At 48.4% G+C, this 42789-nt stretch carries 38 protein-coding genes and 1 CRISPR repeat array; of the genes, 17 read left to right on the forward strand and 21 right to left on the reverse strand.

Annotated features, from left to right (window positions below):
* The 4 genes from ACN4EK_RS25845 to ACN4EK_RS25860 all read right to left on the reverse strand — a co-directional run.
* The coding region (locus tag ACN4EK_RS25845; protein WP_431661164.1) for an SAV_2336 N-terminal domain-related protein at nt 1-954 on the reverse strand (954 nt) is incomplete at its 3' end.
* A gap of 12 nt (nt 955-966) precedes the next feature.
* Nucleotides 967-1995, reverse strand: coding sequence for an AAA family ATPase (locus ACN4EK_RS25850; RefSeq protein ID WP_431661165.1), 1029 nt, complete (start codon nt 1993-1995; stop codon nt 967-969).
* A 56-nt stretch (nt 1996-2051) separates the two neighbouring features.
* Nucleotides 2052-3866, reverse strand: coding sequence for a VMAP-C domain-containing protein (locus tag ACN4EK_RS25855; RefSeq protein ID WP_431661166.1), 1815 nt, complete (start codon nt 3864-3866; stop codon nt 2052-2054).
* Between the two features lie 14 nt (nt 3867-3880).
* Nucleotides 3881-4222: a CU044_2847 family protein gene (locus tag ACN4EK_RS25860; RefSeq protein ID WP_431661167.1), complete on the reverse strand. Its 342-nt coding sequence runs from the start codon at nt 4220-4222 to the stop codon at nt 3881-3883.
* A gap of 98 nt (nt 4223-4320) precedes the next feature.
* Here ACN4EK_RS25860 and ACN4EK_RS25865 point away from each other — a divergent pair, with 98 nt between their 5' ends.
* On the forward strand, nt 4321-4602 hold the full coding sequence (locus ACN4EK_RS25865) for a recombinase family protein (RefSeq protein ID WP_431661203.1): 282 nt from the start codon (nt 4321-4323) through the stop codon (nt 4600-4602).
* A gap of 160 nt (nt 4603-4762) precedes the next feature.
* The gene (locus tag ACN4EK_RS25870) at nt 4763-5140 is read left to right on the forward strand and encodes a hypothetical protein (protein ID WP_431661168.1); all 378 of its coding nucleotides are present in this window, start codon (nt 4763-4765) and stop codon (nt 5138-5140) included.
* Nucleotides 5141-5221: 81 nt separating this feature from the next.
* Here the strand turns inward: ACN4EK_RS25870 and ACN4EK_RS25875 are convergent, their stop codons facing one another.
* Nucleotides 5222-5788: a Uma2 family endonuclease gene (locus tag ACN4EK_RS25875; protein ID WP_431661169.1), complete on the reverse strand. Its 567-nt coding sequence runs from the start codon at nt 5786-5788 to the stop codon at nt 5222-5224.
* An 890-nt stretch (nt 5789-6678) separates the two neighbouring features.
* Here ACN4EK_RS25875 and ACN4EK_RS25880 point away from each other — a divergent pair.
* Entirely contained in the window at nt 6679-7554 is an 876-nt protein-coding gene (locus ACN4EK_RS25880; protein WP_431661170.1) for a hypothetical protein, read from the forward strand.
* 292 nt (nt 7555-7846) lie between these two features.
* Here ACN4EK_RS25880 and ACN4EK_RS25885 read toward each other — a convergent pair whose 3' ends face one another.
* The 11 genes from ACN4EK_RS25885 to ACN4EK_RS25935 all read right to left on the reverse strand — a co-directional run bounded on the left by ACN4EK_RS25885 (nt 7847) and on the right by ACN4EK_RS25935 (nt 16282).
* Nucleotides 7847-8158: a hypothetical protein gene (locus ACN4EK_RS25885; RefSeq protein ID WP_431661171.1), complete on the reverse strand. Its 312-nt coding sequence runs from the start codon at nt 8156-8158 to the stop codon at nt 7847-7849.
* 143 nt (nt 8159-8301) lie between these two features.
* Nucleotides 8302-8844, reverse strand: coding sequence for a hypothetical protein (locus tag ACN4EK_RS25890; RefSeq protein WP_431661172.1), 543 nt, complete (start codon nt 8842-8844; stop codon nt 8302-8304).
* Between the two features lie 99 nt (nt 8845-8943).
* The gene (locus tag ACN4EK_RS25895) at nt 8944-10776 is read right to left on the reverse strand and encodes a site-specific integrase (RefSeq protein WP_431661173.1); all 1833 of its coding nucleotides are present in this window, start codon (nt 10774-10776) and stop codon (nt 8944-8946) included.
* A 544-nt stretch (nt 10777-11320) separates the two neighbouring features.
* Nucleotides 11321-12898: an FtsK/SpoIIIE domain-containing protein gene (locus ACN4EK_RS25900; RefSeq protein WP_431661174.1), complete on the reverse strand. Its 1578-nt coding sequence runs from the start codon at nt 12896-12898 to the stop codon at nt 11321-11323.
* Nucleotides 12886-13155 carry a hypothetical protein gene (locus ACN4EK_RS25905; RefSeq protein ID WP_431661175.1) on the reverse strand — a complete coding sequence of 90 codons (270 nt, stop codon included), beginning with the start codon at nt 13153-13155 and terminating at the stop codon, nt 12886-12888. The genes ACN4EK_RS25900 and ACN4EK_RS25905 overlap by 13 nt, the downstream gene beginning before the upstream one ends.
* The gene (locus tag ACN4EK_RS25910) at nt 13156-13656 is read right to left on the reverse strand and encodes a hypothetical protein (protein WP_431661176.1); all 501 of its coding nucleotides are present in this window, start codon (nt 13654-13656) and stop codon (nt 13156-13158) included.
* Nucleotides 13657-13667: 11 nt separating this feature from the next.
* Nucleotides 13668-14303, reverse strand: a complete 636-nt coding sequence (locus ACN4EK_RS25915) for a hypothetical protein (RefSeq protein WP_431661177.1) — start codon at nt 14301-14303, stop codon at nt 13668-13670.
* Complete coding sequence (locus ACN4EK_RS25920; protein ID WP_431661178.1) at nt 14293-14796, reverse strand: hypothetical protein; 504 nt, start codon at nt 14794-14796, stop codon at nt 14293-14295. The genes ACN4EK_RS25915 and ACN4EK_RS25920 overlap by 11 nt, the downstream gene beginning before the upstream one ends.
* Nucleotides 14789-15577: a hypothetical protein gene (locus tag ACN4EK_RS25925; RefSeq protein ID WP_431661180.1), complete on the reverse strand. Its 789-nt coding sequence runs from the start codon at nt 15575-15577 to the stop codon at nt 14789-14791. The genes ACN4EK_RS25920 and ACN4EK_RS25925 overlap by 8 nt, the downstream gene beginning before the upstream one ends.
* A gap of 28 nt (nt 15578-15605) precedes the next feature.
* Nucleotides 15606-16016, reverse strand: a complete 411-nt coding sequence (locus tag ACN4EK_RS25930) for a hypothetical protein (RefSeq protein ID WP_431661181.1) — start codon at nt 16014-16016, stop codon at nt 15606-15608.
* The gene (locus ACN4EK_RS25935) at nt 16013-16282 is read right to left on the reverse strand and encodes a hypothetical protein (protein WP_431661182.1); all 270 of its coding nucleotides are present in this window, start codon (nt 16280-16282) and stop codon (nt 16013-16015) included. The genes ACN4EK_RS25930 and ACN4EK_RS25935 overlap by 4 nt, the downstream gene beginning before the upstream one ends.
* Before the next feature lie 150 nt (nt 16283-16432).
* Between ACN4EK_RS25935 and ACN4EK_RS25940 the strand changes: the two genes are divergently transcribed.
* The 14 genes from ACN4EK_RS25940 to ACN4EK_RS26005 all read left to right on the forward strand — a co-directional run bounded on the left by ACN4EK_RS25940 (nt 16433) and on the right by ACN4EK_RS26005 (nt 37509).
* A complete protein-coding gene (locus tag ACN4EK_RS25940; RefSeq protein WP_431661183.1) occupies nt 16433-16606 on the forward strand; it encodes a ribbon-helix-helix protein, CopG family in 174 nt (57 codons plus the stop codon).
* A gap of 11 nt (nt 16607-16617) precedes the next feature.
* Nucleotides 16618-17208 carry a Uma2 family endonuclease gene (locus tag ACN4EK_RS25945; RefSeq protein WP_431661184.1) on the forward strand — a complete coding sequence of 197 codons (591 nt, stop codon included), beginning with the start codon at nt 16618-16620 and terminating at the stop codon, nt 17206-17208.
* Nucleotides 17209-17255: 47 nt separating this feature from the next.
* Complete coding sequence (locus ACN4EK_RS25950) at nt 17256-17720, forward strand: hypothetical protein (RefSeq protein ID WP_431661185.1); 465 nt, start codon at nt 17256-17258, stop codon at nt 17718-17720.
* Nucleotides 17721-17823: 103 nt separating this feature from the next.
* Nucleotides 17824-18627, forward strand: coding sequence for a hypothetical protein (locus tag ACN4EK_RS25955; protein ID WP_431661186.1), 804 nt, complete (start codon nt 17824-17826; stop codon nt 18625-18627).
* Nucleotides 18628-19391: 764 nt separating this feature from the next.
* Nucleotides 19392-21149: a bifunctional DNA primase/polymerase gene (locus tag ACN4EK_RS25960; RefSeq protein ID WP_431661187.1), complete on the forward strand. Its 1758-nt coding sequence runs from the start codon at nt 19392-19394 to the stop codon at nt 21147-21149.
* Between the two features lie 134 nt (nt 21150-21283).
* Nucleotides 21284-22270: an RpnC/YadD family protein gene (locus tag ACN4EK_RS25965; protein WP_431661188.1), complete on the forward strand. Its 987-nt coding sequence runs from the start codon at nt 21284-21286 to the stop codon at nt 22268-22270.
* 22 nt (nt 22271-22292) lie between these two features.
* Complete coding sequence (gene cas3g / locus ACN4EK_RS25970) at nt 22293-24305, forward strand: type I-G CRISPR-associated helicase/endonuclease Cas3g (protein ID WP_431661189.1); 2013 nt, start codon at nt 22293-22295, stop codon at nt 24303-24305.
* Nucleotides 24306-24860: 555 nt separating this feature from the next.
* Complete coding sequence (cas8g1, locus tag ACN4EK_RS25975; RefSeq protein WP_431661190.1) at nt 24861-27017, forward strand: type I-G CRISPR-associated protein Cas8g1/Csx17; 2157 nt, start codon at nt 24861-24863, stop codon at nt 27015-27017.
* A gap of 9 nt (nt 27018-27026) precedes the next feature.
* On the forward strand, nt 27027-28094 hold the full coding sequence (gene cas7g / locus ACN4EK_RS25980) for a type I-G CRISPR-associated RAMP protein Csb1/Cas7g (RefSeq protein ID WP_431661191.1): 1068 nt from the start codon (nt 27027-27029) through the stop codon (nt 28092-28094).
* On the forward strand, nt 28094-29602 hold the full coding sequence (gene csb2 / locus ACN4EK_RS25985) for a type I-G CRISPR-associated protein Csb2 (protein WP_431661192.1): 1509 nt from the start codon (nt 28094-28096) through the stop codon (nt 29600-29602). The genes cas7g and csb2 overlap by 1 nt, the downstream gene beginning before the upstream one ends.
* A gap of 160 nt (nt 29603-29762) precedes the next feature.
* A CRISPR array of direct repeats spans nt 29763-33881; the repeat unit is 37 nt; unit sequence GTTGAAACCGCCATTTCCTGGCGGGATACATTGAAAC.
* Between the two features lie 248 nt (nt 33882-34129).
* Nucleotides 34130-34726, forward strand: a complete 597-nt coding sequence (locus tag ACN4EK_RS25990) for a nucleotide-binding protein (RefSeq protein WP_431661193.1) — start codon at nt 34130-34132, stop codon at nt 34724-34726.
* Nucleotides 34723-35463, forward strand: coding sequence for a ParB N-terminal domain-containing protein (locus ACN4EK_RS25995; RefSeq protein WP_431661194.1), 741 nt, complete (start codon nt 34723-34725; stop codon nt 35461-35463). Before ACN4EK_RS25990 ends, ACN4EK_RS25995 begins: the two co-directional genes overlap by 4 nt.
* A gap of 289 nt (nt 35464-35752) precedes the next feature.
* Complete coding sequence (locus tag ACN4EK_RS26000) at nt 35753-36625, forward strand: DNA N-6-adenine-methyltransferase (protein ID WP_431661195.1); 873 nt, start codon at nt 35753-35755, stop codon at nt 36623-36625.
* Between the two features lie 332 nt (nt 36626-36957).
* Entirely contained in the window at nt 36958-37509 is a 552-nt protein-coding gene (locus tag ACN4EK_RS26005) for a recombinase family protein (protein ID WP_431661196.1), read from the forward strand.
* Nucleotides 37510-38155: 646 nt separating this feature from the next.
* Here ACN4EK_RS26005 and ACN4EK_RS26010 read toward each other — a convergent pair.
* From ACN4EK_RS26010 to ACN4EK_RS26030, 5 genes are all read right to left on the reverse strand, one after another.
* Nucleotides 38156-39016 carry a formylglycine-generating enzyme family protein gene (locus ACN4EK_RS26010; protein WP_431661197.1) on the reverse strand — a complete coding sequence of 287 codons (861 nt, stop codon included), beginning with the start codon at nt 39014-39016 and terminating at the stop codon, nt 38156-38158.
* Between the two features lie 12 nt (nt 39017-39028).
* Nucleotides 39029-39307 carry a hypothetical protein gene (locus ACN4EK_RS26015; RefSeq protein ID WP_431661199.1) on the reverse strand — a complete coding sequence of 93 codons (279 nt, stop codon included), beginning with the start codon at nt 39305-39307 and terminating at the stop codon, nt 39029-39031.
* Between the two features lie 24 nt (nt 39308-39331).
* Nucleotides 39332-40414: an RNA-directed DNA polymerase gene (locus tag ACN4EK_RS26020; RefSeq protein ID WP_431661200.1), complete on the reverse strand. Its 1083-nt coding sequence runs from the start codon at nt 40412-40414 to the stop codon at nt 39332-39334.
* 42 nt (nt 40415-40456) lie between these two features.
* Entirely contained in the window at nt 40457-40801 is a 345-nt protein-coding gene (gene avd, locus ACN4EK_RS26025; RefSeq protein ID WP_431661201.1) for a diversity-generating retroelement protein Avd, read from the reverse strand.
* 181 nt (nt 40802-40982) lie between these two features.
* Nucleotides 40983-42789: formylglycine-generating enzyme family protein (locus ACN4EK_RS26030; protein ID WP_431661202.1), on the reverse strand; the 1807-nt coding region annotated here is incomplete at its 5' end.

Genomic DNA, 42789 nt, shown 5'->3' on the forward strand with positions numbered 1-42789 from the left:
CACTGGCACCGCTCCCCTACTCAACATGGCTTGAGTCGCGCCAGGAGTGGCAGCATATAGATACATGGGCTTGCCAAGTCCCAACGCCGTTCTATCCCAGAGCCGCTCGGGAAACAGTTGCACGATCGCCAATGGTGAATGTTTCCCCCATTGCTCCAGGGTTTTATAGAGTGCGGGGTAATCCCACAACTCGGATGTACAGTCGCTCACGAGCCAAATTAGCCGCCTACCGGTTGGGTCTAATAAGCTACTGGGAGGACGAGATGATAGCACTGTAGCGGTCGGTTGCCAGTTGGGGACTACCCGAATCGGCCCATTCTTGTCACCTTGTAAGCCCCAGGTGCGAATCTGGCGAAATGCTCCCTGTTGTTCTACTAAAGTCTGCAATTCGATAATGGTGTCCTCCCACAACTTCAGGGAAGGGCTGTCTTCTACCACGATCGCCAAATCAAACCAGCGTTCCGGGGCACGCACTAACACTGGCGACCATACATCCTGTTCAGCGATTTGGACTACAGTGGCTTCTTCGTCTAGAAAACACTGCGTTGGAGAAGGAATTTTTCGCATCAGGGGACGTAATGCCCGTGCCAGGTCAAGTTGCGATCGTAGTGCCTTAGCAGCGGGCACTTGCAACGGTATGCCTGCCCCCAATCCAGGTTGTTTATCAGCAGCAGCTTCAGTTGGGGGAGGTGGTGTGTAGACAGGGACTTTAGGGTCTCGATTGGCAGGCGGAGATACAGTTTCTTGTCCTTGGCGGGTCACTACATCGGCATCTGTTACTTGGTCTTGTGAAATTGTCTGGGTTACAGGTTGAATGTGGTGTGCTAACCACAAGATATCCAGCAAGTCTTCTGTATCCAGATTTGCCTGATGCCGAGCATCTAACTTCGCCCATTCCTCTCGTAGTAGGCTGGCAAATCGCTGAATTGAGTGAGTCGGCTCAGATTTTGCCATACCCGCTTCATCCTACTTATCGAGAGAACGAAACAACTTCTCGACTAATCCCTCTGGTGCTTTCTCCTGGGTAATTAAATACACAGCATTCAGCAGTTGGTCGGTCGCGCGATCGCCGCCGCCACTCTCACGCCGTTTGTAAAAATCATTAATTAAGTCCTCAGCTTCCTTTGCTAGCTCCTCATCCAGTTGAGTTGCCACAATTTGACGCAGGCGATCGGGGTCAGGCTGCTGAATATCTAGCCGTAGGCAGCGCCGCAAGAAGGCTGGTGGGAACTCTCGCTCTGCATTACTGGTGAGGATGACAAAGGGAAATTGTTGGCAACGCACCCGCCCCCGCTCAATGTTCACGGTCGCCTGATAGGTGGGTTCACTGTCATCCCGATAAGCTGTCTGTACCGATACTTCTGGTTGTTCATCGGCAATCCGCTCTAGCTCAGGAATACTGAACTCCCCTTCTTCAAAAATGTGAAGCAGGTCATTTGGTAGGTCGATGTCGCTCTTATCGATTTCGTCGATTAACAAGATACGGGGGCGATCGGCGGCTAAAAAGGCAGTTCCGAGGGGTCCCAGACGAATGTATTTGCCAATCCGACCCAAAATCTCTTCCTTTTTAATACCCTGTTTTTTCGATAACTGAAAATCCTGCAACCGCCCGATCGCGTCATAGCTGTACAGCCCATCTTTTAATGTGGTGCGAGTAGTAATGGGCCAATACAAGACTTCCCCCAGGCCCAACTCATAGGCAACCGCATAGGCTAATGACGTTTTCCCCGTTCCTGGTTTACCGGTTACTAACAGCGGTCGCCGTAGATACAGCGCAGCATTGACCATTTCAACTTCTTGCTGACTAGGATAAAAGGTAGCTCCCCGCCGCTGCTTGCGTGTGATGCGCTGTTCTGGATTAGCGGCATTTTGTTTGCTGAAGTCTCGCCAACGTGGTGGAGCAGGTAGGTCATCAATGGCATCAGGTCGCGGCTGATAGGGCTGTCCCGGTTGTTCCGAATTCCGTCCTTTGAAAATGTGCCAATCGGTACTCATAAAGATTAGGGGAAGTAAGAGCTAGGAGGTGAAGATTATGCATCTGAATTTACCGTTTAAGCAGGCATTCTAAATCTTTGGGGCTGGGTTGCCTTGGGTGGCACGACGATTGGGTCATCCCAGATAAAACCAATCATCTCACCGATGTGAGGAGTGTTCTTATCACGTCGCTGATGTGCTTCTTTTCTAAGATGAGTCACTTTAGTAGGTAGTTCAGTCAAACAATTATTCAAAAGCTGATAAAATTCTCGCTCAACATTGGGTGAAAACTGATGGAGCCAAACTGCTACAAAGGTTCCTGTACCTAGCAAAACCGAAAAGTGACAAGCTTGGTCTTCTAAAACAGAAGGGGGTGGCTGAAGCTGTTGCCAACCTAGAATATGTTCTGAATCCAGCTCATCGTATAGGGTCTCACCATCTTTGTTATTGCCACAAGCCAAGCGCTGAAGAGTAGGATGTTCTTCTATCAAATTTAAGGTGCTCCACTTTTTCTTCCATAACCTTTGCATCTGGACGTCACAGAATCTTCTATCTAAGCGGTCTGCGCACCGCAAAATAACGCTATAGCGAGAACTGATTAATTTTGGTTTAGGGTTAGATGGCATTTTCTTTTGAACATGCCATCGATCTACTGTCCAGCGTAAATACTGGCGAGGTAAGAAAACTTCTACTTGCAATGACGGGAAATCATCTTCTTCATGAGGTAACTCTTCCACACTCAGATCTATGCAGACCTGCAAAAACTCCTCTAGTTGTGCTTCACCAGCTAATGAATCTAGATCCATGAGCTTTTTCACACCAATACAAGCACTAGAATCATACTGCTCCCGGTTTGGAATCAGATATGCTTGTACAGAATAGCTATTGCTGCTTAACTCTGCCTTGACCCAGACAATTAAATGAGGAGCTATGGCAGAGGTGCGCTTTGCTTGTTGATCGACTACTTCTTGTTGGACTACCTGCACAAGTTTCAGTGCGTCTATCCTCTGTCCGTGTAACCATTGAAGGAGGCTAAGCTGGATGGAGAGTCCTAACTCTGGCTGAGCTAAGTAGCCAATAAATCGCTCGATCGCCCGATAACTACTACCCTGTCCAGTCATATTCTGAACTTGTAGAATTGTGTCCTGAAGTGTTGATGGATAGGGTTCTGTAGAAATTTCAGGTCTTACGAATTGATAAGCATTGCGCCAATGAGGCGCAAAATTCTCTCCTGCGGGCAGCAGTAGCTCGAATAGGTCGATCGCCTCTAGTACAGGTTTAATCCTTTGGTACGGAATCATAAGGCCCACTTTAGCGGCCTCGCGCTCCCGATCACGGGCAACAGTGATTCCAGCAATTCCTGCCAATTGTTCATCCCAAACCGGCGCACCACTAAATCCTGGCTCAATGGGAACACCTTGAGTTTTAGTATCCTCTATCTGAACCCTACCTTTAGTCTGTTCTCCCAGAAATTTTCCCTGAGACCATATACCATCAGGGTGTCCATTTGGAAATCCGCAAACATGATATCGATTGTCTCTGTAGTAAGTGGATTCTGGAAACGATAGGGGTTTTGCACCATCTGGAATTTCTACAATTTTAAGAATTGCTAAGTCTTCATGATTGAATTGCCACACTTCTGGAACAACTTCAGCATTCTGAAACTGCTGCCTTGCTATGAAGGGAAAGTCAATTTTGATGGGCTTTCCTGCCACAGACTCTGTAGCAATTTCCTGCGGTGTTTTCCCTAAACCTAAGCTTTGAGTAACAATATGGGCACAAGTTAGGATGTATCCACGACTAAAATACAATCCTGCGCCAATAACTTTATTATCCTGATAAAACCGGACTAAACTCGCTTTATAAGCTGCCTCTTGTTCTTCGTCAAACATTCGTTGTGCTCAACCTATTGCTCTTTCCACTTCAAGGTGACTTCAAAGGTGGCTTCACTCCCTACGGATGTAAACAAGACCCCAGCGTCAGCCGTCAGCTTAAAGCCAAACTTTACCTCTACTTCATCGGCAGGTGTTGTTAAGCCAGCCTTTAGACGGGTAATCACGGTATTAGCTACGGGCTTTACCTTATCCAGTGCCTGCTCAAAGGTTCCCGCTGCACCTGCTGCAACTTTATAAACTTCTTCTCCCAAAGCAACATTTTCAACAGCTTCTCCCGCATCTGGCTCCGGAATCTCGAAATAAGCTTTAGTGCCATCTTCCAAGGTGAATTCAGCGATCGCTTGTTTTTTCATATCAACTGGGTTTTTGGGCAACTCACATCTAGGATGCCCCGATTATACTTTTGCGACCACATATCGGCTCAAAAGCGGCTGAATACTAGCGTATAGGGATACGGCAGCTAGACTGCTTGGAGCGATCGCTCAAGGACTTGATTCCCTTGGTGGAAGAACTGGAGCGCCGAAAGATTGGCTTTTGCTCGTTGCAGGAGAATATTGACACGACGGGCGGTGGAAACCTGATTTTCCATTTGTTTAGCGCATTGGCGGAGTTTGAACGCAACTTGATTCGAGACCGGACTCAAGCCGGATTGCAAGCGGCCAGAGCTAGAGGACGTAAAGGCGGACGATGGCAGAAGTTAACAGCGCAGCAGACCCAAAAAGTGAAACGCTAGGTAAAGTAGTGTGATTTTCAAAACAAAGGGGCACTCTATCTAACGGGAGAGCTTGTAACTTTGCCATAAGCGCTGCTGAAGCTATAAATGCAACGCACTTCCTGGTGTGCCGGAATGTACTTTAATGAACTGCCCTAGATTTTGAGTAAGGAGAATGAACATGACTGCTACAGTGCCCCCAAGTTCTACAACTATTAGAAAAGCCTATCAATTTCTTCAAATCCGAGTTCAACTGCTTGGGCGGGGAATGACCAATGAAATTATGAATCTCTACGTTAATGGCAAGCGTTTGAAGCCCAAAGTCAAAACAATGCATGAATTTTTGAACTACCTTGGTTTGCAAGGCTTTCGCATTGTTACGGCTGAACTTGAAACCGAAGGGATATATACGCATTTTTATACCTTGCAACGGGAGTTGTTAACTAAACAGCCACCTGATGGTGATATTTTTGATGAGCTTTCTAAAGCGAAAGATGGAGCTGATTTTGGGGATACGATCCGCAATTTATTTGAGGGTGGTTTGGACCGCTTAGCTTAGAAAGCATCCAGCACAAGAGTTTGTCAGGGGTGTGTTTGCATTTCCGAACACACCTTACGTCACAAAGCTATTTGGCAACCCTTACTCTGTAAGTGTGACATTTTCGTAAAGCAGGTCGATCGCACAGCTAAACTCAATACTTTCCAACAGAATAGTGTCGCCTTCTGTGTAGGGTTCATAAATCCAGCGACGACGTTCACTACGGCGATAACACTCGACGCTGACCGCTTCAGAATCAATCAAAACATATTCCTGCAAACTGGATAGCTTGTGATAGGCGCGGAACTTGTCACCTCGATCGCTGCTGGCCGTACTGGGAGACAGCACTTCGACAATGAGTTTGGGGAATTGAATCAGCTTCATCGCAGCTTGATCACGAGTATCACAACTGACCAGCAGATCCGGGTAGAAGTACAGCGTGGGGCTGACCTGGACTTTGACATCGGCAACATTAACCCGGCATCCTCTTACCCGTACATGGGGACGCAGTGCCGTATAGAGATTGAGGGCAATGTCATTGTGGGGAATCGTGCCCCCGGTCATGGCAATCACTTCCCCATCCCAATACTCATGCCGAATCTCTTGGCGAGGTTCCCAGTCCAGGTATTCCTCCACCGTTATTTGAGGCAGATGGGGTGTCGCGATCATGAATCCTTCTCAACGCTACTTTTATTCTAGGCATTGAGCCGAGATACATAAAGAATTATCATATAGGCATTACAGCCTTGTGGCGCAGAAATTTTAGGATTTGGCCTAAGTTGGCATAAAGGTAGCGAAGCTGCATCCAAGTGCCATGTGACGCATCGAAATCTTACCCAGCAGGACTTCTAGAAAATTTTCCTTGATTTAGGGAAAACATACCCAAAAATGACCATTTACGGGCAAGTTTTCAAACGAAAAAAGTGTGCAAAGTCCATTCTGTCGTAAATTTTGTCAAAGGTTCAGTCCTGGATGGTGCGATCGCCAGACAGGTCCTGTGAACACTAACGCGGCCTACTATCCTCACTTCATGCTAATTGGTGGTCAGCGGGATGGATGTCCTGAGTCAATCGGAGCCATTAGCTCTACCCTATCACCACCTGTTTTTCATACCTGTTAAGAGAAATTTAAGTCGTTGGGGGAACAGTTGTTCACAAAACTGGTGCTCCTCAGTGAGCATTGTCCTCTAATTTCCTAGACAGATTAAATTCGCGGCTTTCCCCGAGGGGAGGTGCGAGCGCAGGTGATACTGATACTTCTTCTATTACGCTTAATAATGTTGTCAAACTCTCTCTATCTAACTTGGTGATAAAAGCATTTCTCTTCCTTATTAGTGTTGCGAGTTGCAAATGTACATCGGATAAGACTCCTAACCATCAAATCTAGGAAAAACACTCACTCAGGGTAAAGATGCTTTTATCACCAATGTCCATTTTAAACATCCCACATCAATAGATTTAATTAGATTCAAATCAGTAATTTTGTACTAAAATTTGGTTGTCTGAGTGAGAGCTGAGGTGTAGTCAATGCTCTCAAAATAGAAAATTTACACCCTTTCAATGGATATTTTCACCGCTACAGTTCATCCGACTGAAACGCCTGCTGACGAGTTAGCTAGACTCCAGCTAGAAATTGCTGTGAAGGTTCAGCGCTGGACGAATGGCAAGCTCTTGGCCACCTTGGGCTTTCTCAATAATCTCCTGTACTGTGCCGCTAAGCAGCTAGATGTCTTCGCTATTTCTGCATTTCCCAAGAGAACTCAGGTGTGTGCAGACCGTGTCCATCACTTGCTAGAGCCAATTTCGCTGACCGTGCCAGTGACTTATTCAGCGAAATTCCTTGATACGTTTTGGGGTGCGAAGGCGACCACAAGTGCCAGTAGTGTTCGCCGCATTCGGGATGCATTATCCACTATGTTTGGGCTGTTTACCTATGAAAAACAAGCGGGTCCGAGCAACCATACTGGTCAGCCTTGGCAGCGAGCGACCTATCACAACTTTGATATTCCCAAAGCCTTAGTGGTTTACGAGCAGTTGGAGAAAACTTGGATTGCGCGTGAAGGATTTGATTCGTTACCTAAACACAAGGGGTTCTCCTGCAAGCTGCTGTACGATGCGGTATTTTCCTGTACCCTGGGTATGAATCGCTCGATTCCTTTCAATGTTGGTACCATTGGTTGTACCCCAAAGGTGGCTACACAACGTAGGCAACGGCAACGACGAGACACCGTATCCCGTCGGCGCAATGAGTTATTATCACTCAAGCTTTGTGCCGAACAATACCGACGACTTGGTTTAGACCAGGCTGAACCTGAGCAATATCAAGAGTTCCAACAACGGATAGAGCAACTGTCAGGGTGGTTTGAATCCCCAGACGTTCAAGAGTTTCTCAAGGAGGAGGAATTATCATTCAATCGAAAGTCCGCTAAGAGGTAGCTAAGCTGCATTCAATGAGTCATTTCATTGACAGTGTGGCTTGTCACAGTGGATACAACTCTACAGTGAATCAGATTATGATATGAATTACTAAAACGCTGATATTCAGTAATGACATTTAATAGACATTACATGGTGATCGTGCAGTTAGCCATACCAATAACCCGCTCGTATCCTATGTAATACCAGCCACCTGCCATCCTTTTTTAAGGATTATTGATTCCATTATTTCCAACGCAACTATCTATAAGTTTGACCGATAGATAGACAAACTGCTCTAGCTAACATTTTTCTAATCCCAGGCGATAGTTAAACCATTTTCATCTTCAATCATACTGCCACTACATTTTGGACAGGGTTGCTGGCTAGGCCAGGGATGAACCTGTGTTCCCCGGCACTGGGGACAGAGGTTGAGGTCTTGGTCATAATCAGCATCCCCCGTCGGACCATCCTCACCAAATCGCCCAATTAAAACATCGACTAGCGTCTGGCAATCCTCACAGGTCATCGTCTGGACAACTGCCTCCATCCCAACATCACGCCCACCCGATACCATCGCTGTATAGCCACAGCTAGGACAGATAAAGTTAACGATAGTCCCCATGATTTCTCCGCTTTATGACAGTTGCTTAACTACTACTTATCAATTGAATGATTAGATTAACATCACCGTTCTAAACAATGGTTGGGAAACTTGATGAGGGTTGGATACAAGGGTAAATTTGGTCAAAACAACCGCTGTTCTGTTTAAGCACTGTGTAGCATTTCTAGGAATTTGCCAGCAACTGATGCCGTTGCTTGAACAAGTTGATGAAATGGGAATGGCTCTGAAGTCGGTTCCGTTAGCTCCTCTGGCAATATCAAGCACCAAGAGTGAGTTGGTGCAGTGCTGTTTACCTGCTCACCTGATGCCATAGCACCGATGAACGGTTCCAACCGATCGCTATGACGCCCGACCCATTCCACGACTTCACTGCGCGATCGCCCGGTGGCGGCAGCTAAGCGGTCTAATCCCTTCACCCCCGTTGGGGTAAGCGACATGGACACTCCGGTTTTCGGTTCATCGTATAGTTCCGGCACACCTCGCCGACTTTGATGCCCGACCCGGACCCGCTTCTTCTGCCAGGCTTGGCGCATTCCAGGCCGCACCTCCGTCTTCTCAGTCTGGATTTGCTGACAGGTTTTACAGCGATAGCGTTGGTGACCCGCCCGGTCTCTGCCATACCGAGTCAGATTGTTGGTCTCACCTCCCCCATCGGGGCAGTCTGGGTTTTGACAGGATGGGCTCATCTCAATCACCGATTTGGGTAGCTCCATTATGACCAGCGAACTGTGCATCAATAGTGGAATTCATGAATTGATATGTTGTGAGAAGCATCCTTCATCGGATTACCCAACATATTGTGATACCAGCTCCAACACTTTCTCCTGGCTGGTGCGGACTTTCTGTTGGGGCTGACGCTTATCATAGATGCGGCGGAGGATTTCCGGGGAATGCGCCATTGCATAGGCCAGCGATCGCACACTAGACTCACTGTAGCCTTGGTCTAAAAACCAGGTGGCATAAATATCGCGTAACAGGTGCGGCGTCACCATCTGCCCAGTCAGGCGGTGAGCTGAATTTTGAATCAGTCGGTAGAGGCTACCCGTATCGTGCGGTGTGCCTTGAAGGCGCTTGCAAAACACATAGTTATGGTTGGGGTGTAAAGCCAGGCGCAGACTATGCCATTGCCATCCGGCCTTCGGCGTGGTCACCTGCCCACCGCTTTGCCAATTGCCTGCTGCATCGCGGTAATATCCGTATAAGAAGGCCTCCAAGTAGTCGTAGAAGCATTTGCCATCGGGAAACGTGGGGTTCGGAACTGCTAAGCGTTGATGGCCATAGGTTTTCCCGGTTTTGTAGCTCTCTGGCATTTTATCTTCATACCAGATATTATCCACATCTTTGTAAAGATAGCCACAATATTTGTCCTGCTGGCGGTCTAGTGGGAGCGGATGAATCCACTGCCCCTCGACCAGCCCCGGTGGTTTCTGGATTGGACAAGATAACGCTATCTTTAGGCCCCGAAACTCTTGCTGGCGACGGGGCGGACGAAATGTCAGCATCCCCCACAGTAGAAAAATCTGAAAGGATTGCGCGATCGCGGTGATGGAGCGCAGTTCCCCATTGGCTTTGTGGCAGGCACATTCATAGCGTAACGGAGTGACTACGCGATCGAACACTTCAGATAACTCCAACCATTTCTTGCGTTCATCGGCCACCCGAGGGTCTGAGTAGGATTTTTGTTGTAAGGGGCGCAGCTGACTGCGAATGGCTAGCATAGCGGGGATGTCGTTATACTTGGCATCTTGCGTTTCCCGCACATATTGAAACCGGACCAACGCATGAATCGTAATTAACGCTTGGATGAGACTGGCATGACTGCGGTAGTGTCGTTCGTTTGTCAAAAACTCTAAATAACGGCAGACCCAGTCCTGGAGATACTCTGCCGCTTGCTCTGCCTCATACAGGGCTTGCTCCCGCTGGGGACAATGGCGCAGCGCCACCTTAGGCACCAGTAGCGCCAAGGTTAAGTCCTCCAAGGCCACGCCTTGATGGAAATGAAACCAGCCAAAAATGCGCCGCATATGCTCCACATAGGTCGCGACAGTTCTCGGCTTCAAGGCATCATGCTTGCGGTGTGCGGAAAACGGCGAGGTAAAGAAGGCATAGAACGCATGGAGTTCAGTGTGCAACGGAGCTGGAATGTCTTCCTCCTTCAAGGCATAGGCAGGCAGGAGCTTCCGCTCCGTAATCACCTTATTTTTGGTATTGCCAAAGCCGTGATACTTGCGCGGTGCCAGATTCTGCGACAACTTCTCGACATTACTGGGATACCAAAGCTGGTCTGCGGCCCACCGCAACAGAGCATGGAGACGGCTACGGTAGGTGTAGCGTGACGCCATCGGCACCGCAAATTGCTCAAACACCTGCTCCTGGATGTCTGGCAGGTCTACGATGCGGGTGGTGGATATCTGGGTCAAGCAGTCATAGGCTGCCGCTAACTCTGTTTGGGTGGGTTTGCGACCTGGAGGAAAGGGCTGTCCGAGACCCGGTAAGGTGTAGCGCGTCAACGCCGTCAGCGTCTGAGCCGCGATCGCTTTGGCCTGAGTCTCCGGTTTTTGGGTGAGCAGAAATGCCTCATATTGCTCCAAAATATCTGCGATCGAGAGGGGTTTCATCTAATACATACCTCCAAGGGAATGAGTGATTTTGAGTTGCTCTTATATAAGAGCAAACGACCTGATTTACTAACAGAAACTTCTAATGACCAACATACTAATATATATCAGAAAATCGGCAATTCCTGCTAACTATAACACGATGTTGGCGGGTATCAAGTAATAGCTGAAATCTCTAAAAGCGCTGCTGCAAAAGCTTTATAGATACACTATAACCCAATAACTTATATATGCAAGTCGGGCTATATATTGGAAATTGCTCTTATATAAGAGCGAGATTAGTGAGTTATTTGCTCTTTAGAAGATGACCAACACAACGATAAATAGAGGAGATTTTTTATAACTTAATGTCTTTGTGATCGTCAGTCACAAACTGGCTTGAAAACTTCTGGTTGTGTCAGCAATTGCCGATCGCTTTTGTAGCGCAGGTGTAGAGATGCGCACCCAGAAATTGCTTCACTGCCAAAGACAGTAATTTCTTCGGGGTATGCCCCGAAGAAATACCAAGCTCAGACTGGCTAGAGCCATGAAATGAGTGAGCGGTTTAGAGTCCAAACTGCCGACAGACCGATTGATAGCGTTCTCTAGCTCGGTAGTAGCGACGCGATTCCCCTTTAGAAATGTCCCAAAAGGTTTTGATAAAGGCATCCTGTCCGGTGATGCCGTGCTGACGGTACTCCACAATCAGCGATCTCAGGGTGTCATTGTCCAAGCCATCAATTTCGGGAAACTCAAGTTCGGGCGAACCCGGTGCGGAATTGACCGGGTTTTGCCCAGTTTGAGACGTGTTTTCAGCGGTCGAACCGGTCGAACCGACATCGTCAAAAGCCAGTTCCAAACAGCGTTCGAGCCAAGTTCGCTCATCTGCATCAGGTGCAACCTCGGTTCGGGAGGAGTTCGGGTTGGGTTCGCCAGGGTTCGCCTGCTTGAACGGCGTCGAACTGGGCTCACCCAGCCGGAAATACTTGGCTTGGCAGAGGTCTGGCAACTGACATAACTGATTGCCGCCTAGGGTGGTGAAGGCGATCGGGATGCGGCGATTCTGCGTTTGGTCGCTGGCATAGACGGCGAGTAGGTGTTGCAGGCGCTGGCGCTGCTGGGAATTGCTGACGACATAAGGGTTAGAGAGGGCATCTTCAATGCTTTGGTAGTCGCCATTCCGCGATTGTGCGAAGTACGCCATGTTGTCCTGAACGCTGGTATCTAGCCCTAGCTGTTTGACTCGGGTGGTTTGTGCCAGTAGCCAAACGGCGATGTTGTCCTCACCACCCTGAAAAATCAGCCGTTCAATGGCATCGATCGCCCGCCCCTGGTAATCCGTCTTATGCTTTTTGTCGAAGCGTTCAGCCATGCGAATCCAGGTATTCCACTCATCAAAAATGACTTTAACGGCTCTGGGCGCGGATTCCCAATGTCCACCTTGTGCCACCCGTTTGTCCTGACGCACCTCCAAAATCTCTGCCACAACTTTTTCTAGCCGATCAACAGCGACGGGAACCTGAGACGGTTTGTTGCAGAGTAAATAGTGATTGGTTTGCTCAATGCCGCAGAATGCCGCGCCTTTGGGGTCAAACACCCAGAAATTAACATTCCCGGCATACTGTTGCCAGGTATGGGCGATCGCGCTTTGAATGGTGGTGGTTTTACCGCTGCGGGTGCGGCTGGCAATCAGAATATGTCCCTCATACCGGGCCATCTCTGCGGTTAAATCTCTAACAGCTAGTTCTGTTGATATAGCCGCGTCAGGTGGCAGTTGCTCCGTACCCAGCGGCATTTCCGCCGCTGGCAGCTGGGTAGTCGATGGGAAGAATTGGGAGCTGAGCTGTTGCTTGTAGTAGACCGCTTCAGTGGCAATTTGGTGCTGGACCAGTTCTTGCTGCATCAGTCGGGAGGCGAGATCGTAGCTTTCTTGTTCCTGTAATTCCTGGCAGCGTTTGATATAGGTGGCACTGACGCCGATGCCCATCAGGTAGGTGAGGAGACGCTCCCACGGTTTCATATGGGAGATGTAGCTTGGGGCCAGCCAGAGGGCCAATGTTAAGGCACACGCAAATCCCACTTCTGAAGTGGTGGGTGGTTCATCCTTAGTAACGGCTTGCCAAAGCGCTTTTAGCCAATCCATACACTCACCCCAATGCCTAGAATTACAACGATCGCAGCTGCGACTAACACCGCCCAGTAGACTTGCAGATTGAGCTTGAGGTAAGCGGCAATGGGCGCACAAATGAGCCAGGACAGGGTGTAAAACACGATCGCGACTACCAGCAGAATGACAATGAACTGGCGGGACACGGGCAGATTGACGAAGAGCCAATGGAGTAAGCCCACCATCAGCAGTCCCAGCTCACCCAGCAACAGCAGTCGCAGCGATCGCGCCATTTACCACACCCCCTGAATCTTGCTCTGCAACTTCTCAATCTCTTTATCCAGCTTGCTTTCGGTTTTCATAAGGTTGGCTCCCAGTTTGGCGTACTTGCCCCGCAATCCGTGCAAATGGTCTGCCAGATCAGCATTAGCTTCTTGTTTGCTGTATTCAACACCCGCCAAGATCTGTTCATAGTCCCGGTGCCGACGATGCAGCTTGCCATCCGTGCGTTCAATTTTTTCCATTGCGGTATAGGCTCGACTAGCGTACCGGTACTGGTCAGTGGTCTTGGTGGCGAGTTCTTCCAGGGCGACGGCTTCCTCCTCCGAAAAGTAGCGAGGAGCAGTCAGCACGGGCATCGAGCGGAAGCTGTCAAACGTGCCAGGGTTCTCTGGCGTGATGGCGGTCGGGTCGGATTTGAACACGCGATCGGGGGTGAGGGAGTGCTTCCCTTGAACCAGAGATAGTCCCCCACTCCCTTGCCCGTTAATGGCTCTGAATAGTCGTCCAAACATGGAAGCCGCTCCTAAAGGATGAGTGGAATCAAAATCAGCAAGACTAGAAAAATCTTCACCAGCAGTTGAGCGATCGGGTCATTCCCGAAATGGTCCGCACTACCTTTCCTGCCTGACTTCCCTGCCTTGCCCAACCCAAGCGAGCCGAAGCTTGCGCCGGAGAGCGCTGGCTTGAGAAGTTTTAGACCGGCTAATTTCTGTGACGGCTGACCTGACTGGCTTTTAGGCTGGCGCTGGCTGGTCGTTATGGTTGTCGTTGGAGTGGGTCGTTTCCAGTGAGGCAACCGCAATTTAGGTAGGTTGGGCAACCTCAGCCTGGGCAGTTTTCTCAGGTCAAGTCTGAACCGAGCTTGAGATACAGGTTGAGTTTTCGTCCCTGGCTCAGAACTAACAAATCCCGGTGTGGCATAGACTGGGTAGCGTTGATGCACCGCCAGCCCTCTGGGTTGATGAACGATCGCACCCCGAGATTGAGGCACGATCGCGCCATTGGGAGACCGGACGATCGCACCAGGATCAGCTTCAGCGATCGGTAGCCCAGGACGATCCTTAAAGCTCCCATCTAGCAGCAGTTCTCTGGTCACAGGCGCATAACTGGGGCGTGGCGGTCGTTGTCGTCTGGGAATCGGTGGTGGCTCAAAGTCCATAACGCACCTGCACCATGTGCGACTGAGTTCGTTGGGGTATGGGTGTAGTCGGAGCTGGTGAAATTGTTTCTCTGACTCGTACCCGCTGGGGAGGACTGAGCATGACTTGAGCGACCCATCCGCGATTGCCGTTCCATTCCGTTTCCAGCCAGACCTCACCATCGCTACGGATGCGATTGCCGGTCAAGACGACAGAGGCATTACAGGGAATTACATTGGTGATCGCGGCATCATCCAGACTGGGAACGGTACGGAAATTTGCCCCTGCAAAGTTCTGACAGCGGGTGACAGTGGCAGCTAAAATGTCCTGATCAACGGCAATCGGGGACAATGCAGGAGTCGGGACTGTAGGAACTTCTGGGGTTAGCGTAGGCGTTGGATGAACGACGATCGCGGGTTGAGTGGTTACCGTTGCTAGTTTGGGGAATGGCAGACGAGCGGCTCCCATCAAACTCAGATTGATTGCGACCACGGTGAGGATGGCTTTAGACATGGCGGCTCATCCCCGGTAAGTGGTTGTGATTTGGACGCAGGCTAGAAACGGCGACGAAGGTTCCGATCGCGAATAGAGAAATTATGCACAGCATAAACACCAGCTCGACCAAGCCGAAGGCATCCCAGTAGTAAACACCCCTTTCCGACTTGTTCTCTACCTTGACCTTGATGTTGATTGGCTGAACGGCTTGAGACGCTGGCTCTGGTTGGGGCTGATGGGTGGTTATCGGGATGGCTAATTGCTGCTGATAAGCGGTCTGCATTATCCGGAGTCGTTCATTTTCCAACTGAGATCGCTGCACTTCCAATTCATCCCGTTTCAGTTGCAGCAATTCAAATAGGCGTGGGTCGCTTAAAAGATTGCCGGAAACTGGAGCAGGTTCTAAAGCTGACTGATGGTAAGCAGCTAATTGCCCAGGCTCCTGATAGGTCAATGGCTCTGCTTGCCTAGGTTGCCATTGAGATTCATGAATGGCTGTGGTTTGGGGTCTGGGAATGATGGCGTAACTTGACTGGCTGACGATCGCTTGATGCAGTTGGTTAGCGCGATCGCTGCACACTAAATCACATAGCTTCAATACTCCGGCTCGCGTGTAGAAATGTCGTCGGACTCGATCGCTGCCAATCTCTTCAATCCAGTGGAGTCCTGGCTGTAATCGGCTTTTGAATTTAGTCAGTTGATGTTTGCTGATACCTAGTGCGGCTAGGGTGAGCGCGGTGGGCAACAACCATATGTGCTGCGGATGGGGAACAGCTTGCTTGAGGATGGGTGCAAACATAGCATCTCCTGATGATGGGGAAGACGGTCTACAGGGGCAATGCGCCCACGATCAAGGTCGGTGCGATCGCGAGAAAATTGCTAGTGAGGTCGGGGACTTCTAACGCATCATCAATGACCGCAAGAAAATCTGGGCTAGGAGTGTTGTCACTAGCCAGTTCTTCTACCAGATATTGCTGAATTCTCAGAGGAGCCTGTCGTAATCGGTCAGCCATTGCGCGGGCAGTATCGCGTTCATAGCGGGTCAGCTTGCTATCAAAGGCAAACACCTGCGTATTGATGCTTTGAATACCTGACTGAGCTAACGATGAAATGGCATTAGTTGTCGTCTGTTCTACCTGGGCTAACTGCTGTTGCTGCTGTTCCCGGTTCGGGTTGGGACGCTTCGCTTTTATGCGTTGGCTGTCTAAAGCTTGCAATTCCTCTGCGGTTAAACTCATAAGTCGAATTCCTCCGAGTGCTGTTCAATACGTTGGATTAACTTCTGCTTGGCAAGAGCCAGGTTTCTGACCCGCTGAAGCTGGGTACTGATGAACAAGAATTTTTTGACATCCCGCTTGGTATAAACGGGTTTCGGTGACGGAATCAGGCAGTAGGGCAACCAGGCATAGAACTGAGTAGTACTGAGTTCCCGCCCTGTCCAGATCAAAACTTCACGCCTCACATCATCACGGGTGTAATCCTCTAGGACTTGTGCAGTGGGCATTTCAAGTAAAAGAAATCACGATGTCAACTGAATCTCGACAGATTGCGATCGCTTTTGGGTGAGATTCCAGTAAGATGGTAGCACAAGGTAGATAAAAGTAATCTACTTAAGCTAAATCTTGACCTCAGGTAGACAATAGGAGGAGAAAGTATGATTTTTGAGGAAATGCCCACAGATAAGGCAAGAGTTGCAACTTACATTGACGACGATCTCAAGCAAAAGTTAGAAAAACTAGCGGCGCTGGAAGACCGTAGCGTTAGCAACTTCTTAGAACGATTGATTAAGGAGGTAGTAGCTAAAGCTGAAGCTGAAGGCAAAATCTAAAGGATTATCTAATGACATCTCAGGTTTTACGATCGCCACACCCCAGACAGGCAAAGGTCATTCATCAGGTGAGTTGGGAACAACTTGAGGAAATCGATCGTTCTTTAGAAGATTTCCCTGGACTGAAGCTGCTTTACCTGGATGGAATGCTAGAGATTATGCCAATTAGTGAGGCACATGAAGAAGCTAAAGCGACCATGCGGGTGCTCCTAGAAGCGTATTTAAGAGCCAAGGGTATCCGCTTCTATAGTCGTGGTGGCCCAACGCTAGGAATTAAAGAACAGGGAGCCAGAAACGAACCCGATGAATGCTTTAACCTAGGGAGCCGCAAACCCTACCCGGATCTAGTATTTGAAGTCACAGTCACCAGTGGAGGAGTCGATCGCTTAGAAGGCTACCGCCGAATGGGAGTCACTGAGGTTTGGTTTTGGGAGGATGGCGTTTTATCGATCTACCGTCTCCGAGCCGATGGCTATCAGCAGATTGCCAACACAGAACTGGTAGCCAACTTCCCGTTATCGCTATTCACTCGCTACATGACCTACCACGATCAATACGACGCGGTGAACGAGTTTCTTGCTGCTCTTCCATCACAGGAGTAGCCACTAACGTATAGCTGACTTTAGCTACGGAGGACGAAATAATCTCCATGACTAACGAAGAAGCACAAAAGCCAGAGAATTTAGGGAAGGAAACACTAGGATTAGCAGCGCCAATCATTCAATCCCGCTTTGAGATTGAATGGAATGCCATACACCTCAGTTCCAACCCAACCTACATCACACAGCTATCCGATCAACATAATTTGTATCTCAACCAAGCTGCTGTTCTAGCGCAATCAGGTAAACCACCAGCTGAATTTCTATCTTCTACTGCCCATACTCTTAACTATGAAGATGAATTAGTCACTAGATGTGGGCATATCAAGACAGACGGCTTCTTAACGGAATACAGTTATGAAGCCATGCGCTGGTTCCAAGATGAATCAGGTTTGTGGGTCAGACGACGCATGCGTTTTGTATCGAATTTCTGGAGAGTAGAGTATTTAGGACAGGACTGCTGGCTGGGTGAAGTACTCCAAGCCGAAGCACTGAATCAATTTGTTCCAAGTTAGCAAAAACTTGAACCAGCTTGACTGACAAGTAGATTAGCAAAACTACTCCACGTCACCTATTCCGGGTACTGAAAATATCACTACAACAACTATCAAGATTTTTATGCCACAAGCAAATACATCACATAATCGCGTTACTTTACGAGCTGAAATTTTATCAGCCATAGAGCAGAGCCCACAGCAATATAAGTTCACCAAGCTGCCTGATGGAAATCAGAAGATTGAGCCTCTACCAAGTACAGGGCTATCCCAGGATGACTTTAAAACCATAGCCTTCCTATCAGATAGGATCGCCCAAATCCCTAGTAAATCTTGTTTAGATACAGCAAAATCCGACGGGAAACAAGATTTAATCAACACTTGGAACCTGCAACGAAGCGCCAGTAGCCAAATTGCTCTAGTCTTTGCAAAGATAGGATTCCGTCTCAAAATCGATAAAATTCCAGGACGAGGCGTAGAAAAATTAAATAGGAATCTTTGTGAAAAATTTGGATACTACTTTTATAGTCTTTGGAAATTAATTCAAGTTTCCTTTGAGAAGTTGTCTCAACAAATATCTGATCTACCTAGTACAGCCGTTGATGTTTTTCTAGATATTGTGGCGGATTTCATAGAACGGTCTTTTATCTTACGAACTACTGCTTATTATAAAATCGATACATCTAAGCCGGAGTCTTTAGAATCCACTCCTGCTTTATTACAAAAAATTATTCCTGTACTTCTGGAACTAAGCGAACAGGATAAGCAAATTGCATCGTATCTAAAGAGTTGCGAAAAAGAACATATTGAACTTTACGAATTTCATAAAGAATTAATTCCAAAACGAAATGCCCAAGGGAAACTCCACAAATCTGAGATATGGCAGGATGGAATAAGAAAAGTAGATAATGGTCGTCGATTTATATAAGTAGAAATAATGTTAAAAAACTGTTACACCAGAGCACATTTGTTCCACTCCTTCTTCTTCGCTCTAAGGTTATTTAAACGCTGCTTATACAGAGCAGGCTTAGCTAGATAAAAAATTGAGGCTAGAGGCGTTAAATCCGTTGAACACAGGCTGGCTCACTGGAAAGCTAGCTAGAACAACAAGAGTTAAATCCTTAGTCAGCCTCAAGAGAGAAAGAGTAAGGGCGAGCGCTAGAGAAAACAGGTTGGTAGCTGCTAACAGGGCAAAGATTATGAGATCTACAGACAACATTGATCTACCATGCTTCTGAACCATTTAGTTTTTGACAATGCAATTTTTGGGTCAGCCACACTCGAACCAACTAATGCCCCTGCATCAGGAGTGTGCCGTGGCTCGTCAAGCGTCCCCGTTTGGAATGGCACAAGGAGTGTGGTTATGTTATAGGAATCTCTAGAAGCCCAAAACCCCCACTGTTTGGCGACAGCAGGGGCATCAAGCTTCAGTATTTATTTGTAAAAGGTTTGGGGATGCTAACCCACGATTTTGGAAAGTTCAGAAGTTAGCTTACCCGGCTGGTCGTAGCCTCTCCGATGTCTGTTGACGTTGGAGCACCATGCGCTATGCCAATTTTAGGGTCTATTTGTCTAATGGTGCAACTTTTTTGGACAAATAGGCTAGCTGCGGCATGGCGCGATGTTTACCCCCTTCAGGACTTAATCTGCCATGCCCCACGAATTACTGGCTCCAGTGGCTGGAGGTTGCCAATGACCCTTCCTCCCAAGCGCCGCCTCCCCGAACCGTTGCCCGGAGATCCTCAGGGGAAACGGTTATGTGAACTGTTTAACCACCCGTGGTATCCGATCGTGGCGGCCACCCCTGAGGATGCTCAAGCCAAACCACAATGGCAAACCCTCAAGCGCTACCCCCTGCGTCCCCGGACCCTATGGAACCAGTGGCAGGATGCCAACCAACTGGTTGGAGTCCGGTTTGGCAATCAAACCCAATATGCGTTGATTGACCTGGATACACAGAGCCAATATCGCTTGCCCGATGCTATCTCTGCGATCAGGCAAGCCTTGGAAACGATCGGGATTTGCCGTGTCATTCCGATTCAATCGAGCTGGAGTGGCGGCGTTCACCTCTACTTGCCATTGCCAGAAGCTGTAGCAACCTTCGACCTGGCGTTAGCCGTGAAACGCTGTCTAGAAGTTCAGGGGTTTGAGGTCGCGCCGGGCCAATTAGAAATTTTTCCGAACGTCAAAAGCTGGGGCAACCCCGCCAAAGGACAATATATCCAATACAATGCCCATCGCTTGCCATTACAGCCTGGTACAGGCTCTTTTCTCCTGGATGATGACCTGCAACCGATCGGGACTGACCTGGCTAGCTTCTTCCAACAGTGGGACAGTGCGACTCCCCAACAAGACCTAACCCTGCTCCAACTTGCCCTCAACCAAGCGAGAGCCAACCATAAAGGCAACTACCAGCCCCCCACCGCTTCCAAAGTCATAGATGCCTGGAAACAGGATTTAGAACGCGAGATGGCTGAAGGCTGGACAGGACACGGACAAACCAATCACCTACTGAAAACGATCGCATGTTACGGTATCGTCTTTCAAAGCTTAACCGGAACCGCGTTGGTGGACTATGTCGAGCAAACCGCGATCGCCAGTGCCGGATACACCGAATGGTGCCGCCATCAGCTAGAAATTCGGCAGCGCAGCCAGGACTGGGCCGAAGCCGCTGAAAGGTATTACTGGGAACTGGGAACAGATGGCGAGCGAGAAGGCAACGTCCATGCGGCGAACAACATTGTGCCCATGCGGCGGAACCGCCGAAACCAAGAGAAAGCTTTGGATGCCCAGGCTCGGATTCAACAAGCCGTCAAAACGTTAGCGGCGTTAGGGCAACTGCCGGATGACCTGAGTAAGCGAGGCGACGCGATCGTGGTGCAAGCGCGATGCAGCAAGCAGACCTTGTACAAATATCAGGAACTCTGGCAGCCCAAATATGACCCGCAAAATCTGGAGGCATCCCCCGATTTAGTAGCGGCGATCGCCCCTCCTGCCAGTGTCAAAACTCAGAACGACAGCCAAATGAGTGTACAAGCCGAGCTAGAGCCAGTTTTCACCGCATTAACTGAGAACCCGCTTGACCAGCCAAAACCGCTAGAAGCCAAGCCAGTAGGGGTTGTACACTCAATCCCCTATATGAAAGGTGGCAGTTTTGAAAGTAATCTCTTGCCTGCTGCAAATCCTTATCCGGCGGCGTTGGGTGAGTTTTCCCCAGCCTCACCGCCCGTTTCCCGCTCCCCTGAACCACCAGTAATTCCCGATAATGCTGACTCGGAGGTCACGATCGCGGCAATTCGAGGAGCAATCCAGCAGTTAGGTTGGCAGCCTACCCAGTTTCACCAGTTTGTGGCGGAACGCTTTAGGGGACGACGCTGGAGCCAGTTGACGGAGGACGATCGGCTGTTGCTGCTGTACTGGCTCCGGCAATGGGATAGCGGTGGTCAGTGATTGACTGCTACATCGACTCCCAGTAGACGCTGAAGTATGATAGCTGGATTCCCGAAACCCTTTGGGACAAAGCAGCAGCGGAAATGCTTAAAGATTTTGCGAGAGTTGGGAGCCGATCAAGAGAAGGAATAGCGATGACCGATGCGGATTTACCTCCAACGCCTGGAACTCAGTCTCCTCCGGCAGAATATGATTCACCCTGGAAGGAGGCACTAGAGTTTTACTTTGAACCATTTCTTTTGCTCCTGTTTCCGGCAGTGCATGAACTAATCGATTGGAGCCGTCCTTACGAATCGCTGGATCAGGAGTTTCAACAACTCGCGAAGGATGCCGAAGTGGGCAAACGGTTCACCGACAAATTGTTTAAGGTCTGGCAACGGGATGGGGCAGCAGCCTGGATTCTGGTTCACATTGAAGTGCAAAGCCAGGAGGAGTCGGGATTTGCTGAACGGATGTTTGTCTATAACTACCGGTGTTTTGACCGTTACCGTCAACCTGTGGTCAGTCTAGCGGTGCTGGGGGATGATCGCCCTGCCTGGCGACCCAATTCCTACGGGTATACGTTGGGTGGTTGTCGGATGGAGATTGAGTTTCCGATCGCTAAGCTCTTGGACTACGAAGCTCAGTGGTCAGAGTTGGAAGAGAGTCGGAATCCATTTGCGGTCATGGTGATGGCACACCTGAAGACAAAGGCGACAACGGGAGAACCACAGCAGCGTAAACAGTGGAAATGGGTGTTGGTTCGCAGGTTGTTTGAGCAGGGCTATAGTAAAGATGATGTGGTAGAGCTGTTCCGGTTGGTGGACTGGATGATGGCGCTTCCCAAGGGGTTAGAACAGGAGTTTCGAGCAGAACTGAAGCAATATCAAGAGGAGCGACAGATGCCCTACATTACCAGTGTTGAGCGGCTAGCCAGGGAAGAGGAAGCCATTATTACTCTACAAGAAGTAATTTTGGATACGTTGGCTTTACGGTTTACAACAGTGCCAACGGCTTTAGTAGAAAGCTTGAATCAAGTAGATGATGTGAATTTTTTGAAATCGCTTCACCGTCAGTCTGTCACGGCTGCTTCCCTAGAGCAATTTCACCAAGCACTTGACCAACAGCCACGGGAAAACTAGGGCTATCCCTATTAGGTTGTTTATGAAATTGGGTTTTTCTTACGCAACGTTCTTCAAGCGTGTTACGGCAAGTAAAGATAGCGCAGGGTTTCAGCCCTTCCCGTTCCAGCTCAGGTTTTCTGAGCATGATAAGAGCCAATCGGTTTTTTGCGAAATTCCTACTGGATTAGGAAAAACCTATATGGTTTTAATTGATTGGTTATGGGGACGCTTAAATGAAGACAGATTTACCCCAAGACGGCTAGTTTTTGTTCTTCCCTTAAGGACGTTAGTTGAACAGGTTTATGGTGATGTAGAGAGAACCTTGCAACAGGCAGGTATGGCTGACCGCATCTCTGTCTATATGTTGATGGGAGGTGTGGTAGAGCTTGATTTTGACGAAGATCCAACCAGAGAATGTGTACTGATCGGGACTCTGGATCAGGTGCTCTCTCGGCAGTTGATGCGGGCGTATTCTTGTAACAGAACGAGGTTTCCTAAGCAATTTGCCTATTTGCATAACGATTGCAGAATTGTTTGCGATGAAACCCAGTTGATGGGGGCAGGTTTTTTAACGTCTGCGGTTCTCCAGGAATTTCGAGACAGGAAGGGTGTCTTTGGCAACGCACAAACTATTTGGATGAGTGCTACGCTCGATCGCTCCTGTCTAAATGAACATCAGTTGTTTAGGGATTCACCTGTATTGTCATTAGAACTAGAAGATTGGGAGAACAAAAAACTGATAAAACGGTTAGGGCGAACGAAGCGTTTAGAAAAAGCTCAAACGGTTTGGGATGGTTATCAGAAAGGCGGAGTAGAAGGATTCACTCGAAATTTGTACCAAGAAGTTGTTAATGCTCACAAGCCAGGAACGTTGACGCTGATTATTTTGAATACGACAGCAAAGGCGATCGCACTCTATCGCGCTTTGCTGGAAACGTTCCCTAATGAACCAATTGAGTTATTACATTCCCGATTTCGCCCACCAGATCGGGCAAAAAAGGTTGAAACTATTACTGACAAGAGATTTACAGGGATTATTGTTTCAACCCAATGTGTGGAAGCAGGAGTAGACCTGGATGCTCGCGTGTTGTTTACGGAATTAGCTCCCTGGGCTAGTTTGGTGCAGCGGTTTGGACGATGTGGTAGGCGCGGAGCATACCCGGACGCATTAATTTACTGGATTGATGCTGAAGTTCAGGATGAGCGAAGCCTGCGTCCATATAGCCAGCAGGAATTAGATGCATCTCGTACTCACCTTTTGACATTGCCTCATGCGGGCATTCAGGAATTACTCAAAGTTGAAGCCCCAAAACAGGCTGTTGACGGAAAACGGCTTGATGAAAGCACGTTTAGGCAACTATTTGACACGACCCTTAGAGAGGGTGATCCAGATGTTGCTCGTTATATTCGTAAAATTGACGCGCTAAATGTATCGATCGCTTGGCGAAAGTGGCAAGGTAAAACTCCTAATCCGGAGTGGGAGATTCACAGAGACGAATTATGCAGTGTTCCTTGCGATCGCTTTGAACAGTCAGAAATTCGGGAGTGCTGGGTCTGGAATGACTCAAGCAACCAATGGCAAAAGGTAACTCCAAAAAATTGTAAACCGGGACAAACCGTTCTTCTGCCCTGTTCTGCTGGCGGGTATTTAGTAAATATTGGATGGACAGGACGAGCAGTGGATGTTCCAGAGCCAATTCCTGCCCCCATCTTAAACAGGGAAACAAATGATACTGACTATTCATCATTCAACCGACAATGGGTAACACTACGTCAGCATTCAATGGATGCGGCTGAAGTGATGAAAGTGATTTTGGTGCAGCTAGAGGACCTAAATATTCCGCCTGAATTACAAGCGTTGCTAGTCAGGTCTGCTCAATGGCACGATCTAGGAAAGTCTCATCCTGTTTTTCAGCAACGCCTTTGTATAGCATTGGAGAAATTTTGGTCGCTAAGGCTAGAAGCCTTACGGAATAAGACTTTCAGCAATCAGTTTGGTTTTATGCCCAATGAGTCGAACTGTCCCGTTTTTAACTGTTTCTGGGACAGTTGATGCTGTAAAAGCTTGATTTTGCGTTGTTTCTGCTTGCTTACTGCAGCCAGCCCAGTCATCGTAAGTGGGACAGTTTGTCCTTAACGACCATTTTTTCTCGGCTACTATACAAAGGCGCTTGTCACCACGGTAAGGTTAGGGTTTCGGTTGATTCTTGGTCAGCACGAGGTGTAATTGAAGGTGATTCTATTCCTCTCGTCGATTTAGGGTTTGAGATGCTCGTTAATGAATGTATTCTCAACATTCCACCTTCCTATGGTGAAAATTCTTGGGACGAGATAGTAAAATTTGCTAGAAGTGAATCAGGGCTGGGAGATTTTAGATTAGCCTTCCTGGAAACATTAGTGAGGAACGCAGATGAAATTGCGTCCAATCCTAGAAGGAATACATTGAAACCAGCGAATTAGAACTAGGACGATTTGTCCCGAGATTTTAACCTCCCCTGTTGGGAGGGATACATTTGAAAGAATTGAATAAGTCACTTGACAATTTCTGCTTGCTGAAGCTAAAACTGGTGTACTAAAAAGTTCAGCGCATAAGAACTAGAAACTACCAATGATGTTTCAGACTTCTCGATCGCGGTCTTCCCGTCACCAGCAGGACATTATTTTTGCCGGGTGTACTTTGGAACCGATGGCTGCTTACCTCAAGGCATTGGGGTTGTTACGAGTGGTGGCACAACTTGACCCTCAAGCAATGGGGCGCTGGGATGGTAGCAGATTTATTTTGAAGACAACTTGTTCACCCCAAGACATCATTAATTTTTTTCTACTTCAATATTCCCCAAGCCCAGCCTGTAGTCCGTGGAATGGAACTTCTGGCTTTTGGAAGAAGGCTCCAATTGTGGAGCAGCTGTTGGCGGCAGAGAACCCACGCTTTTCCAAGTTGCGATCGCTCTACGCCACTGCAAAGGAATTTGTCATGGCATCTGGATTGAAACGGCAACCAGAGAAGGCTGAGAAAGTTAAGTTTATCCAAGATTTTCAGGATATTGTTGCAGGGCAGTTAGCCGATACAGAGGCGGGTAATCAGTGGCAGGAGTGGTTTCTTGCCGTTGTAGTTGAGCGGGAGATTGTCACGAAGAAGAGCGTTACCCGTAAGTTTGATATGCCCAAGTTACTAGGGACTGGGGGAAATATTGGTAATGCAGATTTAGGCTTCTGTTTTGCCCAAGCGATCGCTGGTCTGTGGGATTTGAATTCTGGTGTTCCTTTAGCTAAATGTGAGGAGCGAATTCGATCTGGTTTATTTGGTGAGCTACACTCTCATGTTCTCGACAGCACTGGACTCACTCAGTTTCATCCGGCATCTGATTTCTATACCGAATACCGAGAGCAGCGATCAAAGGATTACGCTCATGCGGGCATGAACTCGACAGCAGCAAGCAATCCATTTGACTTAGTGTTGGCGATCGAGGGACTTTTCCTGTTTTCTGGAATGAGTTGCCGGGAGGTAGAAACTGTTGAATCCACAACTTCTCACTATTCCTTAGCTGTATCACTTAACACAGCGCTAGACCCATCTAGTGCTTCAGATGAGGTGCGGGGACAGGATATTGAGGAAATCTGGTTGCCTGTTTGGGAGAACTTTGTTACAGCACAAGGACTGCGAGAAGCTTTATTTGAACGAGGTCGCAACCGTTTATCACGGCAACCCATTCGAGATTCGATCGATTTTGCTGCCGAAGTTTCTCAATGGGGTGCTGATCGCACTATTGATCGATTTGTTCGCTACGGCTTCTTGAACCGAAAAGGACAAGCTAATTTCTCTGTAAGCTTGGGACAATTTCGCCCCATCAAAGGGTTAGTTGATTTCGCCGCTGAACTACGTCCTTATCGCCAGTTCATGAAGCGATTTTGCCGCCGAAAAGAAGCAACTCCGAAATTAGAGGCATTATTTAACTGTTTAGAATCCTCAATTTTTAACTTGTTGGGGTCAAATGGGCGGGTTATTGATGTCTTAACTGCGATCGGTGCCCTAGAATCCTATATTTCAAATTCAGGGGAGATCGGCGAAGATACCTTACCTTCTCCCTGCCCAACATTGTCATCTAAATGGGTAGCGAAGGCATTGCAGGAAGATAGTAGTCCTGAAGCGCGATTGGCGCTTTCCCTTGCCAGTTGTCAACTCCGTTCTCAACTCTTCCGAGTCAGTCGATCTGAGCAGGGGTGGTGGAAATGGGATGAGAGCGTAACTTCTTGTTGGATCAATGGTTCACCCATCCAGTCCTTATTGAAGTTACAGCAGCACTGGGAATTAAATGGTAAGCCAAGCTGGTTTATTCCTGCCTTACCTTGCGATGTCGGTTGCTTTATTCAGCAAGATGCCGAGCTAGGAAGGTTTGAAGAATTGCTGAGAGGTTTTGCCCTCTGCTCATTTAAAGATTTCTCTTTACCTGCTATCCAATCAACAGACTATTTCATTTCACCGTTGTACGTCCTGTGTTCTGCCTGTGTATGGGGCGATCGCCGGGATGGAATTGAGGGAAAAGTTGCCGAACACACACAGATGTTGGTGCGCTGGTTGAGTTTGAACCAACCAGATCGAGCCGGAGAACAGGCTATTCGGTTACTTAGAAGTGCTGGATATTGCCCCAAAGTAAGCCTATCTGGAAGTTTTAGAGGAGCAGACTTTAACCGTGTTATGGCGGCATCCCTAGCTTTTCCCCTTACTCAGTATCAAATTGACCACCGTTTTTCTCGTTTTCTCTAGGAGGAACTCTTGAAACTAAATCGCACATCGTCTAGAACCATCATTAAGGTGAATCTTGCTCCGGCAGTTTATGGAAGTTTTCAGCCAACTGGATTTCCTGATATTAAGGCTTCCCGGTTTGTTATTCCCGGTAGTAACCAGGAAAATTTGCTAGTAGAGTCACCTCAGTCGATCGCCAATCGGTTAGAAGCAACGGTCTGGAGTGCTGCAAAGCAGGATGTAAAATCAATCTTTACTGGGTTGCCCTATGTACGCCTAGTAGATAAAGCAACCGGCTCTTACATTGCCAGTTCTCTATCTCTGCCCCATCGCCTTGCATCTGCTTATATCTCTAAAAGTAAAGACCCATTTAGTAAACAGCTGCTCAATGACCTAAATTCAATGGGTGTTGCGGCAGCTACGTTCAAATACTGCCCAAATTCCCTTCTGCATGGTTGCTTCTATAGCCATGTAGAAGAGGGCAAGCACAAAGCTTTGCGTCTTATGGGAGGGCGAATTGATGCGTTCGATATTGCTCCTGTTGTTACGGGTGGTGCGGTAAAAGACCCAATTAGTGCCAGTGGGAAAGACTTTGATCTGACAGCGATCATCGATGGCAAGGCCGAGGGTGGAGACGATCGCGCTTCTAAAGCTGGAGCTGGAAACATTATTCACTATGCTGAAGAGTTTGTTGCAAAACGGATTGAAGCAGCATTCTTTATTGATGATGAGTTGATTGCTGTGCTTCCTTTAGAGGAGTGTGCAAAATCCCTGTTGAAGGCGATCGCTTGCTGGAAAATCTATGCATTTTTGCAGTCTGACCTGCGACTTCGCTCTAACTGTATCTTAGAGGTTGTGGATGATCCTGAGGTGATCGGAACTGTTCCCCCCTTTGAAGAATTGGAGCAGCAGATTCCAAAACTGATTAACCAGTGTGCTGCACAAAAATTGTTTGCTGATCCTGCAATCACAAAAATTTCACTTGACTTGAAACCCAAACCTCAGTCCTCTGCCACGTCTACAGAGAAGCCTAAACGGGGTAAGAAGAACCAGGGTGATGCTGAGGTTGAACAGGGACAATTGGAGGTTGAAGCGTAATGAGTGTGGTGATCACAATTTCTCTGCTCAACAATCTCTATGGCGCTAACCCTTGGAACACAGCCCATATTGAGGGAAAAGTGGAATATCCTCCCTCTCCTTGGCGTATCTTGCGTTCCATCTTAGCGGGCTCCTACCTTTGTCAGGAGAAACCTATTGCGCTTGATTCTGCTGTATATAAGCTAAGCCAAGTTCGTCCCGAATTCTATCTTCCAGCAACGACTTATACTCAGCATCGCTACTACCGTAAGGATCAGACAAATGATGAGAATCTTTATAAGGGAGGGCGGAAGGTAATTGAACCTGCACTTCGGTTTCATCAAGAGGACAACACAATCTGGGTTCATTTTCCGAATGTTGTCTTCTCTCCAGAAGAGCAGACCGCGGTTACCCAAGTGCTTCCCTACTGTCGTTATTTAGGCAGGAGTGAGTATATTGCAGACTGGCAGTTGAAAGACCTTGGGCAAATGCCCAGACCAAATGCTACTCCTGAACCAACAGGGACAACATTAGTGTTATCCCCAATAGTGGGACAGACACCGAGTGAACTCATAGAACATCTCAATGCTTCACCCCGGACTCTACGGCATGAACGTCAAATCGACTTGATCCCAGGTAGTGAATGGATTAGCTACTCAGTTCATTCCTCTGATGCTCCAAGATTTCAGGCTTCTGCTACTCCCTTGTATCCCAGCAATGCCCGGTTCCAATTGGTAGGAGTTGCACTTCCTAGAAAGGAGGATTACCTGATGTGGGCAGAGCGACTACATCAAGCTCTGGTAGGGAAGTGCCCGACTTCTACTTTCACAGGTAAAGATGAGCAGGGTAATCCCCTACAATTTGCTCATGCCTATATCTACCCAGAATTTGATCGGCAGGGTTATGTTACTCATCTCAATTGTTATCACTCTTCAGGATTCCGTCCTCAAGAGTCTAAGGCATTCTTAGAAGTTAAAGCTTTATGGGGAAAGAACGGTAATATTGCCCTGATTTTGGAATCTTTGACTCCTAAGGATATCTATCAACCTTCACGCTATTGGCGATCGACGACCCCCTTCTTCCTCAGCCTCTATCCTAAATCCCGTAAGGGTAAGCCTAGGATGTTATCTGGAACTCAGTTTCAAGATTGCGGTGTTGAACATCAAGCGCTGCGCTCGTTGCTCTCCTTACATCTTGGCATTCATCCCCATACGATTTCTTACCATCAGGATGGAGAACGACTGTGCGCGATCGCACAAGATTTGCCGGTTGCCTGGTGCGATCGCGCCAGTCTATTTCCTAGTTGGTATCGTTGGCAGAATGTCCGCAAATCTGGCAATAATTTGAGAGGTACGGCGGAAGGATATCAGGTAGATATTGAACTTGCTACTCCCTTTACAGGGCATCTTAGTATTGGGTATGGGGAGTATTTTGGTTTGGGAATGCTCTCGCCTATGCGCGAATCGGTAGGTATAGAACAGGCAATTGCGCAAGAAGCAGTTGGGCAAAGGACTTTCGCTATTTTTTGATTTCTTGATTCGCGCATTTCTAGAATCAGCTCATAGCAAGCTTTGTGGAGTAGTATCCGAACTTTGTTTAAACTTGTTTCTGTTGAATTTAGATTTATCAGGGTCATCCGCGCAAAGAGCCTCGAAAACGCACGATGTGAAGCACTTTCAAAGCTCTACTGTTGAAACCGCCATTTCCTGGCGGGATACATTGAAACTTAACCAAGAATGTAGATAACTCGATCACCATTGAGGTTGAAACCGCCATTTCCTGGCGGGATACATTGAAACTTGAAGCTGGTTAGTTCTCAGTTATCCCTGGAGTTGGTTGAAACCGCCATTTCCTGGCGGGATACATTGAAACAGCGATCGGGCAGGCAGGCGAGCAAAAAATCTGTGGTTGAAACCGCCATTTCCTGGCGGGATACATTGAAACAACTTTAATTCAAAGAGATGACACAGGAAGAAATTGTTGAAACCGCCATTTCCTGGCGGGATACATTGAAACCAAGGCGGGAACCGGGGCAATTCATATCAAGGGCGTTGAAACCGCCATTTCCTGGCGGGATACATTGAAACTGATTGGTAATCAGCAGATAGCTATTAGAGCCATTGTTGAAACCGCCATTTCCTGGCGGGATACATTGAAACCCAGTGTGCTGATGTGCGATCGGCGCAAGAGGTTGGTTGAAACCGCCATTTCCTGGCGGGATACATTGAAACGCCTGACCAGTGCCAGTAGAATTCGGCTGCGTCGTGTTGAAACCGCCATTTCCTGGCGGGATACATTGAAACCTAGAACAGGCTCAAGAGGCGAGCGCTGGCTGGTTGGTTGAAACCGCCATTTCCTGGCGGGATACATTGAAACAAAGCCCTGGAAAACGAACAAAAGGCACTAGAGGGGGTTGAAACCGCCATTTCCTGGCGGGATACATTGAAACTTCTCCATTTGTTCATAGACCAGCAGCATTTTAGGGAGTTGAAACCGCCATTTCCTGGCGGGATACATTGAAACCCAGAGGTAGCCAGTATCCGGCACGGGTGGGTCAGGTTGAAACCGCCATTTCCTGGCGGGATACATTGAAACTACCATCACGGCAACCATCCCCCAGATTTCGCCTGGTTGAAACCGCCATTTCCTGGCGGGATACATTGAAACCTGTCTTGACCCATCAGCCCGAACCCGTGACTGATGGTTGAAACCGCCATTTCCTGGCGGGATACATTGAAACAGCTAAGAGCAAGCCCAAAGATGAACCTAAAAAGCCGTTGAAACCGCCATTTCCTGGCGGGATACATTGAAACGAACTGGGATTCAGTTTGCGGATCTCTCGGATCGCCGTTGAAACCGCCATTTCCTGGCGGGATACATTGAAACTTAGCGGTGATGGACGCGATCGCCAACGATGCCTGAGCGTTTGTTGAAACCGCCATTTCCTGGCGGGATACATTGAAACGTCCTGACCGTGTACCGAGTGAAGGCAGCTACTCGTTGAAACCGCCATTTCCTGGCGGGATACATTGAAACTAATAGCTCACCCGCCAAAGTTACACCAGCAGCAAGTTGAAACCGCCATTTCCTGGCGGGATACATTGAAACGCCGCCAAAGCGATCAAGAAGGTGGCAGGGGACATGTTGAAACCGCCATTTCCTGGCGGGATACATTGAAACAGCAACCTCGAGGAGCGACACCGTAGGACATAAGTTGAAACCGCCATTTCCTGGCGGGATACATTGAAACGCCATAGGGGAGGGGGTGCGATCGCGGCTCTATCGTTGAAACCGCCATTTCCTGGCGGGATACATTGAAACTCGTCGGCATCGATTTCGACAATGGCGACATTCAAGTTGAAACCGCCATTTCCTGGCGGGATACATTGAAACAGGTGCTTCTGACCTCTCTACCTCGACTGATAAGTTCGTTGAAACCGCCATTTCCTGGCGGGATACATTGAAACGCAAGCCCGTTGCTATTGTTGAAGTACCGACCTTCGGTTGAAACCGCCATTTCCTGGCGGGATACATTGAAACATTCGATTGCCAGGACATCAACAAGTCACGATCGTAGTTGAAACCGCCATTTCCTGGCGGGATACATTGAAACCCAGAAGGCTAAGGAAGCGCGGGAACAGCAGTTCCAGAAGGTTGAAACCGCCATTTCCTGGCGGGATACATTGAAACTACTGCGATCGCACCGGACACAGCCACCATTAAGGTTGAAACCGCCATTTCCTGGCGGGATACATTGAAACCGCTTGACGATCGAGGGCAGGCTTATATTTTTTCTGCGTTGAAACCGCCATTTCCTGGCGGGATACATTGAAACAACAGGGCAGTTAATCTCTGGCTCGTTCATTCTTGTTGAAACCGCCATTTCCTGGCGGGATACATTGAAACAGGGTGTAGGTTTCCTCTGTGATCCGGCTATCAGGTTGAAACCGCCATTTCCTGGCGGGATACATTGAAACATACTTGCGGCGTGAACATCAGATGATATTTGAGTGGTTGAAACCGCCATTTCCTGGCGGGATACATTGAAACAAGGCGCTACCAAGTAATCAGAAGAAGCTGAAGCTGTTGAAACCGCCATTTCCTGGCGGGATACATTGAAACGGGGATGATGTCGAGCTTTGATAGCTGGTTGTAGAGGTTGAAACCGCCATTTCCTGGCGGGATACATTGAAACGAACTGGCGGGAAGCGTAGCGACGATCGCCCGGAGGCAGTGTGTTGAAACCGCCATTTCCTGGCGGGATACATTGAAACCAGTTGCCAGTTTTGGCGACAGCAACAACTCAGCAAGTTGAAACCGCCATTTCCTGGCGGGATACATTGAAACTACTCATTCAATACTCCGGCTGTGAACTCTAAAAAGTTGAAACCGCCATTTCCTGGCGGGATACATTGAAACCCCATTAATGACAAAGGGGATGCTGATGCCAAGCGGCAGAAGTTGAAACCGCCATTTCCTGGCGGGATACATTGAAACAATCCAGTCCTGCCAGAAGATAGCCGATCGCGGCTGTTGAAACCGCCATTTCCTGGCGGGATACATTGAAACGAACTGGTTAGGCGTGGCAGCTGGCTGCATGATGGAGTTGAAACCGCCATTTCCTGGCGGGATACATTGAAACGGTCTGGCACGTCAAAAAGTCAGAAGTCAGTCATGGGGGCTGGGAGTTGAAACCGCCATTTCCTGGCGGGATACATTGAAACGGTCTGGCACAAATGCTCCCATCGTGCCAGGTTCCTTGTTGAAACCGCCATTTCCTGGCGGGATACATTGAAACAGGTGTAAACATGCTGGATCACCGCCAGTGGTAGGTTGAAACCGCCATTTCCTGGCGGGATACATTGAAACGTTAAAGCCATTGATAAGTGCGATCGTCTGGGGGCGTTGAAACCGCCATTTCCTGGCGGGATACATTGAAACATCAACCCAACTTGCCGACGCTTGAGGGATAGCTTTGTTGAAACCGCCATTTCCTGGCGGGATACATTGAAACTTGGCATTCTTCAGCCAATCCGCCGCGTACTCTTTGTTGAAACCGCCATTTCCTGGCGGGATACATTGAAACTTGTACTGTGGCTACGCGAGTGCCCGTATTAATCGTTGAAACCGCCATTTCCTGGCGGGATACATTGAAACAGGCGCTGTGGCACACGAGGGCTTACAGCACTGCGGGTTGAAACCGCCATTTCCTGGCGGGATACATTGAAACAACATGGATGTACCTATTAAAAAGTTTTGGGAAACAAGTTGAAACCGCCATTTCCTGGCGGGATACATTGAAACATTGAAAACCCATTAGAGCAATGGGCGAACAACGTCGTTGAAACCGCCATTTCCTGGCGGGATACATTGAAACGTATTCGCATCTCACCCCGACAAAGGTAATACCGGTTGAAACCGCCATTTCCTGGCGGGATACATTGAAACGATTTCAGCTATCCCAGCAGCGTCCTGGAAGGACGTTGAAACCGCCATTTCCTGGCGGGATACATTGAAACAAGTGGTGGTAGACCCGCGAAACTCATGGCGATCGTTGAAACCGCCATTTCCTGGCGGGATACATTGAAACAACCTCCTGAGTTCGCCCGTCCCCTCCCTGTTCCGTTGAAACCGCCATTTCCCGGCGGGATACATTGAAATCGGGTGTTGGCTTGGACAAATAAGCGGGTTACAGCCGTTGGAACCGCCCCTTCCCGGTGGGATATATTGAAACACCTTGTCCGTGATCGCGGACAAGGTAAGTAGTTCAAGTTGAGACCGCCACTTCACAGCGGAATACATTGAAAATGGCTAATTGGGCGGATTAGGGCGCTCTGTTGAGGGAGGATTAGCCTCGGAACTCATGTAAAGATTGGATAGGTAGGTGAATGATCTGCTTAGTAAAATCACCAGTTTGAGTATATCCGTGTGGAGTGCAGGATAACCGTTTTAGAGTTCAAACCTTACTCCAGCCATTTTGAGCTATTTTCATTGGGTTGCCTGTACAGGTCAATCAATCTGCCTCGCCTGATTATTCGCGGGGTAGAATGACATTCATGATTATCACCATAACCAGCTTCAAAGGTGGCGTTGGCAAGTCCACCACAGCAATTCATCTAGCAGCCTACCTAGCAAATAAACGAAATAAAACTGTATTGGCAGACGGAGATTTGAACCGTAGCGTGATTAATTGGTTTGAACGGGGAGGCGAGAACTTACCCTTTTCTGTGTGTGATGGTGATTCCCTTCCCGATCGCTACGATCACCTGGTAATCGATACGGCAGCCAGACCCACGAATGAAGAATTGGTTGCCTTAGCAGAAACCTCTGATTTGCTGGTGGTTCCCTGTACCCCAACCACCTTTTCCCTGGAGGCAACCATTGGGACATTAGCGGTTTTGCCCAGCGATCGCTATAAGATCCTGTTAACCGTTGTTCCTCCTAAGCCGAGCCGCGAAGGTGAGAAGGCATTATCAGCCTTGAAAAAAGCTGGGTTACCCGTATTTAACACAATGATTCGTCGTTTTACGGTTTACCTGAAAGCTGAAAATTTGGGAGTTCCCGTTTCAGACGTGCGAGATCCGAAGTCAGCTGAGGCTTGGGCAGATTACACAGCAGTCGGCAAAGAGATTGTGAAGGTGGTGAAGAAATGACCAACCTGGATAAGATTATTGCTGCCGCCCAAGCGAAACAGAGTCGGCAAGAGCAACAACCTCAGTTCAAAGTTCAAGACAGCACACTGCCCTTAGCTCAGATTCAAACTCGCCAGCAAGATACTCGTCCCCTCAATCCGAAGCATGTCGAGTCCTTAGCAGAGTCGATCGCGGTTCTCGGGTTAATTGAGCCGTTAGTTATCGACAATCACGGGCGGCTCCTGGCAGGCGGGCATCGCCTAGCAGCCATTAATCATCTGAGGGAAACTCAGCCCAACAAATATCAGAAGAATTTTCCCAATGAACTCATTCCAATTCGGCGATTACCCTTTGACGCTGATGCAGATCCCGAATTAGCACTCCAAATTGAGGTTGCTGAGAACGAACAACGACGCGACTATACCCCTGCTGAAGTCAGAGCAATCGCCGATCGCCTGCGAGAGTCGGGTTATGTTGATGTTAAAGGCAGACCCAAGAAGGGGCAAAAAGCTTTGATGCCTGCATTAGCTGTGGTCGTTGGTAAACATCTTCGGACGATTCAACGATATCTGGGTGATGATGAGCCACAGGAAAAGGCGACAGAAAAAAGTACGACACGTGTCGTACTTTTAAAGCAGGCTTTATCCAGGTTGGATAAGTGGCAACAGGGAAAGCCTCAAACACCAGCAGAAAAAGATTTAGCAGAGAAACTACCGGACTTCATCCATCTGCTTAAAAAAGCGATGAATGATTATTAGTTGAGATGGTAGCTTCAAACCAATTTTTGCCTTGATAGGAGATATTGGTATTTCAAGGGAGGATTGTGCCAGTTTGGGACGCATCAGAAACGATGGTTAATGGGTAAGGAAAATTACAAAGTATGTGTCAGCTTCTAAAAAACCAGGTTGATTGACACATACCACATTGGGCATTGTGGCATCTAATAGCTTCTGCTTCCGATCTATAGCCTGAAACAGCTAGTGAAGTAAAAAGTAGTCTGAAGTATGTGTCAGTTGCTAAAATTAAATTTAGCTTGACACATAACTCATGATGACTCTGAAAGACTTGCAGCAAAAATTAAAAATGCTGGAGAAAGCTGAAGCAGAAATTAGAGGTCAGGGAATTTTTTTAATCAATCCTGATTTTGGCTTGGATTCTACTCGTAATGGTCGTGGAACTGAAAGAATTTATTATCGTAAGCGCTGGTTTGATGCTAAAGGTAAAAGGCAAAGCCAGCCATTAAATTACGATGAATATACTTCGATTAAGGCAGAGATAGAACGTGGAGCTAAATTAGAAAAAATTAATGCTGAGAAAAAGGAAATTCAGATTCAAATTGAATATATAGCAAAGATAGCTGAGCAATTTGGTTTAGATTTACCGCGAATGAGTCCAGCTGAGAACGCTCGTCAGGTCAAACATTCTAGTGACTCGAATGAATGGTATACCCCGGAGAAATTTATTGAAATGGCAAGAAGGGTAATGGGTAAGATTGACCTCGATCCAGCCAGTAGCCCAGTAGCACAGGGTATAGTGCAAGCAAAGCACTATTTTACCCAGGCAGAGGATGGGATGCAGCAGAATTGGTGGGGGCGAGTTTGGCTTAATCCTCCTTACGGTCGCTGTAGCAACGAGCTAAACATTTATGGTGCAACCGCTTGGATGCAAAAGGCGATTACAGAGTTTGAAAGTGGAAGAGTTGATCAGGCTATTTTGTTGGTTCGTGTCAGTGGTAGCCGAGGAGTAAGAGAACTAGAATCAAAGTTTCCTCGTTGTAGTGTTGGCAGGATTCCTTTCATTTCACCAGTTTCTAAAAATTGTGACCGGCCTGGACACGACTCATTATTTTTCTATCTTGGTTCCGAAGTAGAAAAATTTAGAGAGGTGTTTTCAGAAATAGGTTCTGTATTAGGTCCTTAGTAAGGAAAGGTTGTGATAGGGTAATCTGAATATAGAACTAGTAATCATGAAAGTTGTTCATTAAGCAACTATCAAGAACGAAATGGTTAAGTTCTGCATGAACTATTGTCACAACAGCCACATCGCAATAAACCTATTGAGTGTTTGTTCAAAACGCCAGTTAGGTTGTCTCGTAAACGGTCATTTTTGACAGTCCAGAAATTCCGAATTTTCGCGAACGAGATATCAAGCGTTCTTGACTCTCAAAACCCTTCTCAGAATCAATCTCTCAAAATGATGCTTTTGGGTTGAGTTCTGAGAGAATAGAGGAACAGTTTGGATTAAACATCGCCATGCTAATCGGTTATGCCCGCATTTCGACAGCTGAGCAATTACTGGATTTGCAAACCGATGCGCTCAAGCAAGCGGGGTGTCAAAAAATCTTTACCGATATTGCCAGTGGCGCTAAATCCGATCGCCCTGGTCTAGCAGAAGCACTGGGATATTTGCGGGAAGGCGATACTTTGGTAGTTTGGAAACTCGATCGCTTAGGCCGATCGCTGAATCACTTGATTCAAACAGTGACTCAACTGGGTGAGCAAGGCATTGGATTTAAGAGTATTCAAGAAAGCTTGGATACAACGACTAGCGGTGGTCGGCTCATTTTCCACATCTTTGGCGCGATCGCAGAATTTGAACGGGAAATTATTCGGGAGCGTACCCAGGCTGGATTAAGTGCCGCTCGGGCACGAGGCAAGAAAGGTGGTCGTCGGAAGGTGGTGACTCCGCAGAAGCTGGCGATGGCGAAAGCATTGGCCGCAGACCCAAATCGGACGATCGCGGAAATCTGTGAGGTGCTAAAAATCTCGCCAGCGACCTACTACAGATATGTCAACCACTCATAGGGTTGTAATTAAGAGAAATTTATTATCGTTTGTAATTACTGTGTATATGTGAGATAGAGGCTGAGATATGTGGAAGTTTATGAGGCCACAGCTTAGCTAAGTTATCACCGATATTATTAGCTGAATTGTGGAGATAAGTGAGTTTAGCAACGCTGTCATGTTTAACGGATGAAAGAAATGTTTGAAAGGGATGCCAAATGTCTTGAGTGAGTGAATGGGTAGTGGGAGGGCAGACTCCAGATTGTAGGTGAATGAGACAGCGGATTTCAGGAGTGGCAACTGCCACGACTACCCCTACTACAGCCATGACCAACCCGCCCAATGCTATCCAATCGGAGTAGTTCCAACTCTTTGCCTCCCAATTCACTGGTTTCATTTGATTCCATATTGGCTGATTGAACACTAGAACCATAACCTCCTTCCAGCACGATTGGCTTCTGTGAAAACCACAATTTTAACCTCCTGGTGGGTGGATGTACTACTAGGTTACTTCTAGTGCAGAAAAAACAGAATCCCTGATATGAATACAGAACGAAATGGTGATAGGAAGTGGCAAAACTGAAAAATAATTTGATCGCGCTACGCGCTAAGAGGAAAGAGAGAAAAGAAGCAAGGGTAGAGGGCACAAGGGCAATAGAGCAAAGGGCTAAGGAAGAGTCCTCGCGGCACGACACACAACCCGAAACCCATTGTAGTCGAGGCGCTCGCCCGGATGATCGTTGACGCGAATCGCAGACCGACAAAGCCGCGGATAGCCGTTCCAGGAACCGCCCCGCAACGACCGGTTAGCCCTCTCATTAGTTGACGTCCAGGGTGTATTGCCATCTAATTTCAAGTCGTTCGGCTTATCGGCATAATTGTCGTGCCAATGGTCAGCACACCATTCCCAAACGTTGCCATGCATGTCATAGAGACCAAAGGCATTGGCAGGGAAGCTGCCGACAGGTGTGGTTTGACCTCGCTTGATACCTTTTGGACCCCGATCGTAAGCGCCGTAAGTTTTATCAGTACCGTCATAATTAGCTAACTCGGTAGTGATGGTGTCGCCAAAGTGGAAGGGAGTCGTTGTGCCAGCCCGGCAGGCGTACTCCCACTCTGCCTCTGTGGGCAGCCGATATGCCCGTCTAGTTTTGGTAGAGAGCCGCGCACAAAATTCCACAGCCTCATCCCACGTTACCTGTTCAACAGGGTGGTCTTCTCCCTTAAATCGGGAGGGGTGTGGGTCAAGTGTCTGCTGCTCCTGGGGAAATGCGGCTACAGCCTGCCATTGGGCTTGGGTAATTGGATACATGCCCATAAAGAAGTCGCCTAGGGTCACCTCATGCTGGGGGCCTTCCCTATCCATTCGTTCTACTTCATCGGTGGGCGACCCCATGACAAACGTGCCACCGGGAATTTCTACCATTTTCAGAAGAATGCCATTCCCCAGGTCTTCGGCATAGTAGCGACTACGCCGTTCCTGAATATGAAGATTGATGCGATATTTGGTGTTGGGAGAGGTTGCCATAGGAGCCAAGCGTTAGGAGTGAGGGTGGTCGGGCAACGGTTCAGCATGGCTTACTAAGCTGACCGACCGGGTTGATTTTTGGATGCCGTCACCGACATCACCGGAACAGGGCTGGACTCTTCTTCGACTCACCCAGCAGATTCCCATCTGCCAGCCCTGGTACAGAAGAGTGCTCGCGGCACGACACACAACCCGAAACCCATTGTTGTTGTTGCGCTCGCCCGGATGATTGTTGTTGCGAATCGCAGACCGACAATTCCTCGGATTGTTGTTCCAGGAACCGCCCCGCAACGACCGGAAGTGCCTGTCCCGTCTTCACCCCCTTGTCAAATCAAGTGAGGTGAATATCTGTTGGCGGAGTTGCCAGGTGTCGCCATGTTTGAGGTGTGCTTCCCATGCTTGTAGAGATTGGCGCAGTTCGGTTAGCGATCGCTGCCCCAGCTTATACGCTGTTTGCTGTCGGCGCAGCCGTCGTCGTGCCCGTCGGAGATTTTCGGTGCGAACCCGAACACAAACTTGCCTGGGGAAAGTATCCCCAACGGGGAGAACACGGAAGCCTAAAAAGTTTGCGCCATGTTGGGTCTCGAACAACTGGCTCTTAATCGGATGAATTTTGAGGCGAACCGTGGCCAAATTTTCCTCGATCGCCTGCCTTGCCTCATGCAAGAATCCTCGATCGTCAGAAAACAAGGCAAAGTCGTCTACATACCGCACATACCGCTTGACCCGGAGTGTATTCTTAACAAACTGATCTAAGGAGTTGAGATACCAGTTGGCAAAGAACTGGCTGGTGAGGTTGCCGATCGGTAAGCCACGCCGCCGCTCGAGGGGACTGAGCAACTCATCGCCAGGAAAATGGAATATAGCTGGTGGTTGCTCGTTACTGTTATTGATGATGGTATCGATTAACCAGAGGGTGTCCTGGCATTTGATTTTACGCCGAATGATTGCCTTAAGAATTTCGTGATCGATACTAGGAAAGTATTTTTGTAGATCGCATTGCAACACAAAGCGGCTGGAGCGGGCGAAACGAATGAAGCGATCGAGGGCACGATGACTCCCTTTGCCAATGCGATTGGCGTAGGAATCGTAAATAAAACTGCGGTCTACCAGGGGCACAATGATATTGCATAGGGCATGGTGAACGACACGATCGCGGTAGGGGGCTGCCGAAATCAGCCGCCGCTTAGGCTCAACAATCTCAAAAGTGCGATAAGCACCAGGGCAATAGGTTTTAGCCAATAGGGAGGCTTGCAGGTCAAGCAGTTCGGCTTCCCGGTTGTAATTAAAGGTGAGCGTAGTATCTCGATAACGTTTGCCTTTCTGGGCTTTGTTAGCCGCTTCTAAAAGGTTGGAGAACGCTGTAACCTGTGACCAGAGATTGCCATACCGTTTCAAATGCTCACCTCCTGACCGCTCAATGTTGCCGCCTGATGACTCCTACTGCTTCCGTCCTTTTTGTTGCTTAATCCAACCTCCTAGCTCACTCCCGATCGTGTTGATAAATTCCCCAGCATATTCGTAGCGATCGACGGATACCAATTCAAAATCCAGCAGGAGGCGGGTCTGATGCCGCAGAATATCCAATTGGCTGTTGAGGGATTCCAGTCGGGGCAATTTATTCGATTCATACCGGGCTCGAATCAGGTTATCGAGCAAGTCATAGAGCCCAGTAATGATGCGATCGCCGAGCAAAAAGCGGTGATGTCGAGGTAAGCGGTTCAGGATGGGGACATACCAACGAATCAGGTCATAGGTGCGCTGAATAATAGGCAACTCACTCATAAATCAGTTGACGAACATTTCAAGGTTCATCAGTTTGCGGCAAAAGCTGGAGGAATGTCCAGGTTTTTGATAAAAGTTTGCGATCGGGCGATCTGTGAAAAAAATTTTGGAGGCGCTACGCGCCAAGAGCAGAGAGTAAACAAAAGAGGGCAGAAGGCAAAAGGACAAGTAGGGCAAAGGGCTACGCCAGAGTCCTCGCGGCACGACACACAACCCGAAACCCAAGGTTGAAGCCGCGCACGCCCGGATGACCGTAGCTGCGAACCGCAGACCGACAATTCCTCGGATTGACGTACCAGGAACCGCCCCGCAACGACCGCGCAGTGTCTTGTTCTGCAAGTGGTTCAGCCAGCAACCAGGGCTGATTGCCGTTCTCTTTTAAGGCGTCCGGTTTATCCACATAATTCTGGTGCCAGTCATCGGCACACCATTCCCAGACATTACCGTGCATATCGTATAATCCCCAGGCATTGGCAGGGAAACTACCGACCTCTGTGGTTTCGCCGCGATTCACTCCTTCCGGCCCATTGTTATAGGTAGAGTCCCCATCGTAATTTGCCAAATCAGGGGTAATCATCTCCCCAAAATGGAACGGCGTTGTACTACCTGCCCGGCAGGCGTACTCCCATTCGGCTTCTGTTGGTAAACCGTACTCCCGTCCTGTTTTCGTAGACAAGCGGGCGCAGAACTCCACCGCATCCTCCCACGACACTTGCTCTACCGGATGGTTCTTCCTGTTGAAATTAGCTGGGTCAGGGTTAAGCTGCCGATTCTCCTGCGGTAAGCTTGCCACTGCCCGCCACTGAGCTTGTGTCACTGGGTACTTGCCGATTAAGAAATCATGCAGGGTCACTTCATGCTGTGGATTCTCATAGTCGTACCGTTCTGGTTCATCTTCCGGCGAGCCCATCTGGAACCTGCCGCCTATAATTTCCACTAGTTCCAGTTGCACACCATTCCCCAAGTCTTCTAGCCGTTGCCAGCCATAGCCAGGTGACTTGGTAATCACCCATTCTGGTTGGGATGAGGACTGACGCTGTGATGAACGCGGCTTAGGAGGTGGTTGTTGCTGCTGAATCGTTGCTGTCTCAAACTCAAATCGCTGTAAGGGTTCCACCTCAACCGTTGCCACCTGGTAGCAGTGCTCCTGCAATGGTGGCCAATTTTTGGGCGTTGGCTCTGGTGGTGGATTGAGATAGGTAGCTAGTTGCTCGGCGCTTCTACGGTAATCTCCTCCCAAGCGACGTAAGGTGCTGAGTCCAATTTCGGCAAAGGGTTGGATGGTCTGTTGTTGGTGTGGCTCTAGTTGACGGCAGTCGGCAATTAGGGCTGCAAAACTTTTGATCCCTAACCCCAACCGCTCAGAAATATAGGCGGAAACTATATCAAGTACCTGAGTGGTTTTAGAGATGGGGACAGCATCAATCAACTTCTCCCTAACTGGTTCTGGAAAGTAATACTGCGTGGGTTGCTGAGGCTGGTTGGGCTGGTTAGCATCCAGCAATCCTCCCATAAACACTTCTGCTAGATGAACTTGCTGAGATTGCGGTAAGAGCGTTTGTTGGATGAGATGGGCGATAGGTACGCTGACTGGTACAGCTGCCATCAATCCCGCTAACTTTTGGGCTGTAATCGATGCGGTGGCACAAAACTGTTGTACTCGCTGTTCTGGAGTTAGTGGGTTGGGTTGGGCAGAGGCATCCGGCTGGGGGGCGAGTTGATTCAGGAACATTTGCAGTCCCGCCACTCGGGTGTCTCCTGCCCCAGTAGTGACCTTCGCCCAACGGCTGACGGGTTCCGGTTCCAAACTGATAATTGGCAGAATGATGGAACTGTCTGCTGTCTGCTGTCTGCTGTCTGCTAACTCCTGCCCAACTTCTGATTCCTGGTCTTGGTCTTCCGATTCCTCCTGCTCCTGATTAACTTCTGGATACACTGGCACCGCTCCCCTACTCAACATGGCTTGAGTCGCGCCAGGAGTGGCAGCA

Source organism: Pantanalinema rosaneae CENA516 (assembly GCF_050753385.1).
Classification (GTDB): Bacteria; Cyanobacteriota; Cyanobacteriia; order Leptolyngbyales; family Leptolyngbyaceae; genus Pantanalinema; species Pantanalinema rosaneae.

Coding starts and splice junctions, on each gene's coding strand:
- ACN4EK_RS25850 (WP_431661165.1), bottom strand. CDS start 1,995: ATGAGTACCGATTGGCACATTTTCAAAGGACGGAATTCGGAACAACCG.
- ACN4EK_RS25855 (WP_431661166.1), bottom strand. CDS start 3,866: ATGTTTGACGAAGAACAAGAGGCAGCTTATAAAGCGAGTTTAGTCCGG.
- ACN4EK_RS25860 (WP_431661167.1), bottom strand. CDS start 4,222: ATGAAAAAACAAGCGATCGCTGAATTCACCTTGGAAGATGGCACTAAA.
- ACN4EK_RS25870 (WP_431661168.1), top strand. CDS start 4,763: ATGACTGCTACAGTGCCCCCAAGTTCTACAACTATTAGAAAAGCCTAT.
- ACN4EK_RS25875 (WP_431661169.1), bottom strand. CDS start 5,788: ATGATCGCGACACCCCATCTGCCTCAAATAACGGTGGAGGAATACCTG.
- ACN4EK_RS25880 (WP_431661170.1), top strand. CDS start 6,679: ATGGATATTTTCACCGCTACAGTTCATCCGACTGAAACGCCTGCTGAC.
- ACN4EK_RS25885 (WP_431661171.1), bottom strand. CDS start 8,158: ATGGGGACTATCGTTAACTTTATCTGTCCTAGCTGTGGCTATACAGCG.
- ACN4EK_RS25890 (WP_431661172.1), bottom strand. CDS start 8,844: ATGAGCCCATCCTGTCAAAACCCAGACTGCCCCGATGGGGGAGGTGAG.
- ACN4EK_RS25895 (WP_431661173.1), bottom strand. CDS start 10,776: ATGAAACCCCTCTCGATCGCAGATATTTTGGAGCAATATGAGGCATTT.
- ACN4EK_RS25900 (WP_431661174.1), bottom strand. CDS start 12,898: ATGGATTGGCTAAAAGCGCTTTGGCAAGCCGTTACTAAGGATGAACCA.
- ACN4EK_RS25905 (WP_431661175.1), bottom strand. CDS start 13,155: ATGGCGCGATCGCTGCGACTGCTGTTGCTGGGTGAGCTGGGACTGCTG.
- ACN4EK_RS25910 (WP_431661176.1), bottom strand. CDS start 13,656: ATGTTTGGACGACTATTCAGAGCCATTAACGGGCAAGGGAGTGGGGGA.
- ACN4EK_RS25915 (WP_431661177.1), bottom strand. CDS start 14,303: ATGGACTTTGAGCCACCACCGATTCCCAGACGACAACGACCGCCACGC.
- ACN4EK_RS25920 (WP_431661178.1), bottom strand. CDS start 14,796: ATGTCTAAAGCCATCCTCACCGTGGTCGCAATCAATCTGAGTTTGATG.
- ACN4EK_RS25925 (WP_431661180.1), bottom strand. CDS start 15,577: ATGTTTGCACCCATCCTCAAGCAAGCTGTTCCCCATCCGCAGCACATA.
- ACN4EK_RS25930 (WP_431661181.1), bottom strand. CDS start 16,016: ATGAGTTTAACCGCAGAGGAATTGCAAGCTTTAGACAGCCAACGCATA.
- ACN4EK_RS25935 (WP_431661182.1), bottom strand. CDS start 16,282: ATGCCCACTGCACAAGTCCTAGAGGATTACACCCGTGATGATGTGAGG.
- ACN4EK_RS25940 (WP_431661183.1), top strand. CDS start 16,433: ATGATTTTTGAGGAAATGCCCACAGATAAGGCAAGAGTTGCAACTTAC.
- ACN4EK_RS25945 (WP_431661184.1), top strand. CDS start 16,618: ATGACATCTCAGGTTTTACGATCGCCACACCCCAGACAGGCAAAGGTC.
- ACN4EK_RS25950 (WP_431661185.1), top strand. CDS start 17,256: ATGACTAACGAAGAAGCACAAAAGCCAGAGAATTTAGGGAAGGAAACA.
- ACN4EK_RS25955 (WP_431661186.1), top strand. CDS start 17,824: ATGCCACAAGCAAATACATCACATAATCGCGTTACTTTACGAGCTGAA.
- ACN4EK_RS25960 (WP_431661187.1), top strand. CDS start 19,392: ATGACCCTTCCTCCCAAGCGCCGCCTCCCCGAACCGTTGCCCGGAGAT.
- ACN4EK_RS25965 (WP_431661188.1), top strand. CDS start 21,284: ATGACCGATGCGGATTTACCTCCAACGCCTGGAACTCAGTCTCCTCCG.
- cas3g (WP_431661189.1), top strand. CDS start 22,293: ATGAAATTGGGTTTTTCTTACGCAACGTTCTTCAAGCGTGTTACGGCA.
- cas8g1 (WP_431661190.1), top strand. CDS start 24,861: ATGATGTTTCAGACTTCTCGATCGCGGTCTTCCCGTCACCAGCAGGAC.
- csb2 (WP_431661192.1), top strand. CDS start 28,094: ATGAGTGTGGTGATCACAATTTCTCTGCTCAACAATCTCTATGGCGCT.
- ACN4EK_RS25990 (WP_431661193.1), top strand. CDS start 34,130: ATGATTATCACCATAACCAGCTTCAAAGGTGGCGTTGGCAAGTCCACC.
- ACN4EK_RS25995 (WP_431661194.1), top strand. CDS start 34,723: ATGACCAACCTGGATAAGATTATTGCTGCCGCCCAAGCGAAACAGAGT.
- ACN4EK_RS26000 (WP_431661195.1), top strand. CDS start 35,753: ATGATGACTCTGAAAGACTTGCAGCAAAAATTAAAAATGCTGGAGAAA.
- ACN4EK_RS26005 (WP_431661196.1), top strand. CDS start 36,958: ATGCTAATCGGTTATGCCCGCATTTCGACAGCTGAGCAATTACTGGAT.
- ACN4EK_RS26010 (WP_431661197.1), bottom strand. CDS start 39,016: ATGGCAACCTCTCCCAACACCAAATATCGCATCAATCTTCATATTCAG.
- avd (WP_431661201.1), bottom strand. CDS start 40,801: ATGAGTGAGTTGCCTATTATTCAGCGCACCTATGACCTGATTCGTTGG.